54 protein-coding genes are annotated in these 54,378 nt (G+C 36.4%); 18 read left to right on the forward strand and 36 right to left on the reverse strand.

The annotated features are described in order from the left end of the window. The first annotated feature begins 172 nt into the window (after positions 1–172). The 4 genes from recA (at position 173) to ACU1LP_RS11485 (ending at position 3,811) form a co-directional block, all read left to right on the forward strand. Positions 173–1,186, forward strand: coding sequence for a recombinase RecA (recA, locus tag ACU1LP_RS11470; protein ID WP_445731574.1), 1,014 nt, complete (start codon positions 173–175; stop codon positions 1,184–1,186). A gap of 110 nt (positions 1,187–1,296) precedes the next feature. Further along, entirely contained in the window at positions 1,297–1,710 is a 414-nt protein-coding gene (locus ACU1LP_RS11475) for a hypothetical protein (protein WP_445731573.1), read from the forward strand. 29 nt (positions 1,711–1,739) lie between these two features. Then, complete coding sequence (locus ACU1LP_RS11480; RefSeq protein WP_445736339.1) at positions 1,740–2,282, forward strand: RNA polymerase sigma factor; 543 nt, start codon at positions 1,740–1,742, stop codon at positions 2,280–2,282. Further along, the gene (locus ACU1LP_RS11485; RefSeq protein WP_445731571.1) at positions 2,282–3,811 is read left to right on the forward strand and encodes a hypothetical protein; all 1,530 of its coding nucleotides are present in this window, start codon (positions 2,282–2,284) and stop codon (positions 3,809–3,811) included. Before ACU1LP_RS11480 ends, ACU1LP_RS11485 begins: the two co-directional genes overlap by 1 nt. 110 nt (positions 3,812–3,921) lie before the next feature. On the opposite strand, the gene ACU1LP_RS11490 is transcribed toward ACU1LP_RS11485, so the two are convergent. Then, a complete protein-coding gene (locus tag ACU1LP_RS11490) occupies positions 3,922–4,686 on the reverse strand; it encodes a lysophospholipid acyltransferase family protein (protein ID WP_445736340.1) in 765 nt (254 codons plus the stop codon). Positions 4,687–4,874: 188 nt separating this feature from the next. Here ACU1LP_RS11490 and trpS point away from each other — a divergent pair, with 188 nt between their 5' ends. Further along, on the forward strand, positions 4,875–5,843 hold the full coding sequence (gene trpS, locus ACU1LP_RS11495) for a tryptophan--tRNA ligase (RefSeq protein WP_445736341.1): 969 nt from the start codon (positions 4,875–4,877) through the stop codon (positions 5,841–5,843). 236 nt (positions 5,844–6,079) lie between these two features. Here the strand turns inward: trpS and ACU1LP_RS11500 are convergent, their stop codons facing one another. Both ACU1LP_RS11500 and dprA read right to left on the reverse strand, forming a co-directional pair. Then, positions 6,080–6,463 (reverse strand): hypothetical protein, encoded by a 384-nt coding sequence (locus ACU1LP_RS11500; RefSeq protein WP_445731566.1) that lies wholly within the window; start codon positions 6,461–6,463, stop codon positions 6,080–6,082. Between the two features lie 67 nt (positions 6,464–6,530). After that, complete coding sequence (gene dprA, locus ACU1LP_RS11505) at positions 6,531–7,634, reverse strand: DNA-processing protein DprA (RefSeq protein ID WP_445734068.1); 1,104 nt, start codon at positions 7,632–7,634, stop codon at positions 6,531–6,533. Between the two features lie 194 nt (positions 7,635–7,828). On the opposite strand from dprA, the gene ACU1LP_RS11510 reads away from it, so the two are divergent. Continuing rightward, positions 7,829–8,776: an HU domain-containing protein gene (locus tag ACU1LP_RS11510; protein ID WP_445731565.1), complete on the forward strand. Its 948-nt coding sequence runs from the start codon at positions 7,829–7,831 to the stop codon at positions 8,774–8,776. Between the two features lie 56 nt (positions 8,777–8,832). After that, on the forward strand, positions 8,833–9,342 hold the full coding sequence (locus ACU1LP_RS11515) for an acyl-CoA thioesterase (protein WP_445734065.1): 510 nt from the start codon (positions 8,833–8,835) through the stop codon (positions 9,340–9,342). A 229-nt stretch (positions 9,343–9,571) separates the two neighbouring features. On the opposite strand, the gene ACU1LP_RS11520 is transcribed toward ACU1LP_RS11515, so the two are convergent. From ACU1LP_RS11520 to pdxA, 22 genes are all read right to left on the reverse strand, one after another. Next, positions 9,572–10,069 (reverse strand): DUF6646 family protein, encoded by a 498-nt coding sequence (locus tag ACU1LP_RS11520; protein WP_445731563.1) that lies wholly within the window; start codon positions 10,067–10,069, stop codon positions 9,572–9,574. 59 nt (positions 10,070–10,128) lie between these two features. Beyond that, on the reverse strand, positions 10,129–10,989 hold the full coding sequence (locus ACU1LP_RS11525; RefSeq protein ID WP_445734066.1) for a cupin-like domain-containing protein: 861 nt from the start codon (positions 10,987–10,989) through the stop codon (positions 10,129–10,131). A gap of 70 nt (positions 10,990–11,059) precedes the next feature. Next, positions 11,060–12,880 carry a TonB-dependent receptor plug domain-containing protein gene (locus tag ACU1LP_RS11530; protein ID WP_445734067.1) on the reverse strand — a complete coding sequence of 607 codons (1,821 nt, stop codon included), beginning with the start codon at positions 12,878–12,880 and terminating at the stop codon, positions 11,060–11,062. 245 nt (positions 12,881–13,125) lie between these two features. Continuing rightward, on the reverse strand, positions 13,126–14,220 hold the full coding sequence (gene bioB / locus ACU1LP_RS11535; protein WP_445731560.1) for a biotin synthase BioB: 1,095 nt from the start codon (positions 14,218–14,220) through the stop codon (positions 13,126–13,128). Between the two features lie 398 nt (positions 14,221–14,618). Next, entirely contained in the window at positions 14,619–15,194 is a 576-nt protein-coding gene (locus ACU1LP_RS11540) for a 4'-phosphopantetheinyl transferase family protein (protein WP_445736342.1), read from the reverse strand. Next, a complete protein-coding gene (locus ACU1LP_RS11545) occupies positions 15,191–15,445 on the reverse strand; it encodes an acyl carrier protein (RefSeq protein ID WP_445736343.1) in 255 nt (84 codons plus the stop codon). Before ACU1LP_RS11545 ends, ACU1LP_RS11540 begins: the two co-directional genes overlap by 4 nt. A 60-nt stretch (positions 15,446–15,505) precedes the next feature. Then, positions 15,506–16,777, reverse strand: coding sequence for a beta-ketoacyl-[acyl-carrier-protein] synthase family protein (locus ACU1LP_RS11550; RefSeq protein ID WP_445736344.1), 1,272 nt, complete (start codon positions 16,775–16,777; stop codon positions 15,506–15,508). 123 nt (positions 16,778–16,900) lie between these two features. Continuing rightward, on the reverse strand, positions 16,901–17,344 hold the full coding sequence (locus ACU1LP_RS11555) for a 3-hydroxyacyl-ACP dehydratase FabZ family protein (protein WP_445731308.1): 444 nt from the start codon (positions 17,342–17,344) through the stop codon (positions 16,901–16,903). Between the two features lie 58 nt (positions 17,345–17,402). Next, complete coding sequence (locus tag ACU1LP_RS11560; RefSeq protein ID WP_445736352.1) at positions 17,403–18,371, reverse strand: Fic family protein; 969 nt, start codon at positions 18,369–18,371, stop codon at positions 17,403–17,405. A gap of 60 nt (positions 18,372–18,431) precedes the next feature. Further along, positions 18,432–19,229 (reverse strand): enoyl-ACP reductase FabI, encoded by a 798-nt coding sequence (locus ACU1LP_RS11565; protein WP_445731307.1) that lies wholly within the window; start codon positions 19,227–19,229, stop codon positions 18,432–18,434. 36 nt (positions 19,230–19,265) lie between these two features. Continuing rightward, positions 19,266–20,318, reverse strand: a complete 1,053-nt coding sequence (locus ACU1LP_RS11570; RefSeq protein ID WP_445734409.1) for a type III polyketide synthase — start codon at positions 20,316–20,318, stop codon at positions 19,266–19,268. Continuing rightward, positions 20,318–21,028, reverse strand: a complete 711-nt coding sequence (locus ACU1LP_RS11575) for a methyltransferase domain-containing protein (protein WP_445731305.1) — start codon at positions 21,026–21,028, stop codon at positions 20,318–20,320. The genes ACU1LP_RS11570 and ACU1LP_RS11575 overlap by 1 nt, the downstream gene beginning before the upstream one ends. Further along, positions 21,025–22,146, reverse strand: coding sequence for an NAD(P)/FAD-dependent oxidoreductase (locus tag ACU1LP_RS11580; RefSeq protein ID WP_445734408.1), 1,122 nt, complete (start codon positions 22,144–22,146; stop codon positions 21,025–21,027). Before ACU1LP_RS11580 ends, ACU1LP_RS11575 begins: the two co-directional genes overlap by 4 nt. Before the next feature lie 243 nt (positions 22,147–22,389). Beyond that, complete coding sequence (locus tag ACU1LP_RS11585) at positions 22,390–22,863, reverse strand: 3-oxoacyl-ACP synthase (RefSeq protein WP_445734406.1); 474 nt, start codon at positions 22,861–22,863, stop codon at positions 22,390–22,392. Next, positions 22,829–23,560, reverse strand: coding sequence for a monofunctional biosynthetic peptidoglycan transglycosylase (mtgA, locus tag ACU1LP_RS11590; protein WP_445731302.1), 732 nt, complete (start codon positions 23,558–23,560; stop codon positions 22,829–22,831). Before mtgA ends, ACU1LP_RS11585 begins: the two co-directional genes overlap by 35 nt. A 297-nt stretch (positions 23,561–23,857) precedes the next feature. Then, complete coding sequence (locus tag ACU1LP_RS11595) at positions 23,858–24,985, reverse strand: NAD(P)/FAD-dependent oxidoreductase (protein WP_445734405.1); 1,128 nt, start codon at positions 24,983–24,985, stop codon at positions 23,858–23,860. A 485-nt stretch (positions 24,986–25,470) separates the two neighbouring features. Further along, positions 25,471–26,823: an acetyl-CoA carboxylase biotin carboxylase subunit gene (gene accC / locus ACU1LP_RS11600; protein ID WP_445731300.1), complete on the reverse strand. Its 1,353-nt coding sequence runs from the start codon at positions 26,821–26,823 to the stop codon at positions 25,471–25,473. A 93-nt stretch (positions 26,824–26,916) separates the two neighbouring features. After that, entirely contained in the window at positions 26,917–27,405 is a 489-nt protein-coding gene (accB, locus tag ACU1LP_RS11605) for an acetyl-CoA carboxylase biotin carboxyl carrier protein (RefSeq protein ID WP_445731299.1), read from the reverse strand. 21 nt (positions 27,406–27,426) lie between these two features. After that, a complete protein-coding gene (locus ACU1LP_RS11610) occupies positions 27,427–28,428 on the reverse strand; it encodes a beta-ketoacyl-ACP synthase III (RefSeq protein WP_445736345.1) in 1,002 nt (333 codons plus the stop codon). Positions 28,429–28,606: 178 nt separating this feature from the next. Continuing rightward, positions 28,607–28,810: a 50S ribosomal protein L32 gene (rpmF, locus tag ACU1LP_RS11615; protein ID WP_445731297.1), complete on the reverse strand. Its 204-nt coding sequence runs from the start codon at positions 28,808–28,810 to the stop codon at positions 28,607–28,609. Positions 28,811–28,819: 9 nt separating this feature from the next. After that, positions 28,820–29,359, reverse strand: coding sequence for a YceD family protein (locus tag ACU1LP_RS11620; RefSeq protein WP_445731296.1), 540 nt, complete (start codon positions 29,357–29,359; stop codon positions 28,820–28,822). Positions 29,360–29,520: 161 nt separating this feature from the next. After that, positions 29,521–30,567, reverse strand: a complete 1,047-nt coding sequence (gene pdxA / locus ACU1LP_RS11625) for a 4-hydroxythreonine-4-phosphate dehydrogenase PdxA (protein ID WP_445731295.1) — start codon at positions 30,565–30,567, stop codon at positions 29,521–29,523. 76 nt (positions 30,568–30,643) lie between these two features. Here pdxA and ACU1LP_RS11630 point away from each other — a divergent pair, with 76 nt between their 5' ends. Further along, positions 30,644–31,240 (forward strand): riboflavin synthase, encoded by a 597-nt coding sequence (locus tag ACU1LP_RS11630; protein ID WP_445731294.1) that lies wholly within the window; start codon positions 30,644–30,646, stop codon positions 31,238–31,240. Here ACU1LP_RS11630 and ACU1LP_RS11635 read toward each other — a convergent pair. The 6 genes from ACU1LP_RS11635 to ACU1LP_RS11660 form a co-directional block, all read right to left on the reverse strand. Next, positions 31,237–31,443 (reverse strand): PID-CTERM protein-sorting domain-containing protein, encoded by a 207-nt coding sequence (locus ACU1LP_RS11635; protein WP_445731293.1) that lies wholly within the window; start codon positions 31,441–31,443, stop codon positions 31,237–31,239. The genes ACU1LP_RS11630 and ACU1LP_RS11635 overlap by 4 nt on opposite strands. Positions 31,444–31,750: 307 nt before the next feature. After that, positions 31,751–32,815 (reverse strand): serine hydrolase, encoded by a 1,065-nt coding sequence (locus tag ACU1LP_RS11640; RefSeq protein ID WP_445736346.1) that lies wholly within the window; start codon positions 32,813–32,815, stop codon positions 31,751–31,753. Positions 32,816–33,100: 285 nt separating this feature from the next. Beyond that, complete coding sequence (locus ACU1LP_RS11645; protein WP_445733551.1) at positions 33,101–34,294, reverse strand: beta-ketoacyl synthase N-terminal-like domain-containing protein; 1,194 nt, start codon at positions 34,292–34,294, stop codon at positions 33,101–33,103. 109 nt (positions 34,295–34,403) lie between these two features. Further along, positions 34,404–35,669 carry an adenosylmethionine--8-amino-7-oxononanoate transaminase gene (bioA, locus tag ACU1LP_RS11650; protein ID WP_445731290.1) on the reverse strand — a complete coding sequence of 422 codons (1,266 nt, stop codon included), beginning with the start codon at positions 35,667–35,669 and terminating at the stop codon, positions 34,404–34,406. 51 nt (positions 35,670–35,720) lie between these two features. Beyond that, positions 35,721–36,368 (reverse strand): dethiobiotin synthase, encoded by a 648-nt coding sequence (bioD, locus tag ACU1LP_RS11655; protein WP_445731289.1) that lies wholly within the window; start codon positions 36,366–36,368, stop codon positions 35,721–35,723. Beyond that, positions 36,365–37,582, reverse strand: coding sequence for an aminotransferase class I/II-fold pyridoxal phosphate-dependent enzyme (locus tag ACU1LP_RS11660; RefSeq protein ID WP_445733550.1), 1,218 nt, complete (start codon positions 37,580–37,582; stop codon positions 36,365–36,367). Before ACU1LP_RS11660 ends, bioD begins: the two co-directional genes overlap by 4 nt. A gap of 140 nt (positions 37,583–37,722) precedes the next feature. Here ACU1LP_RS11660 and ACU1LP_RS11665 point away from each other — a divergent pair, with 140 nt between their 5' ends. The 6 genes from ACU1LP_RS11665 (at position 37,723) to ACU1LP_RS11690 (ending at position 41,761) form a co-directional block, all read left to right on the forward strand. Next, entirely contained in the window at positions 37,723–38,250 is a 528-nt protein-coding gene (locus tag ACU1LP_RS11665) for a DUF2975 domain-containing protein (RefSeq protein ID WP_445731287.1), read from the forward strand. 2 nt (positions 38,251–38,252) lie between these two features. Then, on the forward strand, positions 38,253–38,459 hold the full coding sequence (locus ACU1LP_RS11670; protein ID WP_445731286.1) for a helix-turn-helix domain-containing protein: 207 nt from the start codon (positions 38,253–38,255) through the stop codon (positions 38,457–38,459). A gap of 64 nt (positions 38,460–38,523) precedes the next feature. After that, a complete protein-coding gene (locus ACU1LP_RS11675) occupies positions 38,524–39,786 on the forward strand; it encodes a Y-family DNA polymerase (protein WP_445731285.1) in 1,263 nt (420 codons plus the stop codon). A gap of 150 nt (positions 39,787–39,936) precedes the next feature. After that, positions 39,937–40,956: a phenylalanine--tRNA ligase subunit alpha gene (gene pheS / locus ACU1LP_RS11680; RefSeq protein WP_445731284.1), complete on the forward strand. Its 1,020-nt coding sequence runs from the start codon at positions 39,937–39,939 to the stop codon at positions 40,954–40,956. A gap of 3 nt (positions 40,957–40,959) precedes the next feature. Then, complete coding sequence (locus tag ACU1LP_RS11685; protein ID WP_445731283.1) at positions 40,960–41,265, forward strand: hypothetical protein; 306 nt, start codon at positions 40,960–40,962, stop codon at positions 41,263–41,265. Positions 41,266–41,365: 100 nt separating this feature from the next. Then, positions 41,366–41,761, forward strand: coding sequence for a hypothetical protein (locus ACU1LP_RS11690; RefSeq protein ID WP_445733549.1), 396 nt, complete (start codon positions 41,366–41,368; stop codon positions 41,759–41,761). Between the two features lie 697 nt (positions 41,762–42,458). Here ACU1LP_RS11690 and ACU1LP_RS11695 read toward each other — a convergent pair. Continuing rightward, the gene (locus tag ACU1LP_RS11695) at positions 42,459–43,460 is read right to left on the reverse strand and encodes an NAD(P)H-dependent glycerol-3-phosphate dehydrogenase (protein ID WP_445733548.1); all 1,002 of its coding nucleotides are present in this window, start codon (positions 43,458–43,460) and stop codon (positions 42,459–42,461) included. A gap of 187 nt (positions 43,461–43,647) precedes the next feature. Between ACU1LP_RS11695 and ACU1LP_RS11700 the strand changes: the two genes are divergently transcribed. Continuing rightward, positions 43,648–44,586, forward strand: coding sequence for a nicotinic acid mononucleotide adenyltransferase (locus ACU1LP_RS11700; RefSeq protein WP_445733554.1), 939 nt, complete (start codon positions 43,648–43,650; stop codon positions 44,584–44,586). Positions 44,587–44,872: 286 nt separating this feature from the next. On the opposite strand, the gene ACU1LP_RS11705 is transcribed toward ACU1LP_RS11700, so the two are convergent. The 3 genes from ACU1LP_RS11705 to dinB all read right to left on the reverse strand — a co-directional run bounded on the left by ACU1LP_RS11705 (position 44,873) and on the right by dinB (position 49,300). Continuing rightward, complete coding sequence (locus ACU1LP_RS11705) at positions 44,873–45,787, reverse strand: ABC transporter ATP-binding protein (RefSeq protein ID WP_445733547.1); 915 nt, start codon at positions 45,785–45,787, stop codon at positions 44,873–44,875. A 232-nt stretch (positions 45,788–46,019) separates the two neighbouring features. After that, a complete protein-coding gene (locus ACU1LP_RS11710) occupies positions 46,020–48,164 on the reverse strand; it encodes a prolyl oligopeptidase family serine peptidase (protein WP_445733546.1) in 2,145 nt (714 codons plus the stop codon). Positions 48,165–48,202: 38 nt separating this feature from the next. Beyond that, on the reverse strand, positions 48,203–49,300 hold the full coding sequence (gene dinB, locus ACU1LP_RS11715; protein ID WP_445736347.1) for a DNA polymerase IV: 1,098 nt from the start codon (positions 49,298–49,300) through the stop codon (positions 48,203–48,205). A 123-nt stretch (positions 49,301–49,423) separates the two neighbouring features. Here dinB and ACU1LP_RS11720 point away from each other — a divergent pair, with 123 nt between their 5' ends. From ACU1LP_RS11720 to ACU1LP_RS11730, 3 genes are all read left to right on the forward strand, one after another. Next, on the forward strand, positions 49,424–49,897 hold the full coding sequence (locus ACU1LP_RS11720; protein ID WP_445736348.1) for a CYTH domain-containing protein: 474 nt from the start codon (positions 49,424–49,426) through the stop codon (positions 49,895–49,897). Between the two features lie 111 nt (positions 49,898–50,008). Beyond that, entirely contained in the window at positions 50,009–50,548 is a 540-nt protein-coding gene (locus tag ACU1LP_RS11725) for a YciI family protein (protein ID WP_445736349.1), read from the forward strand. Then, positions 50,545–51,429: an endonuclease/exonuclease/phosphatase family protein gene (locus ACU1LP_RS11730; RefSeq protein WP_445736350.1), complete on the forward strand. Its 885-nt coding sequence runs from the start codon at positions 50,545–50,547 to the stop codon at positions 51,427–51,429. The genes ACU1LP_RS11725 and ACU1LP_RS11730 overlap by 4 nt, the downstream gene beginning before the upstream one ends. Positions 51,430–51,935: 506 nt before the next feature. Here the strand turns inward: ACU1LP_RS11730 and pbpC are convergent. Continuing rightward, on the reverse strand, positions 51,936–54,287 hold the full coding sequence (gene pbpC, locus ACU1LP_RS11735) for a penicillin-binding protein 1C (RefSeq protein WP_445736351.1): 2,352 nt from the start codon (positions 54,285–54,287) through the stop codon (positions 51,936–51,938). Between the last annotated feature and the right edge of the window lie 91 nt (positions 54,288–54,378).

The following is a 54,378-nucleotide window of genomic DNA, read 5'->3' on the forward strand; positions in this document are numbered from 1 at the left end:
ATTATCCGAAAAGATTACTTTTACCACATAAAATAAATGTTTAAAATAGCAAATTAATCGCTTGCGGATTTAAGGTAGATGCAAAATGTTCATAAAGGTTGCGTTATAAAATTGTAAGATGACAAAACTTATAGTATTTTAGCATCCATTACTTCAGAAAATAAAATTAAAAATGAGCAGCGAAAAAGAAGCAAAATTAAAAGCATTAAAACTTACATTAGATAAATTAGATAAAGCTTACGGGAAAGGAACGGTAATGAAAATGAGCGACCAAGCGGTTGTTGACGTGGATGCCATTTCGTCGGGTTCTCTTGGTTTGGATATCGCGTTAGGCGTTGGCGGATATCCTCGTGGACGTGTTATTGAGATTTATGGTCCGGAATCTTCAGGAAAAACAACATTGACCTTACATGCCATTGCCGAAGCACAAAAAGCGGGTGGCATTGCTGCTTTTATTGATGCAGAACATGCTTTTGATCGGTTTTATGCTGAAAAATTAGGCGTTGATTTAGAGAATTTGATTATTTCCCAACCAGATAACGGCGAGCAAGCCTTAGAAATTACCGATAATTTAATCCGTTCGGGCGCCATTGATATTGTTGTGATAGATTCTGTGGCGGCACTAACACCAAAAAGTGAAATTGAAGGCGAAATGGGCGACTCTAAAATGGGCCTGCATGCGCGTTTAATGTCACAAGCATTAAGAAAACTAACGGGTTCCATCAGCAAAACCAATTGTACCGTTATTTTCATTAACCAATTACGTGAAAAAATTGGGGTGATGTTCGGCAATCCGGAAACTACCACTGGAGGTAATGCGTTAAAGTTTTATGCATCGGTTAGATTGGATATTCGTCGTTCTACCCAAATAAAAGAAACCGATGGCAGTGTTACCGGGAATAAAACCCGTGTAAAAGTGGTTAAAAACAAAGTAGCGCCACCATTCAAAACAGCAGAATTTGATATTATGTACGGCGAAGGCATCTCGAAAGTTGGTGAGATTTTGGATATTGCCGTTGAAAACGAAATCATTAAAAAAAGCGGTTCTTGGTTTAGTTATGACGAAACCAAATTGGGTCAAGGTCGCGATGCTGTAAAAGCACTAATAAAGGACAATCCAGAACTTATGGACGAACTCGAAGCCAAGGTTAGAAAAATAGCCAAGGCAGCTTCTGCTGGCGAATAAGTTAAAAAATCCCGATTAATCGGGATTTTTTATTTCTATACGCAACCTTTTAGGCACAAATGCATCTATGTTATACAAAACATATATTTTTGAACATAAATTGCATTATTATGAAAAAGTTAATCGCCCTAAGTTTAGCTTTAATTTTATGTGCTTCTTGTAGTTTAGATGACGACAATAGCAGTAATTACAGCTTCGAGATTTTACCTGTAGAGAGTGTTGATATTCCTAATCAATTTGAATTAGGAAAAACATACCCCATTACGGTTACGTATTTAAAACCCTCTACTTGCCACGTTTTTAGAGAATTTTACTATTCCAAAAATCTTAATGAAAGAACGGTTGCCCCCGTAACATACGTATTAGAAAATAATAATTGCGAAACTTTGGATGCTGTTTCAGAAGAAGCTACTTTTAACTTTATCGTTACAGGTAATGGCTCTTATATCTTTAAGTTTTGGCAAGGTGAGGACGCCAATGGAGAAGATCAATACTTAATTATTGAAGTGCCGGTAGTAAACTAAGTTTAAGTATTAATTAATACGTGTTTAATTTGAGTTTAGAGCAACTCATAGAAAATTGTAAAAGTAATGATACTAAAGCACAAAGTGAATTGTACAAACTCTTTTCGGGTAAACTTTTCTCGGTGTGCTTAAAGTATTCGCGCAACTATGCCGAAGCCGAAGATAATTTGCAGGACGTCTTTTTAACGATTTTCAAAAAAATTGAACAGTATAAAAACAAAGGCTCGTTTGAAGGTTGGTTAAAACGTATAACCATAAATACGGTTTTACAGCAGTATCGAAAGGAAAAGGTTTTTGATATTGTAAACGAAAACACCATTGATGAGGCTGAAGTGGAGGTTGATGAAGATGCCATATCCATCGACTATCTTTTACAGATTATCCAAGAATTGCCAGATAGGTACCGATTGGTTTTTAACCTATATGTACTGGATGGTTATTCGCATAAAGACATAGCAAATATGCTAGACATAAACATTGGCACCTCAAAATCCAATCTGGCACGTGCTAGACAGATTTTGAAGCGAACCATTGAAGATTACAAAACAACACAAAGTTTACAATCATTATAATGAATGATAAAAAACATATAGACCGATTATTTCAAGAGCGCTTTAAAGATTTTGAGGCGACTCCCAGTGATGCGGTTTGGGAACATATTGAAGCCCAACTTAACAAAGACAAGAAAAAACGTCGTGTAATACCCATTTGGTGGCGCTATGCGGGCGCAGCAGCTCTATTGTTGCTGCTATTAACTGTTGGAGGTATTTATTTTAATGCTCCGGAAGAAACGCATCCAAATCAAGTGGTGGAAACTGAAGATGCTACCTTGCCAAAACAGAAATCTGAAAAATCTGGAAAAATAATTAATTCAAACGAGACTGAAATTGCTGTTGAACAGCATCCTTCTGAAAAAAACAAGGTGGAAGCTATTAATGGGTCCACTGGAAATGAGCATTCAGCCCATGCTTCCAATCCTTCATCAAACGTTTCCAATCCTTCAAAAGAACCATCGGTAGCAGAGACTATTTCAGTAAAAAATGAAAATGAAAGTAAGTTAAATACGGCTTCATATAAAAAATCGAATGCTACCAATAGTTTATTGAGCACAAAAAACAATCATGCTGTTGCGTCCCATTCCGAAGAAAAAAACAATGCGGTAAATAATACAGGGGTTTTGAATAATTCTGAAAATAAGGAAGAAACTATTCAAGATAAACAAGTGTTAATTGCTACTGATAAAGCAAAAGAATCCATCGCTAATGCTTCAAAAGAAAACACTCCTATTGCCGAGGTTAAAGATGAAAAAACAAATAAAAACGCGCTCACTATTGAAGAGGCTTTAGATGAAACCAAAGATAAAATTGAAAAGGAAAAAAACTTAAACAGGTGGAGTATTGCCCCAAATGCGGCACCTGTTTATTTTAATACTTTAGGCGAAGGCTCCTCTATAGACCCACAGTTTAATAGCAATTCCAAAACAGGAGAATTGAATATGAGTTACGGTATTAATGCGAGTTATGCCATTAATGATAAATTGAAGGTGCGCTCTGGTATCAACAGGGTAAATTTGGGCTATAACACTAACAATGTGGTTGTTTTTCAATCGGTTGGCATAAGTTCCACCAAACGCGCCTTAAAAAATCTTGATGCTAGTCCTAGGAGCACTACTAGCGATAATATTTCAATTATTAGCGGGCAGAATTTGAATGCAAAACCGGAGTCTTTTGGCACCACAAACACCTCTATAAATCAAGATTTGGGGTATATTGAAGTGCCTTTGGAAATTCAATACGCACTTTCCAACAAAAAGTTAAGCGTGAATGTAATTGGGGGTTTTAGTTCGTTTTTTTTAAGTGACAATAAAATTTATTCTGAAGCCCAAGGCGGTTCAAAACTCTATTTAGGAGAAGCGAATAATATAAACAAAGTGAGTTATAGTGCGAATGTTGGACTTGGGTTTAACTACAAAGCGTCAAAAAAAATAGATTTGAATATAGAGCCTATGTTTAAATATCAAATCAATACATTCAATAATACTTCTGGTGATTTTACTCCGTATTTTATAGGGGTTTACACCGGATTCGCCATTAAATTCTAGGTTTTTGGTTAGATCTGGATATTGGTTTCCATTAAGCTCGGAAATCAATTTCGAAGAAAACTGCTCGCCCCAGAGCAGTTTTTTTATGCGTCTCTATTTCCTGCAAGGTATTATTTTGACCTTGCAGGATTGTCATAATCTGTATGAAACATTTCTAATTGCTTCAAAATAATAGCCTTCGCCTTTTCATTTAAAGCCTTCGTATCTTTAATGGTTAAACTTTCAGTCGATAAAAATTTATGGATTTTCACACGCATTTTTCCAGGTCCACCGCTAAAAAATGTATATGAAAGACGTTTTTTATTATCGCCAAAAGTTATGGGCACAATGGGAATGTGATGATTGATTGCCAACCTAAAAGCACCATCTTTAAAGTCGTCTAACATAATATGTTCTTCTGGTACGCCACCTTCAGGAAAAATACAAATGCTTACACCCGATTTCAATCGTTTTTGGGCTCTTAAAAAAACGGCTTTTCTGCTTTTTTCAGAACTTCTATCTACCAAAATACAGGTACGCTTATAAAAAAATCCGAAAAGCGGAATTTTGGTTAGTTCTGCTTTTCCAACAAAAACAAAGGGGCTTTTAACCGATACCAACATAAGCATAATATCTGCCATAGAAGTATGGTTGGCAATAAATAGATAACTTTTGCTTTTTTCAGGGGTTTGTTCTCTTTCAATTTTCCACCGAAAACCCATGCCTATTAAAATTATTTTTGCCCAAACCCGCGCAATTCTAAAAAACAATGGATACCACGATTCCTTTAAAATTGAAATTAAAAGCACAGGAAACATGATAAGGATTGGCAAGCCTACAAGAATATAGAACCAAATGCGGTACAAAATCCAGAAAGGATATTTAATAAACTTCATCGAAACCAAAAATACATAATTGTATTGAGCAATTCTATTAAAAAAATTACCTTTGCTTCCATAAAGCTTACAAGAAGAATTAGTATAAATAAGACCTCACAGCCCCGATAGCTATCGGGATTAAAAACCTGTGAGGTCTGAAAAACACATAATCACTTAATGAGATACCTGCCTTCGCAGGTAATGTTATGGCAAGAATACTTACAGGCATACAAAGTACCGGAACACCACATTTAGGAAATATTTTAGGGGCCATTGTTCCAGCAATTAAAATGGCTGAAAAACCGGAAAATGATTCTTATTTATTCATAGCGAATTTGCACACGCTAACGCAAATAAAAGATGCTAAGGTGCTACGGGAAAACACCTATTCCACAGCAGCTACTTGGTTAGCTTTTGGACTGGACATTGAAAAAACGGTGTTTTACAGACAAAGTGATGTGCCGCAAGTAACCGAATTATCATGGTATTTAAGTTGTTTTTTTCCATACCAACGCCTCACATTGGCACATAGTTTTAAAGATAAAGCCGATAGGTTAGAAGATGTAAACGCTGGTTTGTTTAACTACCCCATGCTTATGGCTGCCGATATTTTATTGTATGATGCCGAAATTATTCCTGTTGGAAAAGACCAATTGCAACATATAGAAATGACTCGCGATGTCGCATCTCGTTTTCATGCTAAAGTTGGAGATACTTTTGTGATGCCCGAAGGAAAAATACAGGAAAACACCATGCTTATTCCCGGAACGGACGGTGAGAAAATGAGCAAAAGCCGAGAAAATACCATCAATATTTTTTTAGATGATAAAAAACTCCGCAAACAAATCATGAGCATTCAAACGGATAGCACACCGCTTGAAGAGCCCAAAGATTGGAAAACCTGCAACTGTTTTGCTATTTATAGTTTGTTGGCAAATGATGCCCAAATTAAAACCATGAAAACAAATTACGAAAACGGCAATTATGGTTACGGACACGCTAAACAAGCCTTATTCGAATTAATTGTTGAAAACTTCGCAACCCAACGTGAGCGTTATAACTACTACATGAATAACCTCAACGAAATTGATAAAGCCTTGGCTTTAGGTGCTGAAAAAGCGAGATTGGTTGCTGATGGGGTTTTGAAACGGGTTCGGGAGAAGGTTGGGTATTAATTTTCTTTGATCCAATTGTAAAGATATTCAAGAGTTAATCCCATCGTATTTAAATTTGTCCTAAGATGCATCGCTGGAATTTCTTTGTCTTTTTCCCGGTGAGTAACTGTTCTCCAACAATTTGGACATTTATAATGGTCATGCGATGCATTCGTTCTTAAATACTTGCAATTGTGAGCTGTCAGAAATCTAACCCAATCCTTAGTTTTAACTGGTCGATTATTCCCCATTAATTGCTATGCTGCTGTGGTTTCTAACGAATTAATTTCAGCAAATTGCAAATCTTGTAAAAATCCATTATCATCAACATACGCCTTTGAATATTGTTTTTTTGCATAGAATTTATTATCCCACCCTAAATTCTTTAACATTAAATGTCTTCTATCCATTTTTAAAACTTTTAATTCTTCCCAAAACATTTGCATATGATGATGAAAAGATTCTTGGGCTTCTTCCTTAGTATTACCATATCCCGAAACATTAAGAGATGGGCTTATTGAAACCCAGAATTCTCCATCCTCTCCTGTAATAACATTTATCTTTACGGTAAAAGAATCCTTCGATATTTTTATTTCTTCAATATCATAGGGTTTGCCGGAAAAAATTGGTTTAATACTCATATAACAAATTTTAAAATGTAAATATACATAAATTCTAAATACATTATTCTTAACTAAATAGAGCCCATTAAATAACCTCAAACAACTTCCCCGGCAACGGTCTAATAACCCCTTTTAATTCCATATTCAACAACACGCCTGCTACTTTAAAAATGGGCAGGTTGCAATTAATGGCAATAATGTCCAATTGTTGTTTGTCGTTGTCCTTTAGGTAATTGTAAATTACTTTTTCGGTAGCATCCAATTCAACAAACAACTGTTTTTGGATGGCTGGTTTTTTTTCATCTTCCAGTTTCCAATTTAAAATATAAGGCACATCCAAAGGGGTAGTAAGCATGTGCGCTTTTTGGTGTTTTATTAAATTGTTGCAACCTGTACTTTGTGAATCGGTGGATCTTCCCGGAACTGCAAATACATCGCGGTTGTACGAATTGGCAATATCAGCAGTTACCAAGCTTCCACCCTTTTCGGCAGATTCTATAACAATGGTGGCTTCACTCAAACCGGCAATGATGCGGTTACGTTTTAAAAAATTGTTTTTATCAAAAGTATCACTACTCCAAAAATCGGTAAAAAAGCCACCGTTTTTCTCCACATCAACCATGTATTTTTTATGTACTGCTGGATATATTTGGTTTAGCCCATGCGCCAAACAACCTATAGTTTGCAACTGGTGTTTTAATGCAGCTTTATGTGCTGTAATATCGGTGCCATAAGCAAACCCTGAAATAATAATGGGATTATAAATCGCCAATTTTTCAACCAAATCTTCACAAAACGCAATACCACTCGTTGTAATTTTTCTCGAACCAACAATGCTAATAATATGCTGTTTTTCCAAATTGATTTTCCCAGACTGGAACAACAAAATAGGCCCGTCGATGCAATGCTTTAGTTTCTCAGGATAATCAGCTTCTTTAAAATATGAAACTCCAATATCGTTCTCTTTTATAAAAGTCATTTCTTTTTCGGCTTCCTTTATATGATGGGATTTGTTTAAATCGCCTAAAATAACACTTCCAATACCATCAATTTTTAGAAGATTTTGTTTCTTTTCCTTTAAAACGGCCTCGGCACTCCCGCAATGGTTAATAAGTCGTTTAGCAGTAATGTCACCAATATTTGGTACATGTTGCAGTGCTAAAGTGTAAAGCAAGTCGTTTTCGGTCATTCTATACAATTGATTTTGAAGCTGCAATAAAAGAATTTTTACTCAATAATTGAGATTTAAAATTTTAGTGATTCTTGCAAAACTAATAAGATGTTTTTTAATCTCGAACCTGTGCTTTTAGATTAGTATGGTATTGTTAATAAATACTTGTTTCTATATTTTATCTAAAAGCAAAAAATTTTAACTTTGTTTCTATGCAATTAGAAACCTATATAAGCGATTTACTCTATAGATATGAGTGTGTTACCATACCCGAATTTGGTGCATTTTTAACGCAACGCGCCTCTGCAACCATTGAAGATGCGACGAATACCTTTTATCCGCCAAAAAAAACGGTGTCGTTTAACGAGCAAATCCAAAAAAATGATGGTCTATTGGCGCATTATATAGCCGATGTAGAAAAAATTCCGTTTGAGCTTGCCAACGAGAAAATTGCAAAACGTGTAAATACATTAAAATCGTATTTAACACAAGGTGAAACCATTACTTTTAAAAATATAGGAGAGATTGTTTTTAACAAAGAAGGCAAGGTTTTGTTTGAACCTACGTATCAATTAAACTATTTAACTGATTCGTTTGGACTATCACAATTAGTGTCGCCAACTGTTACCCGCGAAGTTTATAAAAAAGAAGTGGAAGCTATTGAAAAAGTGATTCCGCTAACAATTACCCAAGAAAAGCGTAAATCCAGACCTTACTTTAAATATGCCGCGGTTGGTTTAATTGCGCTCACCTTGGGTGGTTTAGGAACTTCAAACTACTACATCAATGAAATTGAGCAACATAACCAACTGGCCCAAAAAGAAGCGACCCAACAATTGGAAGCCAAAATACAACAAGCTACTTTTAACTTAAATCCGCTTCCTGCCATTACCTTAAATGTTACCAAACAATCTGGAAATTACCATGTGGTTGCCGGTGCTTTTAGAGTTGAGGACAACTGCGAACTCATTATTAGCGAACTAAAAGCCCAAGGATTTAATGCCAGAAGTATTGGTGTAAATAAATATGGTTTGCACGAAGTAGTTTATGGTAGTTATGAAACAGGGGAAGAAGCCCTGAAAGTATTGCGCGATGTTAGAAAAAATAGCAACGAAGCTGCTTGGTTATTGGTTAAAGATCTGGATTTAGTTTCAGAATAATTCATCTTATTTCTTAAAAATCGTTTTACCTTTGCCACATAATTAAACCTATTGTGATGCAAGCTAAAACACCCGAACAATCCAAAACGATTCTTACCGATATGGTTTTACCCGGTGAAACCAACCCATTAAACAACCTTTTTGGTGGCGAATTATTGGCGCGTATGGATAGGGCTGCCAGTATTTCGGCACGACGCCATTGTAGGAATATTGTGGTAACAGCATCTGTAAACCATGTGGCTTTTAACAAGGCAGTACCTTTAGGAAGTGTGGTAACGGTGGAGGCTAAAGTGTCGCGCGCCTTTAAAACATCGATGGAAGTATTTATTGATGTTTGGATTGAAGACAGAAAATCTGGCGAACGCACAAAAGCCAATGAAGGCATATATACCTTTGTGGCCGTAGATGATACTGGAAAGCCCATTTTAGTGCCAGAAGTACTACCTGAAACCGAATTGGAAAAACAACGTTTTGATGCTGCTTTACGCCGTAAACAATTGAGTTTATTATTGTCCGGAAAAATGAAACCCTGTGATGCTACTGAACTAAAAGCATTATTTGAGTAGTGTTTTTGCGTTAGGGATAGCAGTGGAAATCCTTTTTAAAACATGGACAAAACAAATTTTGGAAGGCACTGAAAATTGGCAGATAGCCACGTCCTTTGTTCTTGCTATGACGTTTTAAAAAGATTGTAACGAATAGCCCGACCCTTGTGGTAACGCCCAAAAGAATTTAATAAAAAAAGCGGAAATAACATTTAGTTTTCCCGCTTTGTAATTTATATAAGTGTGTTTTTTATAAATCGAAAGAGACACCAAGATTAACGGTAAATTGGTTGAATAATTTTTCGCCGGCATCTAAAACATCGGTATTGTATTTTGCAAGAGGCACATTAAATTCGGTATATACACCAAAGCCTTCAGAGAAAAAATAACGCATTCCTAAATGGCCACCAAAGTTTTTAAGGCTTAAGCTTAACCCTGGATATACATCAAAATTATCGTCAACATTAATAACGTTGCCTAAATTGGCGCTAAAGCGTGCTTTAACATCAAAACGGTCGTTAACATCTACCACACTTTCAATATCCTTGTTAAGACCTAAAGCGTAAGACGATGATATACCTATAGACATGTTTTGGCCAATACCAAAATCGTAAGACACATTAATTCCCGTAGCATTGTTTTGTAAACTGGTACCTACCTGAAATTTGTTGTCGCCATTGCCTTTAAAAGCCTGCGCGTTTAATAACGATGCGCTTAGAACGGTTACTAATAAAATGAATTTTTGCATGATTTGAGTTTAAATTTTATATAGGCAAAGATATTATAAGTTTTGTAATAAACAGCCTTTTATAAGTGCTTGTGCGCTTTTATAATAGCTTGTTCGTTTTTCCAGTCAATCCATTTTTGCCCTTTTAGGCTTCGCATGGCAGTATCAAAATTCCGCATGATGAATAAATTGTACACCGCTTTACTGAAATTTTTAGGGTTTCTGGCAATGGCGCGCAAACTCATGGAAAAACCGGGTGTTACATAACGCATATAGTGCCAATAGCCTTCGGGCATATACAAAACCTCGCCGTGGTTAAGTTCGGTTTTATAACCCCGTGCTTTTTTGAGCATGGGCCAATGCTCTAAATTGGGGTTTGCAAAATCGATGTCTTCCCGTGTTATTAATGAATGGGGCACCTTGTACAGGTAATCGTTTTGTTTTTGGTCGAACAGAATGATTTCTTTTTTTCCTTCAAAATGAAAATGGAAAATATTTGCCAAATCAATATCGTAATGCATAAAAGTGTATGAGTCTTTACCACCAAAAAACAGCATGGGAATCCCTTTCATGAGGCGCAAACCAAAATCGGGAAAAGAAAAATCGTTTTGCAATTGCGGAATTTCCTTAATGGCATTCCATAAAAAAATACGGTATTTTGTAGGTTCGCGCTTTAGCAAATCGATATAATCACCCAGTTTCATTTTTGCATGGGGTTCGTTAAAACCATCTTTATAATCTACCGGTCGGTCGTCGTAAAGCGGAATGGTTATATCGCCACCCAAAGCTTTCATATAGTCTAAGTTCCACTTGGTGTAAGCGGGCCAATCTTCAATAAAGCGTTCAATAACCACGGGTCTTTGTGGTTTAAAATACTGCTTTAAAAAATCCTCTTTCGTAATGGTCTTTACACGAGGAATATCCTGCAAGTTTAGTTTCAACGCTTAAAAGTTTAGATTATCAAAGTTAAGAAAACGTTAGCTTATTTTTACATGGCACCTTAAATACACTTTAGATAAAATTATAGCGCAGCCCGAAAAGCATGTTGCCTTTTGGCATGGGCACTAAATTGGTTTCGGAATATTCAGTATTAAAAATATTGCTTGCGGTAGCAGTAATTTCAAACTGTTTTAAGCTTAATACAATAGATGCATCCCAAACATTATAGCTGTCGCCTGAGGTTCTTTCGGCATATTTATACACAATATTCTGACTCAAGTTTTTAACCAATTGGGTGCTAAAACGACTTGTGAATTGGTGTTTTAATGAGTTGATGGCGTAACGCGAAAAGTTTACGTTGAGAGTTTTAACATCGTCTTCCAGAAAATTATAGCCCAATGAAATACTTTGGTTGAAGTCGGTTATTTTAAAGTTGTAAACCGTATTCAATTCAACTCCTTTTGTGTTTAAATTTCTAATATTGGTAGCCTCCCATTTATCGGGCGCATTGTCTTTTACATAATCTATCAATTTACTGGCATCCCGATTAAAAAGCGCCATGGAAGCAGTAAATGCAGGGGTAAAATATTTGATGCCTAATTCTTCTGACACTGCTTCTTCGGGATTTAAATTAGCATTTCCATTGGTGGTAGGGTCGTTATAATACAAATCGGTGTATGTTGGTATTCTGTAGGTATAACCCATATTTCCGTAAACTTTTAAGTTATCCATTATTCTATAGCCTATATCAATTCCTGGAAAGGCATGAAATTTAAAATCAGAAAAATAGGTTACCGCAACTCCAGGTGTAATGTCCAACAAGTTATCGGCCAACTTAAATTGATGTTCTAAAAACATAGTCGTCATAAAACGATTTCTGTCACCTAAATTATTACTTCTTAGGTATATTTTAGACATGTCAATACCAAAGCCAGTAATTCCAGCACTAGAGGTATATGAGGCATTTACCTCGGCACCAATTTTATCGGTAATATGAAGGTTTCTGTAAATTGAAGGATCTTGTCGAACAAACACATATTCGTCTTGATTGCGTTTCCAGTAACCCCGAGGTTTTACATCCCATTTTTCCGAAGTAAACTCCGTTGAAAATCCCACTAAGCTATTTTGGGTTTCTTCGTATTGATTAATGGCGGTAGGACTTGCATAAAACCCATTCGCACCAAATTTCCGTTCAGAGAAATTGGTAATCATTTCAATGGCTCTGGCGTTTTTGTTCAAAATACTTTTAATAAAGTAATTGGTGTTATCGTAATCGGTGTTATAACGATACCCGTCCGATGTTAAACGACTTACATGAACAATATGAGACGAATTTTCAAGATTGGAAGCCACCGTTACCGCTGTGTTTAACTGATTGTAAGAACCCGTTTCAACATTAGCAGAAATGGTATTTTTTACAGCTTTTTTGGTGACAATATTAATGGCACCGGTAAATGCGTTTTGCCCAAAAACCCGAGCCGCAGGTCCTTTTATAATTTCTACACGTTCAATAACATCCACAGGCAACGCAGCGTTCATGGTGTGGTGGCCCGTTTGTGCATCGTCCATTTTTATGCCATCAATAAGCAATAAAGTTTGGTCGAAACTCCCACCACGAATATATAGATCGGCTTGCATCCCCGAGGTGCCTCGGCGCCTGATATCAATACCTGCCTCTTGTTGTAATAAATCGGCTAGATTGGTCGCTGCACTTTTTTTAATAATGTCGGAGGTAATCACAGAAATAGTTCTGGAATTTTTTTCAAATGGCAAATGGATTCTGGTAGAAGTGATTACAATTTCGTCTATTTTTTGAACCTTTAAGGAATCTTGGGAGTATATAAAATTTGCAACAAAAAGTGAAGCAAAAATCAGGAATTTGCTTTTAAGCATACAGTGGTTATTTAAGCTTGCAAAGGTAGCGAAATACGACTAAAGGCGATACTAAAAACAATGATTTTTAGGAGTGGTAACCTGTAAAAAAACAGATGGGTTTTAATGTGTTTGGGCGTTACCCTTCGGGTCGGGTTTTTTGTTACAAGTCCTCGCTCTCCCGATAACTCCCGATAGCTATCGGGACGGGATCGCTGTGGGCTTTCCACTGCAACCCCTAACGCGAACTAGCACGCATAGACCATTTACTTTAACGCTTTTGCTTTTTCTTTAGCAGCTTCATTACGCGCAATAATATGCTCTGGACGGGTCCATTTTGGTTTTTCTCCTAAAGACTGGAATTGGGATTCTGAAGCTTCAACCGTTTGGGGTTGCACTTTTTTAGTAAAGGGCTTTTGCGGATTTAAACCAAGTAACTCAAACATTTTCATGTCTTCGTTTACATCTGGGTTTGGAGTGGTCAATAATTTATCGCCCGCAAAAATAGAGTTGGCACCGGCAAAAAAGCACATTGCTTGTCCTTCTTGACTCATTTGCGTGCGTCCCGCACTTAAACGCACTTGGGTTTCTGGCATAACAATACGGGTGGTTGCTACCATTCTGACCATTTCCCAAATAGAAACGGGTTTTTGGTCTTCAAGCGGTGTGCCTTTAACGGCCACCAAAGCATTAATGGGTGTGGATTCTGGTTGCGGATTTAAAGTTGAAAGTGCCACAAGCATGCCCGCCCTATCTTCAATTTTTTCACCCATACCAATAATACCGCCACTACAAACGGTTACATTGGTTTTACGAACGTTATCAATGGTTTGCAAACGGTCTTCAAAACCACGGGTAGAAATAACTTCCTTATAATACGCTTCGGAGGAATCTAAGTTATGATTGTACGCGTATAGACCAGCTTCGGCCAAACGTTGTGCTTGGTTTTCGGTAATCATACCCAAGGTGCAACACACTTCCATATCCAGTTTGTTAATGGTTCGCACCATTTCTAAAACCTCGTCAAATTCTTCGCCATCTTTCACATTTCGCCATGCAGCGCCCATACAAACACGGGAACTCCCGACAGCCTTAGCTGTTAACGCTTGTGCCTTTACTTGCTGTACGCTCATTAAATCGTTCCCCTCAATATTGGTGTGGTAACGCGCAGCTTGTGGACAATAGCCACAATCTTCCGAACAACCGCCTGTTTTAATAGAAACCAAGGTACTTACCTGAACCACATTGGGATCGTGGTTTAAACGATGAACAGTAGCGGCTTCGTAAAGCAACTCCATCAATGGTTTGTTGTATATCTCTAAAATGTCTTCTTTGGTCCAGTTGTGTCTTGTATCGCTCATAGTTGAAGATTGATTTCAGCAAAAATAGTTATAATGACTAACAAACTTAAGTACATGACAAAAATTTATTAACATCAAATTATTAAAAAAATCTCCTTAAATAATTCCTCCCCTTTTTTCAAGGGGAGGTGCCGATAGGCGGAGGGGTCAACTTTAATAGTTATTTTATGATGTAAGATTATTTTTGTCATGTACTAAACCAACAAACATAAAAATAAAGAACATTAATTTAACTTTAAAAGCCATTTGCGTTCCCTAGATATTTGAAGAACATTAAGTGTATCTGCTAAAAATAATACTCCGAACTTATCGGGGGGCTAAAAATATAATGGAAGCAGGCTTAAATGGGAAAAGGTGTTTTTTGGGCATCATTTTAAATGGGAAATAAACAGGGGCATCTACGAATAAGCATACCCTCCATAATTTCCACAATGGGTTAACGACATTTGGATGGGCAATTTTGAATTGTTATGGAATACTTGTGGCACACCGACCACATCCTTTTTAATATTCAAATCCTTAAAATTGAAGCCCATGTTTTTAGAAATGGTTTCAAGAAAACGATTTTTCAGTGATTCACTTTGTGTTAAATATGATGTGTTTTCAACTTTGAAAACACCACTTTTATAATCTTCTAAATGGTTTAGAGTAGCAACAGTATAAATATAATTTTTAGAAAGCGTGGAAGTAGCGGCATAGGTTTCATTTTCAATAGTTACATAACCTGTGGTTGAAGAAGACAAATGACAGACCAATCTTTTCGGATTAAAAAACCGTTTTCCAAACTGCTGCACATATATTTTATACGCCGCTTCTTTCATGCTCCACAACATCCATACTGTTTGATGTTGGTTTTTGGAAACAGAAATAATATGTTGTTCCTTTTCAGTAAATACTTTATCTAAAAAACGAGGTCGTTCCCAGTTGGATTGAAAAGTAATCGCATGTAAATCGACCATATCGTTTCCAATCATTTGGCTTCTAATTTGGCATTTACAATATCCATCGCTGCTTTTACTGAGAGCATTTTTTCCATTTCATCATTTTCAATTCTAATATCAAAAACCTCTTCAACATCTAAAATAACATCTACCAAATTAGCCGAATTAATTTTTAAATCTTTTACAAAATCCGTTTCTTCCGTTAAATTCTTGAACGCTTCTTCATCTTGAATATAAGGTTGAACAATTGTTTTTAGTTTGGTAATTAATTGAACTTTTTCCATAATAATTTTACTATTTATTTTTAGACCTCACAGGTTTTGAAAACCTGTGAGGTCTGTAATTTAATACTTCTTAAAGATAACGCAACCATTAACATCGCCAAAGCCAAAACTGGCTTTGGCGGCGATATTAAGTTCTTTTTTTAAAAGTTTTTTGGGTATTTTATCGTCGTCAATTAAATCGAGGATTTCTGGGTGCACATCATCACAATTAATATTCGGGAAAATGAATTGTTCCTTTAATTGCAATACAGTCGCCACACTTTCAATACTTCCGGCAGCAGCCAAACAATGTCCCAACATCGATTTCAACGAATTGATATATGGGAAATCAGTCCCTTTTCTGTTTAAGGCTTTTGTCCAATTTTCAATTTCCAAACTATCTTTTGAAGTAGCTGTTAAATGCCCGTTAATAACATTAATCTCTTCCGCAGAAACACCGGAATTCTTTAAAGCATCCGTTATACAACGTTGCACTGCTTCAGGGTTTGGCGCCGTCATGGAACCTTCTTTTCGTTGACCGCCAGAATTGATGGCACCTCCCAAAACCTCAGCATAAATGGTGGCGTTCCGTTCCAAAGCACTTTCCAAAGATTCTAAAACCAGGGCACCTGCACCACTTCCGGGAACAAATCCGCTGGCGGAAGCACTCATGGGCCGGGAGCCTTGTTTGGGTGTGTCGTTATGTTTATAGGTCATCACACGCATGGCATCGAATCCGCCCCAAATATACGGGCCATCATCGCTACAACTGCCAACCAACATCCGCTTTGCTTTACCCGATTGAATACGGTCGAAACCCATAATAATGGCCTCCGTTCCCGTGGTGCATGCCGACGAATTGGTGGTTACTTGATTGCCCAATCCCAACATGCCGCCCAAAAAGGCGCTAATGCCGCTTGCCATGGTTTGCACCACGACAGTGCTACCCAAGCGTTTGACTTCTTTATTATCCAATTTGTAAATGGCTTCCCTAAACTTTTCCACACCAGAAGTTCCGGTTCCAAAAATAGTTCCGCTGTTATAGTCCAATTCGCTGTCCGGAGCCACTATAAATCCAGCATCTTTCCAAGCATCAATCCCTGCAATACAACCATATAAAATACCCGAACTGTTAAAACCGCGTAGTTGTAAAGGCGTAAAATAGTCCAGCTTTTTTTCTTCGGAAATATTGGGAATCCCACCAATGCAGCATGAAAAATCCAGATCCTTTAAGTTTTGGTGAAAGGTGATACCCGATGTGCCTGTTTTAATCGCGCTCGTAAATTCGCTTAAACCCACGCCATTTGGTGCAACGACTCCTAAACCTGTAATTACGACTCTTTGCTTATTCATTTTTCTATTTCCGCAAAAGCGGAAATCTTATTAATTGAACCCTAAATTTATACTTTTTAATGCCCATTAAAAGGTTCTGTTCTTAATAGATATTTATATTTTACCGGTTGATGAGATTCCTGCCTACGCTGGAATATGTAACATTCCCGAAATCAATCCTCTACAAACCAACTCATTTTTCCCATTAAACATACTGACCTTACACTTCAATTTATTAAACCGAAAGACTTCTTTTTTTGAAACCACCGTTACTTTTTCATTAGGAAACACCGGTAAAAAAAAATCCACCTGACTGGAAGTTAAAGCGATTTGCGGTTTATTTTCTTCTGAAATTTTATCTTTCATTAAATAAATACCTAAACAAACCACGCCTATTTGCGCCATACATTCGGTTAGAATAACACCTGGCGTTACGGGATTGTTTTTAAAATGACCTTTATAAAAATAGGCGTCTTTTTTGAAAGCGTAATGGCCTGTTATGCTTTCATTTGAAATCATAGTGAGTTTGTCAACAAACAAAAAGGGATGTTGATAAGGCAATAATTCTATGATTTGTTTTGAGGTCATTTAAAGCTTTTGACTGTGTTGGGAACTTATATAAGGTTTATAAATAAACTTGTTTTATTTATTTGTTATTCACTGTTATTAATTTATAAATGGTCTTGTTTTTTTCTCCAGTTTTCTGAAATAGATTTAATTCGGCTCCTTTTTTTAGATCTCTACTGGCAGTTGCAGAAGAAATATCTTTAAAAATCGCCATATAATCTTTTCTACTAAATTGACTTTTATTTAGTGAAACAAAATATTCAAGCCTGTTCTGTTCCGTAAATGTTCTATCATTATAATTTAAAAGTTCGCTTATTGAAATGTCAATAACGGTTAACATATATTCAATAAACTTTGTAGATTGTCCAAATTTATCGCTATCTGCTAATGCCTTATAATATTTTTGTTGATCGTTGCTAATGAGAGTCTCAAAAGGCAAAAATTCAAAGATTGGATTTTTTTCCATAAGAATTAAGGTTTGCCATAGTCTTCCCATTCTCCCATTTCCATCTAAAAATGGATGAATAAATTCCATTTCGTAATGAAACACGCAACCTTTTATGAGCTCAATGTCGTCTCCGTTTTTCAAGTATTCGAACAGGTCTTTCATTAAAAACGGTACATTTTCATAAGGTGGTGCCACATGTTGCACTTTTGAACCTTTTACTATGCCGACGCCTTGGTTTCTATATTTTCCTGGATTATCAATTAAGTTTTCCATCAAAACCCGATGCGCTTTAAAAAATGTGGCTTCATCGCTAGGTTTATACTTTTCTAAGTTCTCATAAACCTGAATAGCGTTTAAAACTTCAATAACATCTTTTTTGGGCCCAACGATTCTTTTATTTTCTAAAAGCGCCGTAATCTGTTCTTCCGTTAAGGTGTTTCCTTCTATTTTTAATGAGGAATAAATTGTTTTAATCCTATTTTGTTTTCTTAATTTTGGTGAAGGTCTATTTAAAAAGCTGGCATTTACAGCACCTATTTTTTCCGAAACAGATGTTATTAACCTTAACATCTCTGATGTTATTTCGTAAGGAGGTTTCATAATAATACTATCATTTGATACTATCAAAGATACAATCATTTTATGATTCTAAATTCTTTTTCACGAAATATGCTCCCCACCATCAACCTTTATAATGGTTCCATTAATCCAACCCGCTTCATCCTTACTTAATAAATACACCACATTTGCCACATCGTCTGGGGTTGTCAATCGCTTAAATGGGTTTCGTAACAGGGTATGTGCTTTCATCTTTTCGTTTCCTGAAATCAGCCTTAAAGATGTCGTATCGGTAACGCCTGCTTGAATGCAATTGGCCCTGATACCATGGGGCGCAAATTCCAAAGCAATGCTTCTGGTAATGGCTTCCAAGGTTACTTTTGCTGCCGAAACCGCTGCGTAATGTTTCCATGCTTTGGTATTGCCTTCGCTTGTAAAACTGATGATTCTCGCATCTTCGGCAAATAATTTTGCCTCAAAAATAGCTTGTGTCCAATCGTGTAAACTAATCGCCATGGCGTTGATGGTCAAAATAAAATCATCATTTTTTAAAGTTGGGATTCCATCACTTACCATAGGTTTTAAATTGCCTTTTGCAATACTGTGTACCAACGTTTTAATTTTTCCCTCTTTTCCTAAAAGTTGTTGTAATTCTGAAATGATTTCGTTCCGTTTTTCAGCATTTATGGCATCCACATTAAAGGCCAAAAACTGAATGCCCTCGGCTTTTATTTTATTGAATTCAAATGTGATTTCAGCTTCTTGAAATCTTGAATTTCGATGAACCACACAAACATTCATACCGTGTTTCGCCAGCTTTTTTGCTGTTGCCAAACCCAGTCCACTAGAGCCACCCAAAACAAGTGCCCAATAATTTTTATTTTGAAATTCTTTTGTCATCAATTATTTTTTCATTTCCGCGAAGGCGGAAATCTTTTACCATTCCAACAAAATACGTTGTGCCGAAAACCCAGGACCAAAACTAAGCATCAAACCTTTGTCGCCTTTTGGCAGTTTTTTATCCATAAATCGTTCTAGAACATAGAGCACCGTGGCGCTACTCATATTGCCGTACAATTTAAGAACATCTTTGGTATCGTCAATATTTTTTCCGAGGGAACCGAACAATTCTTCTACGGTTTGAACTATTTTTTTTCCGCCAGGGTGAAAAATAAGATGGTCAATAGCTTCGATAGTCAACCCATTCCGTTCTAAAAAAGGATGCACAATGGCTGGAAAATGGTCTGAAATGGTTTGTGGCACCGATATATCCAGAATCATTTGCAAACCCGAGTTGACCAATTTAAACCCCATCATCTGTTCGGCATCATAGAAATGGTACATGGCTTCATCTTTTATCTCCGGACCTTCTTCATTTTCATAAGAAGATAAAATAACGCTCGCAGCGCCATCTCCAAAAATAGCAGCACTCACAATGTTTACCATGGAAAAATCGTCTAACTGAAACGTGGCGGTAGGCGATTCCACCGCAATAACAACTGCGCGTTTGTTGGGATTCGCTTTTAAAAAATTCTTCGCATAAATAATGCCCGAAACACCTGCGGCACAACCCATTTCGGTAACGGGTAAGCGCACAATGTCCTGTTTCATTTTTAGACGATTGATGAGGTAAGCATCCAACGACGGAATCATAATCCCCGTGCAGCTTACCGTAATAATATAGTCAATATCTTGGGGTTGAAGGTTTGCTTTTTCAAGGGATTTTACAAGCGCGCTCTCAGCGAGTTTAATGATTTCCCTAATATAAATATCGTTTTTTTCTTCAAAAGACGTGTTTAGAAAAACGTCTTTGGCATCCATGATCGAGTAACGCCTATCGACGCCTGCGTTCTCAAAAATTTTAAGGACTTTCCGTTTAAAACGATCTTCCTTACCCGATAACCAAACTTCCAAATAGGGCAAAATATCGGCGGTAGACCGTGTATATTGAGGAAGTTGTTTTGCGACTGCTGTTATTTTAACGCTCATTAATTTTGAATTATCCATTGATAGCGAAATGCCCATTTCCACTTAGTTTGAGGCGATATTTGTAATTTTTCTGAAAAGCGTTCCAACTCGTTACGTTTAAATCCACGTAAAATGGAAGTCAGTCCATCTTCAATAATCATATTGTTTTTTATGGTTAGGCAGATTGATTTAAATAGGTAATATGCTAGAGGATGCCGGTGCAAATCGTTTACCACAATGCCCAACTTTGCTTTCTTTTTTGCTATTGATAAAATATCGATAATTTGGTCTTCCTTAAAATGGTGTAAGAACAAGGTTGACAACACCACATCATAGTGCAAGGATTCAAATGCTTCTGAAAAAATATCACAATCCATAAAGCTAATTTCAGGATAATTTTTAGATAACTGTCTGGCATAAACCATGGCGTTTTTGTTGGCATCAATCCCAATAAGCCTAAAGGTATAGCCTTCATTTTTCCCAAATTCAGCAACTTTACGCAAAATATCACCGCCGCCGCAACCCAAATCTATAATAGTTAGCGGTTCTTTTTTTGGATGGTTTTTTAATACTTTTTTCAAACCGCCAAGCGTTACCTTATTGCCTCCAAGCCATTTGTTTATATTTGCCAACGTGTCTAAAGTATCATGCAAAATAGCACCGTTAATGGAAAAATCATCCATCAACTCCACAGCATCCGTGCGTTGTTTTGTGTTAATTAAAAAGCTCATTTAATGACCATGGGTTTTCCGTGGGTTTGTTTTATTATTTTTGGCAACAATGCTGGAAAACGATTTAAAACCGTTAACAATACTTCTGCCAATTGGTTTTTGCTGAATAGTTTTGCCACCACATGCCCAACCTTTAACCGTGTGCCAAAGGCATTGTTCCAAGATTTTTGATAGGCTTTTTCCAAAGTGTAACGTGACGGTATTTTTCCTTGAAGATACTCAATAATCAATTGCGAAGCCATTTGCGCACTTCTAATGGCCATACTCATGCCATTACCGCACAAAGGGTGAATCATGCCTGCTGTATCGCCACACATGATGATGTGATTTTCAATAGGCCTTTTATTTGAAAATGAAACTTGACTGATGGTCAATGGTTTTTCAAAAACGGGGGCGGCATTTTTAAAAATTGATTTCAAATACGTATTTTTAAAAACCACTTGTTCTTGAAAGGCATCAATATCCTTGTACGCTTTAAAAGCTTCAAAATCTGTGATATAGCACAAATTAATGGTGTCGTTTTCAACCTTTGAAACCCCACAATAACCCCCTTTAAAATTATGGAGTGCCACCAAATCGTTTGGAAAATCGCCCTTCACATGTGTTTTGACTGCTAAAAATGGTGACTTTTCTTTAATGAATTTCCGCTGTAAAGAAACATCGAGCGCAGAACGTTTGCCGTAAGCACCAATAACTATTTTTGATTTAAAGGTGTTATTATTTTTTGTGGCAACTGAAAATCCATCATTTAAAAACTGAACATCCATAACAGAATCCTTAACTGTTTTGACGTGGCAGCTTCTTACTTTTTCATACAATGCATTGTCTAAAGTATAACGACTGATGCCAAAACCACCCAAGCTTAAATCGCTCTTCAACAGTTTATTTTTTGGCGTGGATAATTCGAACTTATTGATTTTTTGAGCACCTAATTGGAATACATCGATTCCCAAAAACTCCAAATAGGGCAATACCTCATTGGAAATATATTCGCCGCAGACCTTGTGTTTTGGATAACTGTTTTTCTCTATAAGTAATACTTTGAAGCCATATTTTGATAGATGGATAGCACTGGATAAGCCCGCTAAACCACCGCCAATAATAATAACATCAAACATTTGAGGAATTTGATTCACGCAGTTCTTTTTCTAAAAACAATTTTTTATTAAATATAAGCGTATTTTATATAAGAACTCATCTTGACTTTTTCTATTTCCTAAAAAATGGCTGAAATTCGCCCATATTTCGTCTATTTTCTTATCCGTAGCGATGCTATGCCTCTCAAAAATGGTCTTACCTGAACAGATTTCAACTCATTTTCGGTCAAAAACAAAAAGTCAGGATGAGTTCTAAGATTGAAATTATATAATAGCTGTAATGGTAATTTTTATGTCTCTAAAAATAACGGCATCACCAACATGTTTTCCTAATAATAAACTTCCTATGGGTGTATAGGGCGAAATGGCATAAAATGTTTGCTTGTTGATACTAAATTCCCCGGCACTAATGGCTATAAAATAATGTGCTTGAGTTGTGAAAACCAAACTGCCTAATCCAACCGTTTTTAACTGCTTGGTAATATCGATTTTTGAAAAGGTTTCTTTTACTTTTTGGATTTCGGCTAGTTGATTCCCTGCTTTTTCGCGTTCCAATTGCAGCATGGCACGACCTGTTTCGTGTTTATCGCCTGCACTACTTTTGGTTTCAGATGTTAAGGATTCTTGTATTTCCTTGATGGTATTTAGAATGGTTTCATGTCTGTTTTCAATAAATTTTGAGCACGCACTGTAAAGCTGTTGCTTAGTTTGTGGATTTTTTTCGATTCTTTTTGTCATCCTTAATAGTTTCCTTTTTATAAATTAAAGGCCCAAAATAACCCATTTGGCGCACAATCCAATTTTTGCGTTTTTGAATGTAATTGGTAGCTGGATTGGCTCTGTATCGTAACGGATTTGGAAGAATGGCGGCAATGGCAGCCGCTTCTTCTTGGCGCAAATTGGCTGCGGGTCTTTTAAACCAATATTGCGCAGCGGCCTCAGCGCCATAAATACCCTTGCCCATTTCAATACTGTTTAAATACACTTCCATAATCCGTTCTTTGGACCAAATCAATTCAATTAAAAACGTAAAATATGCTTCCAAACCTTTGCGCAACCAACTGCGCTGTGGCCATAAAAAAACGTTTTTAGCCGTTTGTTGGCTAATGGTACTGGCACCTCTGGTACGCCTCCCTTTTTTATTGTATTCCAGAGCCTTTTCAATGGCTTCCATATCAAAACCATGGTGGTTTAAAAAATCTTGGTCCTCACTACTGATAACTGCGAGTTGGAGGTTTTTGGAAATGTTGTCAATAGATTCCCAATCGTGTTTCCACACTATGTCTTCGCCATTTATTTTTTGCTGCACAGTCCGTATTACCATCAATGGGGTTATGGGAACGGGCACCCACTTGAATACAATGACCAACCCAATGGAGATGGCAAAAAACCAAAGGAGCATTTTAAATAAAAACCTAAATATTTTTTTAATCATCTTATTTTGTTAATTGGGTATTACTATTTTTTGGTTCATTTTAAGAGGTCTTCGACAAGCTACCTTTGACAAGTGTTTTATATATTTGATTTTCAAATATTTAAATATCACTCAAATTTTAAAAACACCCCTAAAGTCTCCTCTAGGGGACAATCCATATCTTCAAATTTTCAGTTTCAAATTCAATTTAATTGTCAACAATATCGCTTGATAATTTTTTTTATCTGTTGTCTCAGACTGACGTTTAGGTTCTAATTTAATTATAGGCTTAAAAAGTTTTTCAAATTTAAATCACACTTAAAGAGATAATTGTGCCAATTCCTTCCCTATTAAACTTCCAATGGCTATTCCCATACCGCCAAGTTTTACCCCGCAATATACATGATTGCCCAATGGTTTTACTATCGTATTTTTTTGTCCCGATAGCAACTGGGAGCCAACGCCCATAATACCGCTCCACCTCTGTTCTATTTCAAATGGAGTTTCCGGCAAAATTACCCTTTTTAAAATACTTTCTAATTTATTCTGGATTAATTCGGTTTGGGCAAACGCGGTTGTTTCCTCACCTTTAAAATCTAAATGTCTTCCGCCACCAAACAAAATACGATGGTCGATGTTTCTAAAATAATAAAATCCTTTATCTAAATGAAACGTGCCTTTTATATGAAGATTTTTGATGGGTTTGGTAATAAGTACTTGGGCACGTGCTGGTTTTACGTCTTCTTTAATAAGTTGCGATGCAAACCCATTGGTAGCTATGAAAAGTTTAGAGGTTGAAAACTCTAAAGCATTTGTTTTGATTTTTACTGAATGGGCGTCTTCTGAAAAACTTTCAACAGTGATATTATTGAGAATTTTAATGCCTTTTGATTGTGTTTTTTGAAGTAAGGCTTCCATCATGTTGCCCGTATCCAATTGGCCTTCAAACGGATTGAAAATATATTTTTCTTTTATGTTTTTAAAATGAAAACTATTCGGTTTGATACTGAAAACATCCTTTTTGAAAATGGGTTGAAGCAAATTGTTTACATGTTCTCTTTTGGAAAGGCAGGTTTCCAACAAGCCATCGTCTTTTAAAAACAATTCATAACCACCGTAGTTTTGGTAATTTATAGCTTGATCTCCTAAGGATTGTCTTAATAGTTGCAGCCCATCTACGCGCTTTTTTACAAGTTGAAACACCTCGTCTTCGGTATGCGTTTTTAAATCTTCAATAATTTCACTTAGACTGCCAAAACAAGCAAAACCTGCATTTTTTGTGCTGGCTCCTTGCGGTAACATGCCCTTTTCCAGTATTAATATTTTTGCTTTTGGAAATTGTTCCTTTAAATGCAAGGCACAATTTAAACCCACAATGCCACTACCAATTATAGTATAATCTATATTAGTGAACCATGATTTTATTTCCCAATAAGAGAGATTCATTTGTGGTTGTTAGTAGTTGTAAAAATAGTGATTTTGTACTTTGGTTGTTGTGTTAAAGGCTGTTGTGTTAAGGATTACTCATGCATATCATTTTGATAAATTTGAATTCGTGAATGCTGCGCATTTGAAGCGGCATCCTTTTTAAAATTTGATAGCAATAAAGATGGTTTGGCAAAAAATTTAACAGAATGCTTCGTCCTTCGTCCTACCATTGACAAGTATTTTATATATTTGATTTTCAAATATTTAAACAACACTCAAATTTTAAAAACACCCCTAAAGTCCCCTCTAGGGACAATCCATATTTTCAAATTTTCAATTTCAAATTCTATTGTCAACAATATCGCTTGATAATTTTTTGTCTGATGCCTCACAATGACGTTTTAAAAAGATATAGCGGATAGCCTGTCTTTTGCTTTTCCCAAAAAAAGCAAAAGGAACACCATAAAAAATCCCGACATTCATCGGGATTTAATTGGTTTTATTTATTCCTCAACTTGCTTTTCCATAACAAAATCTTCCATAAACTTAGTGGTGTAATTTCCAGCTAAATAATCTGGATGATCCATCAATTGTCTGTGGAACGGTATCGTGGTTTTTATACCTTCAATTACGAATTCGTCTAGGGCGCGTTTCATTTTACTGATGGCTTCATCTCTGGTTTGCGCCGTTGTTATCAACTTAGCAATCATGGAATCGTAATTTGGCGGAATGGTGTAACCTGCGTACACATGCGTATCCAACCGCACGCCATGCCCGCCCGGAGCATGCAATGTGGTGATGGTGCCCGGTGATGGTCGGAACCCATTAAATGGGTCTTCGGCATTGATTCGGCACTCGATGGAATGTAATTTTGGCAAATAGTTTTTACCTGAAATTGGCACGCCGGCAGCCACTAATATTTGCTCGCGGATCAGATCGAAATCGATTACTTGCTCTGTAATTGGGTGCTCTACCTGAATGCGTGTATTCATTTCCATAAAGTAGAAATTACGGTTTTTATCTACCAAAAACTCGATGGTTCCGGCACCCTCGTACTTTATATATTCCGCAGCTTTAACGGCCGCTTTTCCCATTTTATCGCGGAGTTCGTCCGTCATAAAAGGAGAAGGTGTTTCTTCGGTCAATTTTTGATGGCGCCGCTGAATGGAGCAATCCCGTTCTGATAAATGGCATGCTTTTCCTGTAGAATCGCCCACAATTTGAATTTCGATATGTCTAGGTTCTTCAATAAGTTTTTCCATGTACATATCGTCGTTTCCAAACGCAGCTAAACTTTCTTGACGAGCAGAATCCCAAGCATCTCGAAGGTTTTCTGGTTTAAAAACACCGCGCATCCCTTTTCCTCCGCCTCCAGCAGAGGCTTTAAGCATGACCGGATAACCGGTTTCCTTGGCGATCTTCTCGCATGCTTCAAAGGTTTCAATAACGCCTTCACTTCCCGGAACACAAGGTACTCCAGCGGCTTTCATGGTGGCTTTAGCGTTGGCTTTATCGCCCATGCTATCGATCATTTCTGGGGAAGCCCCAATAAATTTTATTCCATGCTCTTCACAAATTTTTGAAAATTTAGCATTTTCAGATAAAAAACCATAACCGGGATGAATAGCATCTGCATTGGTAATTTCGGCAGCCGCTATAATGTTAGACATTTTTAAATAGGAATCTTTACTTGGTGGTGGGCCAATGCAAACCGCTTCATCAGCAAACTTTACGTGTAAACTTTCGGCATCCACTGTTGAGTAAACCGCAACGGTTTTTATGCCCATCTCTTTGCAGGTTCTAATAACACGAAGTGCTATTTCTCCTCTATTGGCAATCAATATTTTTTTAAACATAATTTTTTGAGTTTATAAGTTCATGGTTTAGTTGTTTATAAGTTTCATTGCAATCGCATATAAACTTATAAACTTTAAACTTTAAACTTCAAATTACGATGGATCGACTAAAAATAAGGGTTGGTCGAATTCCACAGGTGAAGAATCGTCAACTAATATTTTAACTATTTTTCCTGAAATTTCAGATTCAATTTCGTTGAAAAGTTTCATGGCTTCTATAACACAAAGTACATCGCCTTCTGCAATGGTTTGTCCAACCTCAACAAACAAGGGTTTGTCCGGTGCTGGTTTTCTATAGAAAGTTCCGATGATGGGTGATTTAATAGTGATGTATTTTGAATTTTCCGCAGCCGCAGTTACCGCTGGTGTAGGCGTATCCGGGGCTGGTTTTGCATCGGCTACAGGTGCCGCCACTTGTTGTTGTGGCATTTGAGTAGCAACAGGTGCATAATGCACGGACGTTGCTTCTGGGTCTGATCCTGTTTTTATGGTGATTTTAATATCATCCATCTCTAATTTAACCTCACTTGCACCCGATTTGGCAACAAATTTGATTAAGTTTTGAATTTCTTTAATATCCATAATTTTACTAATTAGTTTTGGTTAATGTACTGAATTATATGCCCATTTTAAATAAATGGCTCCCCAATTAAATCCGCCTCCAAAAGCGGCAAAAATTAAATTATCTCCTTTTTTTAGTTTTGATTCGTAGTCGCTCAATAATAATGGTAAAGTAGCCGATGTGGTGTTGCCATACTTTTGAATGTTGACCATTACTTTATCTTCTTCCAGTTCAATGCGTTGTGCCGTAGCATCAATAATGCGCTTATTGGCTTGGTGAGGCACCAACCACGATATATCTTCTTTGGTTAAATTATTCCGTTCCAATATTTTAACTGTAGCATCGGCCATATTGAACACGGCGTTTTTAAATACTGTTTTTCCTTCCTGAAAAGCGTATTGTCCGCCTTTTTCCAAAGTTTCTGCTGTTAACGGGTATGAAGACCCTCCGTAAGTGGCTTGTAAAAATGCTCTTCCTGTACCATCGCTTCGAAGGTATTCATCTTGGAGCCCCAAACCTTCTTCGTTTGGTTCAAACAATGCCGCTCCAGCGCCATCTCCAAATATAATGCAAGTAGCCCTATCTTTATAATTAACGATTGAAGACATTTTATCAGCTCCAATCAATAGCACATTTTTATATTTTCCAGATTCTATATAACTGGCAGCTATGGACATTCCGAATAAAAAACTGGAACATGCCGCGTCCATATCAAACGAAAAAGCATTTATCGCACCAATTTCAGATGCTGTGTAAGCCGCTGTGGAAGCCGCTTTCATATCGGGTGTTGCCGTTGCAACAATAATAAGTTCTATGGTTTTAGGGTCAATTCCTTTTTTGTTGATAAGGTCTTGGGCGGCTTTTATGGCTAAGTAAGAAGTTCCTTTACCATCATCTTTAAGAATTCTACGTTCTTTTATTCCGGTTCTAGAGGTTATCCATTCGTCATTAGTATCAACCATGGTCTCAAGAATTTGATTGGTTAATACATATTCTGGCACGTAAGCACCAACAGCAGTGATTGCTGCAGAGATTTTTCTCATAACTTTATGGTTAAATTGGCCAAAAAATCGTTAAAATTGAACAAAAACAGTCCAAATTTTGCGAAAACTACTAAAATTCGACGAAACATTGTGCAAATTACGTCATTTTGTCCTTTAGAAAAAGTATTTCATAAAAAAACGCCCATAAATGAGCGTTTTTTATATGTATGCATAAAATTTATGCTACGTTTTCCACAGCCTCTGAGTTGTCAATCAACACTTGGCCTCTGTAATATAATTTTCCCTCGTGCCAGTGCGCTCTGTGGTATAAATGTGCTTCACCGGTTGTTGGGCAAGTAGCAATCTGTGGCACAGTTGCTTTGTAATGTGTTCTTCTTTTATCTCTTCTTGTTTTGGAGATTTTTCTCTTAGGATGTGCCATTTTTTATATTTATTTATCCGTTAATAGTTTTTTTAATGTATTCCAACGAGGATCTGTTTCCTCTTCTTTTTCTTTTTCTTCTTTAAGCTTGGGGCTTAACTCTTCTAATTTATCAAGTATGTCGGAATCTAATGTTCCGTCTTCAACTCCTGGATGAACGCGCTTAATGGGCACTGCTAAAACAATTAACTCATAAATATATTGTTGGACGTTGATTTCGTAAGTGCCATGTGGCACTATAAGAATATCGGTGTCTTCATCATTATATCCATCGCCAAACTTTACGACCAAATCAAACTCATTATCAATGGTTTGATTGTATGGTTCGTTTGTTACGTCGCAATTCACATTAACAAATCCTGAAATTTTAAAGTTCAACTCCAGTAATGTTGTTTTTTTCTCAAACACAAGATGGACATCAACATGAACGTTGTTAAACTCGTCATACTCAAAATAATCAAAGAACGCTTGCTCTATTTTATACTCAAAATGATGTTTCCCAACCTTTAATCCTACAAATGGAATCGTAAACTCTTTTAACGGCTTCATGTGTTTATTTTATTGTTTTTTAATGGGCACATGCAGTTCGCTATTATTCAATTCGTTGTGAAATAAAATTTTGAACTGCTCGTTTCATTATCACATCTATTTTGAGCCTGCAAATATATAAATTTTTATTTAAGCCATGGTACTTATAAACATTTTTTTGTTTACATCTTTTGACGCGACTTTTGCAAGGGATTTGAGGTAAGTTCCTCATATTCAAATCGGTTTTTAAATATTTGAATAGCAGCAAAAACGGCTTCTTTAAAAGAATTCGCATCGGCGACTCCTTTTCCAGCAATTTCGTAAGCTGTTCCGTGGTCGGGCGAGGTTCTAATTTTATTCAACCCTGCGGTAAAATTTACTCCTTGTCCAAAAGACAAGGTTTTAAAAGGTATCAGCCCTTGGTCGTGATAGGTCGCAATTACAGCATCAAAATTTTTGTAGTTGTTCGAACCAAAAAAGCTGTCGGCCGCATAAGGGCCGTAAACCAACTTGCCTTCTTCTTTAATTTTTTGAAGTGTTGGCCTTAAAATAGTATCATCTTCATTTCCAATAACGCCATTATCGCCTGTGTGCGGATTGATTCCCAACACCGCAATTTTGGGCCTTACAATTTTAAAATCCATTAAAAGCGACTTGTAAACGGCATTGATTTTTTTTACTATTAATGCTTCCGTAAGATTTTGAACGATGTCTTTTACCGGAACATGATCAGTCAATAATCCAACCCTTAACGAATCGGTGACCATAAACATAAGGCTTTCTCCCTCTAACTCTTGGGCCAAATAATCGGTATGCCCAGGGAATTTAAAATCATTGGACTGTATGTTGCTCTTATTTATGGGCGCAGTTACCAAAACATCTATGTCGCCTTCTTTTAGGGCTTTAGTTGCTGCTTGCAACGACTTAATGGCGTATTCGCCTATTTTAATATCTTCTTTACCAAATTCAATAGTAACCGCTTCGGTCCAGCAATTTAAAACGTTCACTTTGCCAAAAACCAATTGGTTGATACTGTTTATGCTATTGAAATTGATTTCAGAATTAAAATGCGTTTTAAAAAAATTCATTGATTTTGCCGAAGCAAAAATTATGGGCGTACAAAAATCCAGCATTCGTGCATCCTCAAATGTTTTTAAAACAATTTCTCCCCCAATGCCATTTAAGTCACCAATGGATATTCCAACTACTATATTTTCCGATTTCTTCATTGAGAATGACAACTTTTGTTTGTAATTTTGAACTTCTTTTTGAATTGCAAATTTAGTTAAATAAACACATAATAATATGTTTACTGGAATTATTGAAGATATTGGTGTGGTTTCAAATTTAAAACAGGAATTTGATAACCTCCATATCACCATAAAAAGCAGGATGGCGCCTGAATTAAAAATAGACCAAAGTGTGGCCCATAATGGGGTTTGCCTTACCGTGGTAGCCGTTAATAATGATGAATATAGTGTTACGGCGATAAAAGAAACCTTAAACAAAACCAATTTAGGGACTTTGAAAGTAAACGATCAAGTAAATTTAGAACGCGCCATGAAATTGGGCGATAGGCTGGACGGCCATATAGTGCAAGGCCATGTGGACCAAACCGCTGTGTGCTCTCATGTTGAAGAAGCCAATGGCAGTTGGGTGTTTACTTTTAATTACGATGCTGCGCTAAATAATATAACTATTGAGAAAGGCTCCATAACCATAAACGGCACCAGTTTAACCGTAATTAATTCCAGAAAAGACGGTTTTAGCGTTGCTATTATACCATACACCTATAGTCACACCAATTTTAACACCTTTAAAAAAGGAACGATTGTGAACTTAGAGTTTGATGTATTGGGGAAATATGTGGCTAAACTTTTTGAAATGGGTAAAATAAATTAGCTCTTTTTGTTACCAAAAAATAATTTTTTTGCACCATAAAACAACCCTAAACCCAATGCAAGCAGTACCCCTCCATCAATAGGAAGACCTGGTGGCGGTGCTCCAGGCGGCGGTGGCTCAGCTCCCCCCACTTGGGAGGTGCATACAAAACTTATTAATACAAATAAGATTGAGGCTAATATTCTTTTGTTTTGTATTGTCATTGGGTGCAAATGTATAAAAAAAAGCGAGGGAACAATAAAACCGTGTGCATTTCAGCAATAAAACATCTGTGAAACGATAAAAATCATAGATAAAATGCAGTATTCTTCGTTTTTCCTAATTATATAAAAACGCTTTATCTTAAAAAAAAGTGTCTTTACATCGATAAAAAATAATCCCTCAAATTTTTATCAACAAAGCAAATATATATAAAATGGAATGAAAAATAAATTTAAAGATTGACTTGGGGAACATTTAATCAGGGCAAACGCATTAAATATTGAGTATACTTTAATTTGCACTAAAAATTTACTCAACCAGTTGCCTTCCCAATTCAGCTAAAAAGGGAAAACCAATGGTTTCATACTCATATACATTATCATTAAAAATCTCATTTTTATTTACGTACATGGTGGCCGTTATCATGTATTCTTTATTGGTTTTTTCATTCACTATATAAGCGCAATCCGTTAAAAAACCATAGGCATCGCCTACCTTATTATATATTTTAATATGGCTTGGAATGGGTTTTTTCGAGTCGCCGAACACTAAAAATTTCACATAACTTTCATAATATTCGTCAGAGGCATAACCCGCTTCCTTGGGTAATATTTTCATGGTGTTTATCAAAAAGGCTCTGTCTTCAGGTGTCAGATGAAATTGCTTAGTATAAGGGAATAATTCCGGAAACATGAGTTGCTTCATTATTTGGTGCAATGATGTTATGGGCAAATAATTTTTTAGGGAAAAATCCATGGGATTATTAACCAAACCATCATTTTCCATATAGCCCTTTCCTTTAAGGCTGGTTTTTAAAAATAAAGGTTTGATAGGCTGGTTTTTAACAGAATCCGTTTTAAAAATGATATCATTTTTATTATAGAAAATCAATGGTTTTGTGACCAAGTTTCCAGAATTACTTACCGATAATCTGTGTGAAATCCGAGCATTTATATCTTTTTCTGCAAGCTTTTGGTTTATATAGTCTGTTCCTAAAAATTCGTACAAACGGTTATAGGCATCATTATCACTTACGGCAAATATTTTTTTAATCTCGTTGGAAAATGTTGTTTTAACACTATCGCCTTCTACATTAAAAACAGTATTTTTATCCAATTGTTCAATAGTATTTAATTTTTCCAATGCCAGAATCGCAATAGGAAGTTTCACCGTACTTGCCGGGTAAAAATAGTTGCCGTCATTTACTTGAAAGCTATAGTCCTTGAAGGTAACAGAATTACCATTTCTATCAATTTCGGTGAATAAAATTTGGACTTCGTGTTGTGCGAGGTTATCAATTACTGTTTTTATTTTTTTGTTTTTGGAAGATAAAGCAAGTTCTAAAGGGCGATTGGAGGTTGATGAGCAACCCATGATCAAGAAACATAAAATTAAAACGGATCGCATTTATTGTTTTTAGATTTAATAAAGTGAAGTTTAGTACATGACAAAAAATTATATTAACATTTATTAAACTCTATTAAGCCTACTGAAATCAAGACCTGTCAGGTTTTTAAAACCTGACAGGTCTGAAACGCCAAATATTATAGAGCTATTGACAATCAGTCATTTAAAATGTATGTTTCAATTTTTGTCATGTACTTATAAAGTGAAGTTAATATTAAGCTTTTTTTTATAAAAAATAAACTTAAAAAGTTATTACTTTGAAAGTAGAATGCTCACGGCATTTCCGCCAAAACCAACAGCATTTACCATAATCGTTTTAATTTTTTCAGGAATATTTTTGTTTTCTAAAAAGGGGACACTAATAAATTCTTGCTGTTGGAGCATGAGTATGGCCATTTCTATGCTCAACATGCCCGAAGCACCAAAACTGTGGCCTACTTTCCATTTATTGGTAGTGAGCGCAGGTATTTTGTTAAAGAATATTTTTTTTATGGCATTGAATTCAGACATATCGCCTTTTATGGTTCCCGGGGCATGCATCACTACTGCATCAACATCATCGGGATTTGTGTTTCCTAAAGCCATTTGCATCGATTTTTGAAAACATTTGGCATCAGCGGAAATGGAAATATTATGTTCCAGAATTTCAGTAGCATATCCAAATCCTTTGATCAGGGCCAAAGCGTTTTTTGTTTCGCCAACTTCCAAACACGCCATAGAGGCACCTTCGCCCAAAACCATGGTGTTTTGTTTTTTATCAAGGTCTAAGGCGCGACAAGGATATGTTGTTGCACTTCGACTGCGCTCGGTGTGACAGCCATCTTCTAATTTTACTTTTGCATACACTTTTAATGCGCGCATTTGCGCAATGGTAAAGGACGTTAAAGGCGCTTCACTGCCACCAACCAAAAATTTGTTGCACATGCCGGCGTTAATCCAAGCAATACCATTCAGCATAGCGTGTAACGCTGTGGAACAGGTTATGGAATGGCTGATTTCCGGCCCTTGGGTTTGCAAATCGTGTGCTACCCACGATGAAATATTACCTAACGTGGTAGTGGGCGAACTTAAGGTTTGCGCTTTGTTGTTCTTTAAAAAATCTTCATGATAGGTTTCAAAGAGTTGTGTGGCACCACGCGAAGATCCAATATTGATCCCGAAATTATCTGACCCTGTCCAACCGGCATGCTTTATGGCATTTCGCGAAGCATACATAGCATACAGAACGGTATCGTCTAGGGATTTATATTTTGAATCGGAATGGCGTAATGTTTCAATATCTTGTTTTGCTTCAAGAGGGATTTGGGCGACCAAAGCGGTTGTGTTTTGAAATGCTTTTTCTGTAATGCCATGTTGTTTGTTTTGATAACTTTTCCAAGCCTCATCCAAAGATTTTCCTAAGGGGGAAATGGAGGCAATGGCGGTTATTGAGATTGGTTTGTGCAAGATGTTTGGTTTGTAGCAAAAATACGTTTTCTTGTGTTTATTTTATACTGTGTTTCTGTTTTTTAGACCTCACAGTTTTTAAAACCTATGAGGTGGGGTATTAGGCGCATTAAATAATTTCTAAAACATCTTCTATAACCTGGTACACTTTCTCTAGCTGTTTTTCAGTAATCACATAAGGGGCCTGAATATAAATGGTGCTCCCTAACGGCCGTAAAAATACGCCATGTTCCATAAAGAATTTAAAAAGTTTATCACGAAGATTTCCATAACGTTCCATTTCAACATTTAGATCGAGGGCGAAAATGATGCCCAGTTGTCTGGTTGATTTTACTTTGGGATGGGTTTTTATTCTCTCTCCAAATATGTTATGAGAGCGCATAATGCGCATTATATTATTTTGAATGTCTTGGGTCTGTAAGAGTTCTATACTCGCCAAAGCTGCTGTACAAGCCAACGGATTTGCAGAATACGTGTGCCCATGAAAAAGTCCTTTGCTCATGTCGTCACTATAAAAAGCATCGTAAATTTCTTGGGAACAGGTGGTGAGCGCCATGGGCAATAACCCACCTGTTAAGGCTTTGCTTAAACAGATGATATCGGGTTTGGTTTCCAAATAAAGCGAAGCAAAATGTTTGCCTGTTTTTCCGAAACCCGTCATAACTTCATCGGCAACCGTAATAATGTTATATGCTTTGCAGAATTTTAGGACATCGTTCAATCCTTCGGCATCGTGCATTTTCATGCCAGCGGCACCTTGCACTAAGGGTTCGTACACAAAACCAGCCACTTTGTGGGTTTTAACAATAGATTCTAAGGTGTTTAAAATATCATTATGATTACTGCCATTGGGCGTTGGAATGCGCTTTACTTCTAAAAAAAAATCTTCAAACGGGCCGTTATAAACCGATAACCCTGAAACACTCATGGCACCAAAGGTGTCGCCATGGAATCCGTCCTCAAAAGCCATTAAAACAGTTCGTTTTTCACTTTTATTAAAATGATATTGCAAGGCCATTTTAATACCAATTTCAACACTGGTTGAGCCATTATCACTAAAGAACATCTTATTCTGGTTTTCGGGCAGTATTTTAATGAGTGCTTCTGATAGTTTTATGGCAGGTTCGTGGGTAAAACCACTAAACACCACTTGGTCTAAAGTCTGCATTTGTTCTACAACTCGACTTGTAATATACTCGTTGCAATGCCCATACATGCAGGTGTACCAAGATGCGATGGCATCAATGTACGCGTTACCGTCTTCATCGTACAAAACACATCCTTTTGCTTTGGTTATAGCAATTGTTTCTGGGTGCAGTTTGTGTTGGGTAAGTGGATGCCAGAGGTGTATTTTGTCGCGGTCTTTTAGTTTCATTTACGTTTGTCATTCCTGCAAAGGCAGGAATCTATTTTTATTATACCAAATTCAATTTTTAAAGAAATCATGGGATTTTTGCCTGCGCAGGAATTCATCAGCATACTCCTTAACCACATTTTTATCGAAATAAGGTTCTTCGTCAATTCTGCCAATTATAGGAACATGCGTCATTTTTTTAATGATGTCTTCGGTGGATTTTTGTTCATTTCCACTAAAAATAATGGATACATCCAACCCTTTTTCCTTTAACAAATTTAGGGTTAAAAGTGTATGGTTAATGCTTCCTAAATAATGTCTGGAAACCACAACCACTTTATAATCGGGTTTTATTAAATCAAAAACCGTTTGCGTATTATTTATGGGTACTAACAAACCACCAGCCCCTTCAATAATTAAATGGTTTTTTGTTCCGATAGCCATCGGGATTGGCGGAATTATTTTTGAAATATCTATGGAAATGCCCTCAATTTCCGCAGCGGCATGCGGACTCATGGGCGTTTTTAGGGCATAGGCGTTTGGGTGGAATTTCGATTTTGAATTTGAAACCAATTTTTTAACTTTTTTGGTGTCGCAATTATCTAATTCCCCTGCTTGGATGGGTTTCCAATAATCGGCTTCCAAGGCCTCTACCAAAATGGCAGATGCTATGGTTTTGCCAACGTTGGTAGAAATTCCTGTTATGAAGTATGTTGTCATTTCACAAAAGTAGCAAGTAGTTTTAATACTTGCGTTATTTCTTCTTTGGAATTGAAGGCATGCAAACAAAACCGCAATCGTTCTTGCCCTTCTTGAACGGTGGGCGATAGAATAGGTTTCACATCAAAGCCTGCTTCCTGAATTCTTTTAGCAACAAATTTTACCTGTTCATTCCCTAAAACAATGCAGCAATGAATGGCGGAATGGCTTTCTATAAAGCCCCTTTGTCCTGCGGACATTTCCCCAAAGGGAAAAACCTTTAAACCTAATCTTTCTATTTCAGTCTTAAAGAATTGAATATTTTTATATAATTGCTGAATAGGATTATGTAACTTGTCTCTATCGTTCAAAATGACAAGTTCATTATATGCGACATGAATGCTTGCTAAGCTGTGAGGTGGCAATGCCGTGGTATAAATAAAACTTCGGGCAAAATTTACTAGATATTGCTTTAAACCGTCGCTCCCTAAAATAGCCGCACCATGGCAACCCATGGCTTTTCCAAAGGTTACAATGCGAGCAAATACAGCATTTTCTAAATTTAAATGTTGAATCAGCCCTTTTCCACGTTCGCCAAAAACACCCATAGCATGTGCTTCATCGACCACTAAAAAGGCATGGTGTTTATTGCTTAGTTTTGATAGTTTTATCAAATCTGGCGAATCGCCATCCATTGAGAAAACAGACTCTGTAACGATGTAAATAGCTGTGTTTGATTCTGAAACAATCCCGATAGCTATCGGGACAGAATGACGATGTATTAAGTCTTCTAAATTTTCTAAATCGTTATGCTTAAACTTATAAGCTTTAGCGTTTGATAGCTGTATGCCATCACGAATAGAAGCGTGACTGTATTCATCATATAAAATAATGTCTCCACGTTGTGGTACGCTTGAAAAAAACCCAATATTGGCATCGTAACCCGAATTGAAAATTAGGGCAGCTTCACTGTTGTGGAAATTACAGATTTGTTTTTCCACTAACCCATACAATTCATGGTTTCCAGATAACAACCTAGAGCCTGTTGCCCCATTACGTTTTATATTTTTACCAATTAAAAACTCATGAGCATTATTAAAAATAACTTCATTCTCAGAAAAACCTAAATAATCATTGGATGAAAAGTCTACTAAATTGTTTTGCACCCCGAGGTATCGCAAGGCATTATCCGCTTTGCGCGCTTCGAGTTTTTGTTGTAGTTTTTTGGGTATCACAAACCAAATGTACGAAGTCTATCAGGTTTTGAAAACTTGGTATATCTAAAAAAATTGAAATTTATCTTTTTCAGCAAAAAAAATTATTGTTTATCAATAATTTTTATATATTTGTTATCGTTAAACAATGATTTTATATAATGAAAAAATTAGCTTATATAGTGTCGAAACTATTCTTTTATGTATTTTCAGTTTTATATCTTTTTATAATGGTATTTTCCATATTATCATATTTTGAATATAAATTTGACTTCCAAATTCCGTTTGTGGAAGTTTTAGAAAATCATTCAAAAGTCCATGTTCCTTTATTAGGTTTAGGCATCAATATCCCATATAATTATTCTATTCTTATTATGTGGTCTGTAATGTTATATTATGCTATTTATTTTTATGCATTTAAAGAATTTTTAAAAGTATTTATTGAAACAAACATGTTTGATGCTAAATCGTTAAAACGATTACGTTTCTTTTTTAAACTTAATGTTATTCCTTTGGTTTATATCATAATATTTACAGTTTCATTTTTGATAAGAGGTGCTAAATTTCGTCTTGAGGATGATTATTTTATTGTTTTAGCACATCTAGTAATTGCTTTTTTAATATACCTATACTTAGATGTTTTAAAAAAGGGAAAACATATACAAGAAGAAAACGACCTAACTATATAATCATGTCAATAATAGTAAATCTTGATGTTATGCTGGCTAAACGTAAAATGCGAAGCAATGAGTTGGCCGAAATTATTGATATAACACCTGCAAATCTTTCTATTTTAAAATCGGGGAAAGCCAAAGCCATTCGTTTTTCAACTTTAGAAGCCATTTGTAAAGCTTTAGATTGCCAACCTGCTGATATTTTGGTATATGCAGAAGATTAATTTTGCTGAAATTTAGAGCAAACCTAACAGGCTTAAAAAGCATGAGTTTTGTACTTTTACAACCATGTACGCCTTAGTAGATTGTAACAACTTTTATGCGTCTTGCGAACGCGCTTTTAACCCCAGTTTACGCAACAAACCCATAGCTATTTTAAGCAATAACGATGGGTGCGTGATTTCGCGAAGCGATGAAGCCAAAGCTTTGGAACTGCCTATGGGCGCACCTATTTTTAAATGGGAAGGATTTTGTAAGGCCAATAATATTCAAGTGTTTTCTTCCAATTATCCCTTATACGGCGATATGAGCAGCCGCGTGATGAAAATATTGGAACAATTTACGCCCGATGTGGAAGTGTATAGCATCGATGAAGCATTTTTAGAATTTAAAGGATTCGGAAATTATGATCTTAACGACCAGGGAACCCAAATACGACAGCGTATTTTAAAATGGACAGGCATTCCAACTTGTGTTGGGATCGCTCCAACAAAAGCATTAAGTAAGGTAGCTAATAAAATAGCGCGGAAATTCCCAATTCAAACAAAAGGTGTATATGTTATTGATTCTGAAGAAAAACGCATAAAAGCCTTAAAATGGATTAAAATTGAAGATGTTTGGGGCATTGGCCGTGGTTTAACAAAGCGTTTAAAGGCAAAAGGCTGTAACACAGCATTCGATTTTGTGCAACTTCCAGATGATTGGGTTCGAAAAACCTTTTCAATAACCGAGTGGAAACTTAAAAAAGATTTAGAAGGCATCCCTACTTTGCAATTGGACGAAGTTAAAACAAAGCAGGCCATTGCTACCACACGGAGTTTTGAATACACGTTTTCAGACCTTGAAAATATAAAAGAGCGCATCTCGACCTTTGCAACAAGTTGTGCCGAAAAATTGCGCAAACAAGGCTCAAGTTGCCATATTATTTATGTGGTATTAAGCAGCGATAGGCATAAAAAAGATTTGGAACAACACCGAGCAAGTAGAGCAGTAAGTTTACCATATCCAACAGATTCTAGCTTAATCATCAGTACCCAAGCAACACAGGCGGTAGCAAGCATTTTTAAAAAAGGCATAAAATACAAACGTGCCGGTGTTATCGTTATGGGTTTGGTGCCTACCCACAACCACCAATTGCAAATGTTTGAAAATGAAAACCCAAAGCACAAGCCTTTAATGAAGGCTATTGATGGCATCAACAAAAAGTACAGTGATTATAAAATAAAACTGGGCAACCAAGACTTAAAACGTACTTGGAAAATGCGTCAGGAACGTCTGTCTCCACGCTACACCACCAATATTAACGATATTATTAAGGTGAAAGTGGACTAATTTGAAACCGCTTATGCTATCTTAAAAAGAATTTCTGTTGAAAAAAGGGAACATGCACGATTTCAAAATTTTTCAAAAATAAAATCCATGAATAATCCCTAACGCATTTATCACAAAAAACAGTAAATTTGCCATCATTTTAAGGACGTTATGATAGACAAGATAAAAGAACTTATAGCTGAAGCTGAAGCTTTTAAAGCACAAACAAAAGAAGAAGTTGAGGCTTTCAGAATAAAATATTTAGGAAAAAAAGGGTTGTTGAACAACTTTTTTGCCGAGTTTAAGAACGTTGCAAAAGATCAAAAAAAAGAATTTGGGCAAACCATCAACACCCTTAAAAAGGTGGCTGAAGATAAAGTAAATGCTTTAAAAGAGGAGCTGGAAAGCAAAGAGGAAGTAAAAGGCATTTATGGCGATTTATCCCGCTCTGGAAATCCTGTTCAAATTGGCGCGCGCCACCCCATTTCCATCGTAAAAAATCAAATTATTGATATTTTTTCGAACATAGGTTTTAATGTGAGCGAAGGTCCGGAAATAGAAGATGATTGGCATAATTTTACCGCATTAAACTTACCGGAATACCACCCCGCACGCGATATGCAGGATACGTTTTTTATTCAAACCAATCCCGATATGTTGTTGCGTACCCACACCAGTTCCGTTCAAGTGCGCTATATGGAAAATAACCAACCGCCCATTCGTACCATTTCTCCTGGTAGAGTATATAGAAACGAGGCTATTTCGGCGCGTTCCCATTGTTTTTTCCACCAAGTGGAAGGCTTGTATATTGATAAAGATGTGAGTTTTGCCGATTTAAAACAAACGCTGCAATATTTTACCACCCAAATGTTCGGGAAATCCAAAATACGATTGCGCCCATCTTACTTCCCATTTACAGAACCAAGTGCGGAAATTGATGTGTATTGGGGGTTGGAAACCGAATCTGATTACCGCATTACCAAAGGCACTGGTTGGCTGGAAATTGGTGGTTGTGGTATGGTAGACCCAAACGTACTTGAAAACTGCAAAATAGACTCCAAGGAATACTCTGGTTTTGCTTTTGGTGTGGGCATAGACCGTATTGCTATGTTGCTCCATCAAATAAATGACATCCGTTTGTTAAGCGAGAATGATGTTCGGTTTTTAGAGCAGTTTAAGTCTGCACTTTAAATTATGGATACCTTGTTGTCTGTTTTTGGTTATTTTGATTGGTTTGTTCTAGCTATTTTATTGGTAGTCAACTATTATAAGTGGAATTCTTTTCCTCCTTTAAAAGGATGCGCTTTTATAGCAACCTTATTAATCCTATTTGTTTTCTCATTGCCAGTGGTTTCCATGTTTATTGAAATTAAATGGCAGGCAAGCTCTGGCAATGATGCGTTTAATTTGCTGAATACTTATTTTAAGTTTCCTGTTTATTGGATACTGGGAATTATTCAAATGGCGATAATCTATTTAAGAGGAAAAAAAGCGTCATGAAACGAGCATGCTAAAAAGTTTATCACACAATGAAATGACTAATAGCGAACAGTCCCGATAGCTATCGGGATGACCGTTAAAAAACAAATATTATAAACACATGAAAAAAGACATCCAAATCCCAAAAGTAGAGGGCGTTTACATCGCTATAGTAAACGAGTTTCACGATGTTTACAAAACCTTAGATTGGAACGCCTATATTATTAATGATAAAGATGTGGATCTAGAACTGGTTTTGATTGTAACTTCTGGTTATTCCGAAGAAAAAATCACCTCTACTTTTAGAAAAAAAATAGATATACTTCCAAAAAAAAGTTATGCTAAAATTGAGATGATGCAAGAGGAATTATTTGCATTGAACAACACGTTTAAAGTGTCCTATTTTGAAGGAAACTCCATGTTCGATAAAACCTATTTGTTTAGAAAAAATACGATAAATTTAAAGGCATTGCAATCTATTCCTTTAATGGAAGTTAAGGGTGTTTTGGTGAAATAAAAACCCTTCCGTCTTTCATTTTTTTAATAAAAATGAAATCCATACCGAAATAATCCCGATAATTATCGGGACGGCACAGGCTCTTCCCTTTTTAAGGGAAGGAATTACCTATCGATAAACTTTTAGTTAAATGACTAAGAAATTATTATTTTATCTTTAAATTTTAAAGGGATACGCAACCAATTCTCCTCCTTTTTTTAAGGAAGAGTGGGTTCTATTTCGACACCTCGAAATAGAAGACGAGGTGGCTGTTTTGCTCTTAAAATTATTAAAAATCTCGTTTCATCCTTCCGTCTTTCATTTTTTATCAAAATGAAATCCGCCTTCCCTTAAAAAAAAGGAAGGGATTACTTACCGATAGACCATTGGCAAAACTACTGAGAGATTCTCCTTTTATCTATTGATTTTTAAATGGATACGCAACTAATTCTCCTCCTTTTTTTAAGGAGGAGTGGGTTCTATTTCGACACCTCGAAATAGAAGACGAGGTGGTTATAGTTTTTAAAATGAGGACAAGTTTATATTCTTATTCTCTATGTTAATTTGAAGTTCTGAAGTGCGTTAGGGATTACTCATCAACTAATATTTTTAAATTAAAGAAATCGTGAATGCTTTGCATTTGTAGCGGTATCCTTTTTTGCCAATAAAAGCAAAAAAGATTTAGCGTAAAGCCCGACCTTTAGGGAACGCCCAAAAATTAATCCAACTTCTCCGTTAATTTTTTAAAGGTTTTTTTTGGGTCCTTACCTTCGTAAAGAATCTCGTAAACAGCATTTATTATGGGCAATTTTGTTTTGCTCTTGTTTTTTTCGTTGAGCAAATGGGCGCTTTTGGTGGCATAAAACCCTTCGGCGACCATACTCATTTCCATTTGGGCCGATTTTACGGTATAACCTTTCCCAATCATATTACCAAACATGCGATTTCGGGAAAAAACCGAGTAGCCCGTTACCAATAAATCGCCCAAATACGCCGAATTATTGATGTTGCGTTTCATTTTATGCATTTTCCTGATAAAACGTTTCATTTCGCGTATGGAATTACTCATTAGCACACTCTGAAAATTATCGCCATAGCCCAAACCATGTGCAATTCCAGCAGCAATGGCGTATATGTTTTTAAGCATTACGGCATATTCCACACCAATAACATCGTCGCTAATTTTCGTTTTTATATAATCGCTCGATAAACTATCGGCAATCATTTGTGCTTTTTTAGCATCTGAACACGAAATGGTTAAATACGATAAACGTTCCAGGGCAACCTCTTCTGAATGGCAAGGCCCCGCAATAACCGCAATATTGTTGGAAGGTACTTTATAGGCTTCATTAAAATGTTGCCCCAAAAGCAAACCGGTTTCTGGAATGATGCCCTTTACCGCAGAAACTATTATTTTGTTCGAGATATCCAGTGTCATTTTTTGCAATTCACTGTGGATAAATGCTGATGGAATTACAAAAATCAATACATCGGCATAATCGGCAATTTCGTTAATATCGTTACTAAGTTTTAATTGGTCTATATGAAATTCCACCGAACTTAGATAGTTAGGGTTATGGTATTCTTTTAGCAAATGCTCTTTGGTGTAAACACTGCGCATGTACCATCCCACTTCATCTAAGTTTTCGCAAAGCATTTTCACAATGGCCGTTGCCCAACTCCCTGCACCAAAAACCGCATATTTTAAAGGTTTATCCATAAATTTTTCCAGTGTTATAGCTTCAAAAATACATAAATTATATAGAATAGAGTACAAAGAATAGAGAACAAAGACAATGACAAGATGATGCGATAAACTTGAAACTTTAAACCTGAAACTAAAGAACTAAAAAAACGTGGCACGTGTTTTGAAAACCATAAAGCATAAACCCTAAAAATGTTTGATGATGAAGACTATAAAATTACTTTTGACCTTTGCTTTAACAGCAACCTTATTTACTTCTTGTTACACAGAAGTACTGGTAGATGATTATAACGATACCCCTCAAATATCCATAAACCAATTGTTAGGCTCTTACGAACTTTGGTATGTGGATATTAATGCCACTAAAGGTTTTGGCGAAACACCCTTTTTGCAAAAAGCCTTTACCATGTCGTTTAAAAACGGTAATGTATTTGCCAATAACAATATTGTCGGCCTTGGAAATACAGGCAACGGTTTTGGAATAAAAGTTGGAACTTACGATGCGTATGACATGATATTGGATGTGTTTCATACCGTGGATGGTTTTTCAACTTTTGATATTTACCAAATTGATAATAATACCATTGAATTGTACAACCCAAATAACGACACCTCGTACTTTTTAGATGGCTACCAACGAAGCAATTTCGATTATGATTTTGTATTCTACGATAATATCCATTATTTCTTGCAAGAATACAATGCTTGGGAAAAAGTGTACACCAGCAATCAGGGGGCCATAAACGAGTTTGACAACGAAAACTTTTTACAGTTTTTATCTGGGGGAAACGACTCGGAATTTAGAAGCTCGCAAGATGCCAACGGTACAAATTCAAATAATCTTTATTGGGATTATACGGGCCTTTATGGCGTTGGAAACGTAACAGGAAACACCAAGCTTAAAACTTTAACATTAGATTATGATTATTTTGACAATGAATATTTTGAATTGAGCGTTATTGATGATGGAACGATAGCATTGTACCATCCTACTTCTGGAACAACTTATGAGTTTGTGGGCAGAGGTTACATTCAATACTTAAAAACAACAAATACAAAAAACAAGACCGCAACAACAGAGAAAATGCGTAAGTATAGAAAAGAAAAAGCAGAAAACCCAAGAACAAACACAAGGGTTTAACATAAAATTTTGGTTGGTTATTTAGTTTGGAAACCGTTTAAAGATGAATTCTTTGAGCGGTTTCTTTTTTTTTGGAAGTTGAGATGCTAGGATTTTAAGGGAACAAGAAAAAAAATCACTCATGATGACACCGATCAAAAGGGGCCAAAGGGCTGTGCCAAGAAATAAAAAACAGGAACAATGCTGCGAATGGCTTGTTTTCATAAGCAGTGCCCAGAGTCTGGCAACCCATATAATCCCTATTTAATTGGCTAATTCAAAACTTCTTAAGAACCTGCCATGGATGTTACTTTAAAATTGAAAGACAAATTGATAATCCTTTTTCTAATCCGGTACCATGCTCAAAAAAAACCGTTTTTCCATTCAAATCGGCTTCGATTAAATAATACTGTCCTTTAAAATAGGATTGTTTAACGATGGCTTTCAAGTTTGATGTATTCACTTTTTTTAGTTGATGCGCATAAACAATTCCTAAATTTTCCAACTCATTAAATTCATCAAAAAAAGAAGCGACCAATTTGTTTCCTGGGTTTTTGTAGAGTTGTTGGGGCGTGCCTTTTACCATAATTTTATTATCGTGCAAAACAATCATCTTATCAGAAAAAGATAAGACATCCTCTTTATCGTGCGTAGCCACAATACAAGTTATGTTCTTTTCTTTTAAATATTTAAACAAACTTCGCCGTAACGATTGTTTTTTAAAGTTGTCGATATGGCTAAACGGTTCGTCCAATAAAATAATTTCGGGTTGTTTTGCAATGGCTCGGGCAATGGCAACACGCTGTTTTTGTCCGCCACTTAAATCCTTAACCTTAATATGGGCATAGGGCTGTAATTCTACAACTTCTAAAAGCTCTTTGATGCGTTCTTGTTTTTCTTCAGGATAAAAATTGGAAAGAAACGCCCCAATGTTTTCAGCAACCGTTATAAAAGGCATCAAATCAAATTCTTGGGATACGTATTTCATGTATTCCGGCCCGATAATCAGGTTGTGTTTCGGTCCTAAAATTTGTTGGTCTTTCCAAAAAATGTCGCCTTCGTTTAAATTGTAGGTGCCGTAAAGCAATTTTAAAAGCGTGCTTTTTCCGGAGCCACTCTCGCCAATAACAGCAACATGTTCGCCCGCTTTAACCGAAAAACCAATGTTTTTTAAAACGGGTTGTTTTTTATATTGGAAGGTAAGGTTGTTTACTTGTAACATAAATTAATTTCTCGCCGCTGAGATGCAAAGGTAAAAGTTTTAAGTTTAAGGTTCAAAAATCAAAACTCGTTAGTCGTTTTTCTCCCACAGAGATTGCACAGAGGTTTTTTCTTGCGAAGGCGCAAAGCCGCAAAGCATAACGTAACCATCTGAAAACTGAGACTGAGATTGAGACCGAAAACTGATTAATTATTACACAGAGATGCACAGGAGCGCAAAGCTATATTTATTCTTAAATTTTTATTTTATTTGGTAATTCCTTAAACCCCATATTATAAAGCGTGAATCCAAAAATATCGGCATATTGCTCAATTGTTTTGCTTACGGGAGTTCCTGCACCATGGCCAGCATCGGTTTCAATTCTAATTAAAGTGGGGTTGTTTCCAGTTTGTTTACTTTGTAATTCGGCTGCAAATTTAAAACTGTGTGCTGGCACAACGCGGTCGTCGTGGTCGCCAGTGGTTATCAATGTTGCTGGATATTCCACACCTTTTTTTACATTGTGAACGGGCGAATAGTTTTTAAGATAGTCGAACATGTCTTTGGAATCTTCGGCGGTACCATAATCGTACGCCCAACCTGCCCCAGAAGTAAACGTGTGATAGCGCAGCATATCTAAAACGCCAACGGCGGGCAATGCCACTTTAGCTAAATCGGGGCGTTGTGTTATAACTGCGCCAACCAATAAACCACCGTTGGAGCCACCTCTAAGCGCTAAATAATTTGAAGCCGTGTAATTATGGGCGATTAAGTATTCTGCGGCAGCAATAAAATCGTCAAACACATGTTGTTTTTTTAGTTGTGTGCCTGCATCGTGCCATTTACTGCCATATTCGCCACCACCACGTAAATTAGGAATTGCCAAAACACCTCCAAGTTCCATCCAAACAGCATTGGCAATGCTAAAGGCTGGTGTTAAACTGATGTTGAAACCTCCATAACCATACAAAATAGTTGGGTTTTTACCATTTAATTTCAATCCTTTTTTGTGGGTGATCATCATTGGGATTTTTGTGCCATCTTTTGAAGTATAAAATACCTGATTGCTTTCGTAATCCTCACTCTTAAAATCTATTTTAGGTTTCCAATATAAAGCGGTTTCACCCGTTTTAGGATTGAATTTATAAATGTTTGAAGGCGTATTGTAATTGGTAAACGAATAGTATAAAGCATCATCTTTCGCTTTTCCGCTAAAACCATCGGCAGTTCCTGATCCTGGAAGTTGTATTTCTTTTATTAAATGTCCTTGATAATCGTATTGTTTTACTTTTGAAATGGCATCCACCATATAATCAGCAAAAAAATAGCCGCTTCCTTTTGATGGGTTTAAAACAAATTCGGTTTCTGGAATCACATCAACCCAATGTTCTGGCGTAGGGTTAGAGGCATCAACCCAAACGATTTTTTTGTTAGGCGTATTTAAATTGGTAACAATAAAAAGTTTGCTTCCAACATTATCAATAATATAAGAATCACTATCTGTATGATTTAAAACAGGAATAAATTTGCTGTTTTCAATTGATAAATCTTTGACAAAAAGCTTGTTTCCCGAAGTGGAAACTCTTGGTGTGATTATTAAATATCGATTATCCTCAGTAACCGAAGCATACAAATAACGGTGTTTTTCTTCGGGTGTTCCACCATAAATAAGAGCGTCTTCTTTTTGGGAAGTGCCTAGTTTGTGATAATACACCTTGTGCTGATCGGTTTTTGCAGAGAGCTCGCTCCCATTGGGTTTATCATAACTGGAATAGTAAAACCCTTCATTTTTGTACCAAGAAATATTACCGAATTTTACCTCTGTAATAGTATCCCCTATAAATTCTTTGGTTTCAGTTTGCATTACCAAAATTTTTCGCCAATCACTTCCTCCTTCAGAAATAGAATAAGCCAATAAACTTCCATCTTTTGAAAAACTTAATCCACCTAATGAGGTGGTGCCATCAATAGAAAATGTGTTTGGGTCTAAAAAAACCTCTGTTTCCGTATCGTTTAGTTTTCTGTAAATAACATCGTGGTTTTGTAACCCGTTGTTTTTTGGGAAATACGTGTATTTGCCCGCAATAAAAGGCATGCCAATTTTTTCGTAATTCCATATTTTAGACAGTCGTTCTTTAATGTCGTTTCTATAAGGAATTTGTTTTAAATAATGGGATGTAAATGCGTTTTGTATTTTCACCCAAGTTTCGGTTTCCTTGCTTTGGTCGTCTTCCAACCAACGGTATGGGTCTTTTACTTCAAAACCAAAGTAAATGTCAACGGTATCTACCGTTTTTGTTTTTCGATACTTCACAATACTATCTTTATTTTCTGTTTTAAGGTTTTTACAAGCTATTGATAAGGCTAACGTAAAAAGAAGAATTATTAATCTTTTCATAATTGAAAACTTTTAGTACATAACAAAACCATTCATATCTAAAACTCAAACTTCAACTGCACACTCACACTTTTCTGTTCAGGCTTTTTTTTGGTTTCGGTGTTTAAATTAGACATGGAAATGCCCAACAACCGCACAGAATTACTCAATTTTTCTTGATACAACAACGCTTTGGCTGTTTCTAAAATCAACGCTTTGTCGCTTATAAAATACTGTAAAGTCTTGCTTCTGGTTTGTAACGTAAAATCGCTATACTTTATTTTTAAAGTCACCGATTTTCCGGAAACCTTGCTTTTCAACAATCTACGCGATACTTCATCGGCAATATGTTCCAATTTTTCAAGCATAAACACTTCAGAAGATAAATTTTCACTAAACGTACGTTCAGCAGCTAAACTTTTACGGATTCTATTAGGTTTCACTTGGCTGTTATGAATGCCTCTTACAATGTAGTAATACGATTTTCCCGATTTCCCGAAGTTCTCTTCTAAGAATTCCGCAGATTTGCCCTTTAGATCCTTACCCGTAAAAATTCCTTTTTGGTACATTTTTTCGGCAGTAACCTTTCCAATTCCGTAGAACTTTCGAATATCCAATTGCTCTAAAAAATCAATAACCTCTTCAGGATTTACTGTTTTTTGTCCGTTAGGCTTATTGTAATCGCTCGCTATTTTCGCCACGAATTTGTTTATGGAAATACCTGCCGAAGCTGTTAAGCCAACTTCATTAAAAATACGCTCCCTGATTTCTTTCGCCATTAAAGAAGCACTGGGGTTCCCTTTTTTGTTATTGGTAACATCCAAATAGGCTTCATCCAACGACAGTGGTTCTACCAGATCGGTATAATCATAGAATATTTTCCGTACTTTTTTTGAAATTTCGGTGTAACGCTCAAAATTTGGTCTTACAAAAATAAGTTCCGGACATAATTTGGCAGCCAAATTTCCAGCCATAGCGCTTTTTACACCAAATTTTCTGGCTTCATAACTGGCAGCGCTTATCACGCCCCGTTTACCGCCACCACCCACAGCAATGGCTTTTCCCTTAAGTTCAGGATGGTCCAATTGCTCTACCGAGGCGTAAAACGCATCCATATCCACATGAATAATTTTTCTTATTGGTAAATCGCTCAACATGCTGTAAATTTATGAATTCTTGCCAAGGCAGGAATCTTATTGTATTATTTAAAGCCAAAATTAATATATATCCCTTATTTTAGTAGGGTTTACAAAGAGGTACCCGCTTTTGTGGGCATAGTTATGTTAGAAATAGAACGTAAATTTTTAGTAACCTCAGAGGGTTATAAACATGAAGCTTTCAAAAAAAAAAGAATTATCCAAGGGTTTTTGAACACCCATAAAGAGCGTACCGTTAGGGTTCGGGTAAAAGGCGATACAGGTTTTATTACTGTTAAAGGACTGTCAACAAGCGATGGATTATCGCGTTTTGAATGGGAAAAGGAAATCACAAAAAAAGAAGCCCAAGCACTTTTAAAACTTTGTGAACCGGGTGTTATCGATAAAATGCGTTATGAAATTAAAGTGGAAAACCATATTTTTGAAGTGGACGAGTTTTATGGCGACAATTTGGGTTTGGTGATTGCCGAGGTTGAACTGCGTAGTGAAACAGAAAAATTTACAAAACCACATTGGTTGGGAAAAGAAGTGACCGGAAACATAAAATATTATAATGCCCAATTAAGTAAACAGCCCTTTAATGCGTGGATCAAATAACAATTTAAAATAGATAAAAATGAAACATTCATGGCTATAAATGTAATCGCACAGGGAAATGTTCATATAAATGTTACATACAACCTTTGAAAAACTACAAAAAATAAACAGATGAAAAGATACATTATATACAGTTTTGCAATACTAGCATTTATTGGCTGTAGAAAAGTTGAAAAAGAGACGGATGAAGTCATTGATGAACCACAAAAAGTAGTTGAAGATTCTTTAGCGCCAAAAGTTTTGGAAGAACCCATTACAAGAACAAGAAAACAAATTAAAGAGGATTTAAAGGCAAAAGGCTTTCAAACGTATGATTATATAGATGAAAAGACACACGATACCATTGTAATGCAGCAATATTTTATGGCTTTTTTAAAGAGCGGCCCCATTAGATCGCAAAACGAAGAAGAGGCTGCCTTATTACAGAAAGAACATGAAGCACATTTAAGAAAAATGTACGAACTGGGGTATGCCGATATTTCAAAACCTTTTGAATACAACAGCAATATTCGGAGTGTTACCATTTACAATGTGCCAACCTTTAAAATGGCAGATAGTTTAGCCCATGCCGACCCCATGGTAAAAGAAGGTCGTTTGGTAGTTGAGATACATCCTTGGTGGGCAGCAAAAGGATCTTCGCTTAGGGAATGATCAAGTTTTTAAGGATTTTAGTTTACCTAATAAACGTTATTGTAATTTTTGTTTTGTTAGGCATTCATTTTGTGGTTAAAGAAAGTAGTTACGAAACGTCGCTTTACTTTTATACATTTCCGTTGCCCATAACCATACTTATTGTTTTAGTGCTTTCTATCTTTCTTAAAAGAAGATTAAGAATATTAAATTTAATAGTGGCTGGCATATTATTAATTATTTGGTTAGGAAGAAGTTTTAAAATCCATATTCCTGAAACCATAAACGATAAAGACTTGGAAGTGGTTTTTTGGAATGCTTCCCGCAATAACAGTTTTGAAGAGTCCTTTAATGAAAACAATGGCATTCCCGATATACTGGTTTTAGTAGAATCGAAACCGAATAACATCAAGGAACTTCAATTAAAATATCCCGATTATTTCTTTTATGATTCGGGCAGGGAATTATGCGTATTTTCTAAAACCCCTACTCAAATTCTTTTTAATAAAACCTCGAACCACCAAACTACGGTTGTAAATTTTGAAACTGATGGCATAAATTTTTATGCGGTAGATGTTACAGGTAGTCAAGATGTGCCTCGTACATGGGAATTAGGTTTTGTGAACGATTTGGTTAAAAAAAATAAAAACACGATAGTTTTAGGCGATTTCAATGTGCCTTTTGAATCTAAAAACCTAAACAAACTTAAAACCAATTTTAACCACGCATTCAACAAAAAGGGTAATGGTTTTAGGGAAACCTGGTTTTGGAATTTACCGTTGCTTTCCCTCGACCATATTTGGGTTTCTAAAGATTTAGAGATTCTTAAAACCCGAAAAATAAATACTTTTAGATCTGACCATAATATGATTAAAACGTATATTAGAAAGCTAAGCACATGACAAGGATTGTTTTTGAAAAATAAATCATTGGTAATTTTCAGAATAGTTAAGACCTCACAGGTGGGGTGTCAAATTTGAAGTATCCAAAATTTAAAATTCCGTTCTCTTTTTTATCTTCAATAATGAATTTAAAAATGACTTAAAGCCTTTATTTTACTAACTTTTTAGGTTTTAAACACCGAAAAAGTTTAAAAAACAGACCGAACGATTTTTTATGAATACGCACAAATTCGACACCCCACCTCGCAGGTTTTAAATCCCGATAGCTATCGGGGCTGTGAGATCTATGTAACGCCATAACATGGATGTCAAATTTAAGTACATGATAAAAATTAAAACAACAAGTCCAAATCATTAAAAAACTTATACGTTAATAATTCCTCCCCTTTTTTTAAGGGGAGCGCCTGTGCCGAATTTATTTCGGTATGCCGATAGGCGGAGGGGTCAATAATATAAGCTATCTAAATAATGACTAGCTATTTTTACATGTACTTAAATTTGAAAAGCTAATTTGAAATTTCAATCCTACATTTAACTTCATTTCCAAATTCATCAACAACCGTTATAATATGTTTTCCCGTTTTGGGAATGAGGGCCAACTCATGGATGTCTTTTGTGCTTCCAATAAACGTTTCATCTAAATACCAAAACAACGTGGTATCTGGTTTTGAATGTGCGATTTTCAGGATCAAATCGTTGGGTTTTTCATCAAAATCCTTTGGTAAAAAAATAGTGCTGTTTTCCTCTGGATAAATAAATTCCATGGTAATGGCATTGTCTCCCAAACAATCACTTCTAAATTTGGGCAAGGGTTTGTAAAAAGGGTTTTTGGTTTTATAATAATACGCCATTAAAGGCGGCAGTACAAACCATGATTTGTGTTTAATTTGGCTCATAGCTTCGCAAGAGACATTGACTTGAAAACTTTCAGAAGCATCCAAATGCACCAATATATGAAACGGACAAGGTTTGGTTTTTAAGCCACTTAGTTGAATGAAATTTTCTTCAACTTCATCACAATTTTGGGAAGCCCTGTAACCACTCTTTTTACAGATGGATACTTCCTGCATTTCATCAAAAGGTTTTGAAAACCAGTTACTTTTTGGCAATAAATCAAACACATCAAACAAAATGGGGGCTGCTGCTTGCACGCCCACCAATCCGGGTCTGCCTTCGCCATCGGCATTTCCCACCCAAACACCTACAACATAATCTTTCGTGGTCCCAATAGCCCAAGCATCCCGAAAGCCAAAACTGGTGCCGGTTTTCCAAGCAATTTGTTTTGAACTGTCAAAAAACTCCCAACTTTCATCGCCTTCGGGTCGGTTCACTTCTTTTAAACTTTCATAGGTTAAATAAATGGAAGCGGCATCAAACAGGGTTTTATCAGTTGTTTTCTTTCCGAAGTCCATGGTTTCCGAAGCTAAAAAAATGGGTTCACAAAACTCGTTACTGTAATATTCGCTGGAGGTTTCAGAAAAATGGTTTAAGGTTGAAGATAAGGCTGCATAACTTTTGCATAGATCCCAAAGGTTGCTTTCGGCACCGCCAAGAATAAGCGACAACCCATAATGGTTGGCATTGTATTTTAAATCTTTTAGCCTAAGTGTTTTGAGGTAATGATAAAAACGATCCAACCCAAATTCCTGAAGCATGCGTACTGCAGGCACATTTAACGACCGCGACAACGCCCGACTTGCAGGTACGGCACCATCATAGGTTTTGTTGTAATTTTCTGGATTGTAACTCCCAAATTGCGTAGGAACATCGGCCACTAAGGTATGGGGTAAAATATCACCGGCATCCAACATGGCGGTGTAAAGAAATGGTTTTAGAATACTTCCGGTGCTTCGGGGTTTATCAATAACATCCACATCTTTTTGGTGCGCTTTATCTGTTGGCGCATTGCCAACATATACCAATACCTTTCTGGTTTTCACATCCAAAACCAAAACGGCAGCATTATAAATCCCATTTTGGCTTAACTGATTATAATGTGTTTTTATAATATAGTTAACGCGTTCTTGCAGGCGCATATCTATAGTGGTCTGTATCCGTTTACCCGTATGCAATTTCGATACCTTTTGTAATAAATGAGGTGCGATTTGTGGCAGCGGATAAGGTTTTTGGGGTAAACCTTCGGCAATGGATAACTTATAGGTCAACCCATCTATGATTTTATTGTCTAAAAGCTTTTTAAGCAGCAGGTTTCTTTTTGTAATCAATCGGTCTTGGTTTTTCCCGGGATAAATCAAGCTCGGGGCATTGGGCAACACAGCGAGGGTGGCACTTTCTGCCCAAGATAATTCATTGGCATTTCTATTAAAATACCGCCACGAAGCCGCATCCAATCCAACCACGTTGCCACCAAATGGTGCGTTGCTACTGTAATAAGCCAAAATTTGGTTTTTTGATGCCCTAAATTCCAATCTTGTGGCAAGAATAATTTCGATGGCTTTTTCAAAATAGGTGCGTTTTTGCCCTTTTCTTGAAAGCCGAATCACTTGTTGCGTCATGGTACTTCCACCTCGTTTTACGGTTTTCGATTTAAGGTTATCCCGCAACGCCTTAAAAATGGAGATAGGATTAAAACCAGGGTGTTTATAAAAGTATTCGTCTTCAAACTGAACAATACAGGTTTTGAATTTCTCAGGAACACTATCGTTTTGAGGAAAGCGCCATTGCCCATCTTTTGCAATTTGCGCTCCTAAAAGTTCATTGTTGTCACTGGTAATTACAGTAGCTGTGGGGTCTTTAAAAAGTTGTTTTGGTAAACTGAAATAATATACCATCAAAACCACCGCAATTAGTGCCGATTTTATTTTATGGGTTTTTATGTAGGTTGTTATTTTTTTCATGTGTTTAACCCTTTACCCTTCCGTCCTGCGGACACCTTCCCTTGAAAAAAGGGAAGGAATTGTGTAGAGGTTCCATTTGGATTTTTAGTTC

Source organism: Mariniflexile sp. (genome assembly GCF_052728615.1).

Bases quoted from the DNA above. Each gene is read 5' to 3' on its own strand.
- recA (WP_445731574.1), top strand. From the start codon at position 173: ATGAGCAGCGAAAAAGAAGCAAAATTAAAAGCATTAAAACTTACATTA.
- ACU1LP_RS11475 (WP_445731573.1), top strand. From the start codon at position 1,297: ATGAAAAAGTTAATCGCCCTAAGTTTAGCTTTAATTTTATGTGCTTCT.
- ACU1LP_RS11485 (WP_445731571.1), top strand. From the start codon at position 2,282: ATGAATGATAAAAAACATATAGACCGATTATTTCAAGAGCGCTTTAAA.
- ACU1LP_RS11490 (WP_445736340.1), bottom strand. From the start codon at position 4,686: ATGAAGTTTATTAAATATCCTTTCTGGATTTTGTACCGCATTTGGTTC.
- trpS (WP_445736341.1), top strand. From the start codon at position 4,875: ATGGCAAGAATACTTACAGGCATACAAAGTACCGGAACACCACATTTA.
- ACU1LP_RS11500 (WP_445731566.1), bottom strand. From the start codon at position 6,463: ATGAGTATTAAACCAATTTTTTCCGGCAAACCCTATGATATTGAAGAA.
- dprA (WP_445734068.1), bottom strand. From the start codon at position 7,634: ATGACCGAAAACGACTTGCTTTACACTTTAGCACTGCAACATGTACCA.
- ACU1LP_RS11510 (WP_445731565.1), top strand. From the start codon at position 7,829: ATGCAATTAGAAACCTATATAAGCGATTTACTCTATAGATATGAGTGT.
- ACU1LP_RS11515 (WP_445734065.1), top strand. From the start codon at position 8,833: ATGCAAGCTAAAACACCCGAACAATCCAAAACGATTCTTACCGATATG.
- ACU1LP_RS11520 (WP_445731563.1), bottom strand. From the start codon at position 10,069: ATGCAAAAATTCATTTTATTAGTAACCGTTCTAAGCGCATCGTTATTA.
- ACU1LP_RS11530 (WP_445734067.1), bottom strand. From the start codon at position 12,880: ATGCTTAAAAGCAAATTCCTGATTTTTGCTTCACTTTTTGTTGCAAAT.
- bioB (WP_445731560.1), bottom strand. From the start codon at position 14,220: ATGAGCGATACAAGACACAACTGGACCAAAGAAGACATTTTAGAGATA.
- ACU1LP_RS11540 (WP_445736342.1), bottom strand. From the start codon at position 15,194: ATGATTGGAAACGATATGGTCGATTTACATGCGATTACTTTTCAATCC.
- ACU1LP_RS11545 (WP_445736343.1), bottom strand. From the start codon at position 15,445: ATGGAAAAAGTTCAATTAATTACCAAACTAAAAACAATTGTTCAACCT.
- ACU1LP_RS11550 (WP_445736344.1), bottom strand. From the start codon at position 16,777: ATGAATAAGCAAAGAGTCGTAATTACAGGTTTAGGAGTCGTTGCACCA.
- ACU1LP_RS11555 (WP_445731308.1), bottom strand. From the start codon at position 17,344: ATGACCTCAAAACAAATCATAGAATTATTGCCTTATCAACATCCCTTT.
- ACU1LP_RS11560 (WP_445736352.1), bottom strand. From the start codon at position 18,371: ATGAAACCTCCTTACGAAATAACATCAGAGATGTTAAGGTTAATAACA.
- ACU1LP_RS11565 (WP_445731307.1), bottom strand. From the start codon at position 19,229: ATGACAAAAGAATTTCAAAATAAAAATTATTGGGCACTTGTTTTGGGT.
- ACU1LP_RS11570 (WP_445734409.1), bottom strand. From the start codon at position 20,318: ATGAGCGTTAAAATAACAGCAGTCGCAAAACAACTTCCTCAATATACA.
- ACU1LP_RS11575 (WP_445731305.1), bottom strand. From the start codon at position 21,028: ATGAGCTTTTTAATTAACACAAAACAACGCACGGATGCTGTGGAGTTG.
- ACU1LP_RS11580 (WP_445734408.1), bottom strand. From the start codon at position 22,146: ATGTTTGATGTTATTATTATTGGCGGTGGTTTAGCGGGCTTATCCAGT.
- ACU1LP_RS11585 (WP_445734406.1), bottom strand. From the start codon at position 22,863: ATGACAAAAAGAATCGAAAAAAATCCACAAACTAAGCAACAGCTTTAC.
- mtgA (WP_445731302.1), bottom strand. From the start codon at position 23,560: ATGATTAAAAAAATATTTAGGTTTTTATTTAAAATGCTCCTTTGGTTT.
- ACU1LP_RS11595 (WP_445734405.1), bottom strand. From the start codon at position 24,985: ATGAATCTCTCTTATTGGGAAATAAAATCATGGTTCACTAATATAGAT.
- accC (WP_445731300.1), bottom strand. From the start codon at position 26,823: ATGTTTAAAAAAATATTGATTGCCAATAGAGGAGAAATAGCACTTCGT.
- accB (WP_445731299.1), bottom strand. From the start codon at position 27,405: ATGGATATTAAAGAAATTCAAAACTTAATCAAATTTGTTGCCAAATCG.
- ACU1LP_RS11610 (WP_445736345.1), bottom strand. From the start codon at position 28,428: ATGAGAAAAATCTCTGCAGCAATCACTGCTGTTGGTGCTTACGTGCCA.
- rpmF (WP_445731297.1), bottom strand. From the start codon at position 28,810: ATGGCACATCCTAAGAGAAAAATCTCCAAAACAAGAAGAGATAAAAGA.
- ACU1LP_RS11620 (WP_445731296.1), bottom strand. From the start codon at position 29,359: ATGAAGCCGTTAAAAGAGTTTACGATTCCATTTGTAGGATTAAAGGTT.
- pdxA (WP_445731295.1), bottom strand. From the start codon at position 30,567: ATGAAGAAATCGGAAAATATAGTAGTTGGAATATCCATTGGTGACTTA.
- ACU1LP_RS11630 (WP_445731294.1), top strand. From the start codon at position 30,644: ATGTTTACTGGAATTATTGAAGATATTGGTGTGGTTTCAAATTTAAAA.
- ACU1LP_RS11635 (WP_445731293.1), bottom strand. From the start codon at position 31,443: ATGACAATACAAAACAAAAGAATATTAGCCTCAATCTTATTTGTATTA.
- ACU1LP_RS11640 (WP_445736346.1), bottom strand. From the start codon at position 32,815: ATGGGTTGCTCATCAACCTCCAATCGCCCTTTAGAACTTGCTTTATCT.
- bioA (WP_445731290.1), bottom strand. From the start codon at position 35,669: ATGAAACTAAAAGACCGCGACAAAATACACCTCTGGCATCCACTTACC.
- bioD (WP_445731289.1), bottom strand. From the start codon at position 36,368: ATGACAACATACTTCATAACAGGAATTTCTACCAACGTTGGCAAAACC.
- ACU1LP_RS11665 (WP_445731287.1), top strand. From the start codon at position 37,723: ATGAAAAAATTAGCTTATATAGTGTCGAAACTATTCTTTTATGTATTT.
- ACU1LP_RS11670 (WP_445731286.1), top strand. From the start codon at position 38,253: ATGTCAATAATAGTAAATCTTGATGTTATGCTGGCTAAACGTAAAATG.
- ACU1LP_RS11675 (WP_445731285.1), top strand. From the start codon at position 38,524: ATGTACGCCTTAGTAGATTGTAACAACTTTTATGCGTCTTGCGAACGC.
- pheS (WP_445731284.1), top strand. From the start codon at position 39,937: ATGATAGACAAGATAAAAGAACTTATAGCTGAAGCTGAAGCTTTTAAA.
- ACU1LP_RS11685 (WP_445731283.1), top strand. From the start codon at position 40,960: ATGGATACCTTGTTGTCTGTTTTTGGTTATTTTGATTGGTTTGTTCTA.
- ACU1LP_RS11690 (WP_445733549.1), top strand. From the start codon at position 41,366: ATGAAAAAAGACATCCAAATCCCAAAAGTAGAGGGCGTTTACATCGCT.
- ACU1LP_RS11695 (WP_445733548.1), bottom strand. From the start codon at position 43,460: ATGGATAAACCTTTAAAATATGCGGTTTTTGGTGCAGGGAGTTGGGCA.
- ACU1LP_RS11700 (WP_445733554.1), top strand. From the start codon at position 43,648: ATGAAGACTATAAAATTACTTTTGACCTTTGCTTTAACAGCAACCTTA.
- ACU1LP_RS11705 (WP_445733547.1), bottom strand. From the start codon at position 45,787: ATGTTACAAGTAAACAACCTTACCTTCCAATATAAAAAACAACCCGTT.
- ACU1LP_RS11710 (WP_445733546.1), bottom strand. From the start codon at position 48,164: ATGAAAAGATTAATAATTCTTCTTTTTACGTTAGCCTTATCAATAGCT.
- dinB (WP_445736347.1), bottom strand. From the start codon at position 49,300: ATGTTGAGCGATTTACCAATAAGAAAAATTATTCATGTGGATATGGAT.
- ACU1LP_RS11720 (WP_445736348.1), top strand. From the start codon at position 49,424: ATGTTAGAAATAGAACGTAAATTTTTAGTAACCTCAGAGGGTTATAAA.
- ACU1LP_RS11725 (WP_445736349.1), top strand. From the start codon at position 50,009: ATGAAAAGATACATTATATACAGTTTTGCAATACTAGCATTTATTGGC.
- ACU1LP_RS11730 (WP_445736350.1), top strand. From the start codon at position 50,545: ATGATCAAGTTTTTAAGGATTTTAGTTTACCTAATAAACGTTATTGTA.
- pbpC (WP_445736351.1), bottom strand. From the start codon at position 54,287: ATGAAAAAAATAACAACCTACATAAAAACCCATAAAATAAAATCGGCA.